Origin of the sequence: Streptomyces echinatus, assembly GCF_014203595.1 — a bacterium.
In the GTDB taxonomy this organism is placed as follows: domain Bacteria; phylum Actinomycetota; class Actinomycetes; order Streptomycetales; family Streptomycetaceae; genus Streptomyces; species Streptomyces echinatus.
On the sequence record NZ_JACHJK010000024.1, the window covers coordinates 1 to 50,282 of the forward strand.

Annotated in this window: 84 protein-coding genes (1 of these 84 running past the window's edge); 11 read left to right on the forward strand and 73 right to left on the reverse strand. The window is 69.3% G+C overall.

Going from position 1 to position 50,282, the window contains the following annotated elements; all coding sequences use genetic code 11:
* Nucleotides 1–540: 540 nt before the first annotated feature.
* From FHS34_RS38410 to FHS34_RS38420, 3 genes are all read left to right on the forward strand, one after another.
* The gene (locus FHS34_RS38410) at nt 541–780 is read left to right on the forward strand and encodes a helix-turn-helix domain-containing protein (protein ID WP_225817754.1); all 240 of its coding nucleotides are present in this window, start codon (nt 541–543) and stop codon (nt 778–780) included.
* Nucleotides 781–1,276: 496 nt separating this feature from the next.
* Entirely contained in the window at nt 1,277–1,519 is a 243-nt protein-coding gene (locus FHS34_RS42050; RefSeq protein WP_225817755.1) for a GntR family transcriptional regulator, read from the forward strand.
* A 34-nt stretch (nt 1,520–1,553) separates the two neighbouring features.
* Nucleotides 1,554–1,733 carry a hypothetical protein gene (locus FHS34_RS38420; protein WP_184974412.1) on the forward strand — a complete coding sequence of 60 codons (180 nt, stop codon included), beginning with the start codon at nt 1,554–1,556 and terminating at the stop codon, nt 1,731–1,733.
* A gap of 52 nt (nt 1,734–1,785) precedes the next feature.
* Here FHS34_RS38420 and FHS34_RS38425 read toward each other — a convergent pair whose 3' ends face one another.
* Nucleotides 1,786–1,974 carry a hypothetical protein gene (locus tag FHS34_RS38425; protein WP_184974414.1) on the reverse strand — a complete coding sequence of 63 codons (189 nt, stop codon included), beginning with the start codon at nt 1,972–1,974 and terminating at the stop codon, nt 1,786–1,788.
* Between the two features lie 119 nt (nt 1,975–2,093).
* Between FHS34_RS38425 and FHS34_RS38430 the strand changes: the two genes are divergently transcribed.
* Nucleotides 2,094–2,297, forward strand: coding sequence for a hypothetical protein (locus FHS34_RS38430; RefSeq protein WP_086702268.1), 204 nt, complete (start codon nt 2,094–2,096; stop codon nt 2,295–2,297).
* Nucleotides 2,290–2,907 carry an HNH endonuclease gene (locus tag FHS34_RS44290; protein WP_221510014.1) on the forward strand — a complete coding sequence of 206 codons (618 nt, stop codon included), beginning with the start codon at nt 2,290–2,292 and terminating at the stop codon, nt 2,905–2,907. Before FHS34_RS38430 ends, FHS34_RS44290 begins: the two co-directional genes overlap by 8 nt.
* An 87-nt stretch (nt 2,908–2,994) precedes the next feature.
* Here the strand turns inward: FHS34_RS44290 and FHS34_RS43630 are convergent, their stop codons facing one another.
* Genes FHS34_RS43630 through FHS34_RS38440 form a run of 3 tightly spaced genes read right to left on the reverse strand, consistent with a single transcriptional unit; the run spans nt 2,995 to nt 3,594 of the window.
* Nucleotides 2,995–3,120 (reverse strand): hypothetical protein, encoded by a 126-nt coding sequence (locus FHS34_RS43630; RefSeq protein WP_263978473.1) that lies wholly within the window; start codon nt 3,118–3,120, stop codon nt 2,995–2,997.
* A 20-nt stretch (nt 3,121–3,140) separates the two neighbouring features.
* Nucleotides 3,141–3,344, reverse strand: a complete 204-nt coding sequence (locus FHS34_RS38435) for a hypothetical protein (protein WP_184974416.1) — start codon at nt 3,342–3,344, stop codon at nt 3,141–3,143.
* Entirely contained in the window at nt 3,337–3,594 is a 258-nt protein-coding gene (locus FHS34_RS38440; RefSeq protein ID WP_184974418.1) for a hypothetical protein, read from the reverse strand. Before FHS34_RS38440 ends, FHS34_RS38435 begins: the two co-directional genes overlap by 8 nt.
* A 45-nt stretch (nt 3,595–3,639) precedes the next feature.
* On the opposite strand from FHS34_RS38440, the gene FHS34_RS38445 reads away from it, so the two are divergent.
* Together FHS34_RS38445 and FHS34_RS38450 are read left to right on the forward strand one after the other, a co-directional pair.
* Nucleotides 3,640–3,978 carry a DUF6233 domain-containing protein gene (locus tag FHS34_RS38445; RefSeq protein WP_184974421.1) on the forward strand — a complete coding sequence of 113 codons (339 nt, stop codon included), beginning with the start codon at nt 3,640–3,642 and terminating at the stop codon, nt 3,976–3,978.
* A gap of 70 nt (nt 3,979–4,048) precedes the next feature.
* The gene (locus FHS34_RS38450) at nt 4,049–4,255 is read left to right on the forward strand and encodes a hypothetical protein (RefSeq protein ID WP_184974423.1); all 207 of its coding nucleotides are present in this window, start codon (nt 4,049–4,051) and stop codon (nt 4,253–4,255) included.
* 348 nt (nt 4,256–4,603) lie between these two features.
* On the opposite strand, the gene FHS34_RS38455 is transcribed toward FHS34_RS38450, so the two are convergent.
* The 53 genes from FHS34_RS38455 to FHS34_RS38715 all read right to left on the reverse strand — a co-directional run bounded on the left by FHS34_RS38455 (nt 4,604) and on the right by FHS34_RS38715 (nt 41,971).
* Nucleotides 4,604–4,816: a hypothetical protein gene (locus tag FHS34_RS38455; RefSeq protein ID WP_184974425.1), complete on the reverse strand. Its 213-nt coding sequence runs from the start codon at nt 4,814–4,816 to the stop codon at nt 4,604–4,606.
* Complete coding sequence (locus FHS34_RS38460; RefSeq protein WP_184974427.1) at nt 4,813–5,394, reverse strand: recombinase family protein; 582 nt, start codon at nt 5,392–5,394, stop codon at nt 4,813–4,815. Before FHS34_RS38460 ends, FHS34_RS38455 begins: the two co-directional genes overlap by 4 nt.
* Before the next feature lie 266 nt (nt 5,395–5,660).
* Entirely contained in the window at nt 5,661–6,380 is a 720-nt protein-coding gene (locus tag FHS34_RS38465; protein ID WP_184974429.1) for a zinc metalloprotease, read from the reverse strand.
* A gap of 57 nt (nt 6,381–6,437) precedes the next feature.
* On the reverse strand, nt 6,438–6,593 hold the full coding sequence (locus FHS34_RS38470) for a hypothetical protein (RefSeq protein ID WP_184974431.1): 156 nt from the start codon (nt 6,591–6,593) through the stop codon (nt 6,438–6,440).
* Nucleotide 6,594: 1 nt separating this feature from the next.
* Complete coding sequence (locus FHS34_RS38475; protein ID WP_184974433.1) at nt 6,595–6,954, reverse strand: hypothetical protein; 360 nt, start codon at nt 6,952–6,954, stop codon at nt 6,595–6,597.
* Nucleotides 6,951–7,361, reverse strand: coding sequence for a hypothetical protein (locus tag FHS34_RS38480; RefSeq protein WP_184974435.1), 411 nt, complete (start codon nt 7,359–7,361; stop codon nt 6,951–6,953). The genes FHS34_RS38475 and FHS34_RS38480 overlap by 4 nt, the downstream gene beginning before the upstream one ends.
* Before the next feature lie 33 nt (nt 7,362–7,394).
* Nucleotides 7,395–7,751: a hypothetical protein gene (locus FHS34_RS38485; protein ID WP_184974437.1), complete on the reverse strand. Its 357-nt coding sequence runs from the start codon at nt 7,749–7,751 to the stop codon at nt 7,395–7,397.
* Between the two features lie 21 nt (nt 7,752–7,772).
* A complete protein-coding gene (locus FHS34_RS38490) occupies nt 7,773–8,024 on the reverse strand; it encodes a hypothetical protein (protein ID WP_184974439.1) in 252 nt (83 codons plus the stop codon).
* 53 nt (nt 8,025–8,077) lie between these two features.
* Nucleotides 8,078–8,995 (reverse strand): N-acetylmuramoyl-L-alanine amidase, encoded by a 918-nt coding sequence (locus tag FHS34_RS38495; protein WP_184974441.1) that lies wholly within the window; start codon nt 8,993–8,995, stop codon nt 8,078–8,080.
* A 66-nt stretch (nt 8,996–9,061) separates the two neighbouring features.
* Nucleotides 9,062–9,736: a hypothetical protein gene (locus FHS34_RS38500; RefSeq protein ID WP_184974443.1), complete on the reverse strand. Its 675-nt coding sequence runs from the start codon at nt 9,734–9,736 to the stop codon at nt 9,062–9,064.
* Between the two features lie 9 nt (nt 9,737–9,745).
* Nucleotides 9,746–10,360 (reverse strand): hypothetical protein, encoded by a 615-nt coding sequence (locus tag FHS34_RS38505; RefSeq protein ID WP_184974445.1) that lies wholly within the window; start codon nt 10,358–10,360, stop codon nt 9,746–9,748.
* Nucleotides 10,357–11,448, reverse strand: a complete 1,092-nt coding sequence (locus FHS34_RS38510; protein ID WP_184974448.1) for a DUF5047 domain-containing protein — start codon at nt 11,446–11,448, stop codon at nt 10,357–10,359. Before FHS34_RS38510 ends, FHS34_RS38505 begins: the two co-directional genes overlap by 4 nt.
* A gap of 3 nt (nt 11,449–11,451) precedes the next feature.
* A complete protein-coding gene (locus tag FHS34_RS38515) occupies nt 11,452–13,683 on the reverse strand; it encodes a hypothetical protein (protein ID WP_184974450.1) in 2,232 nt (743 codons plus the stop codon).
* A 13-nt stretch (nt 13,684–13,696) separates the two neighbouring features.
* Nucleotides 13,697–18,244, reverse strand: coding sequence for a transglycosylase SLT domain-containing protein (locus FHS34_RS43935; protein ID WP_184974453.1), 4,548 nt, complete (start codon nt 18,242–18,244; stop codon nt 13,697–13,699).
* A 12-nt stretch (nt 18,245–18,256) separates the two neighbouring features.
* Nucleotides 18,257–18,730 carry a hypothetical protein gene (locus FHS34_RS38525; RefSeq protein WP_184974455.1) on the reverse strand — a complete coding sequence of 158 codons (474 nt, stop codon included), beginning with the start codon at nt 18,728–18,730 and terminating at the stop codon, nt 18,257–18,259.
* Nucleotides 18,673–19,005 (reverse strand): hypothetical protein, encoded by a 333-nt coding sequence (locus tag FHS34_RS38530; RefSeq protein ID WP_184974457.1) that lies wholly within the window; start codon nt 19,003–19,005, stop codon nt 18,673–18,675. Before FHS34_RS38530 ends, FHS34_RS38525 begins: the two co-directional genes overlap by 58 nt.
* 74 nt (nt 19,006–19,079) lie before the next feature.
* On the reverse strand, nt 19,080–19,640 hold the full coding sequence (locus FHS34_RS38535; RefSeq protein ID WP_184974460.1) for a phage tail tube protein: 561 nt from the start codon (nt 19,638–19,640) through the stop codon (nt 19,080–19,082).
* A gap of 84 nt (nt 19,641–19,724) precedes the next feature.
* On the reverse strand, nt 19,725–20,147 hold the full coding sequence (locus FHS34_RS38540) for a hypothetical protein (RefSeq protein ID WP_184974463.1): 423 nt from the start codon (nt 20,145–20,147) through the stop codon (nt 19,725–19,727).
* Entirely contained in the window at nt 20,144–20,347 is a 204-nt protein-coding gene (locus FHS34_RS38545; protein ID WP_184974465.1) for a hypothetical protein, read from the reverse strand. Before FHS34_RS38545 ends, FHS34_RS38540 begins: the two co-directional genes overlap by 4 nt.
* Nucleotides 20,347–20,724, reverse strand: coding sequence for a hypothetical protein (locus tag FHS34_RS38550; RefSeq protein WP_184974469.1), 378 nt, complete (start codon nt 20,722–20,724; stop codon nt 20,347–20,349). Before FHS34_RS38550 ends, FHS34_RS38545 begins: the two co-directional genes overlap by 1 nt.
* Nucleotides 20,724–21,062, reverse strand: coding sequence for a hypothetical protein (locus tag FHS34_RS38555; RefSeq protein WP_184974472.1), 339 nt, complete (start codon nt 21,060–21,062; stop codon nt 20,724–20,726). Before FHS34_RS38555 ends, FHS34_RS38550 begins: the two co-directional genes overlap by 1 nt.
* Nucleotides 21,062–21,673 (reverse strand): hypothetical protein, encoded by a 612-nt coding sequence (locus FHS34_RS38560; RefSeq protein ID WP_184974475.1) that lies wholly within the window; start codon nt 21,671–21,673, stop codon nt 21,062–21,064. Before FHS34_RS38560 ends, FHS34_RS38555 begins: the two co-directional genes overlap by 1 nt.
* Nucleotides 21,674–21,687: 14 nt before the next feature.
* Nucleotides 21,688–21,945: a hypothetical protein gene (locus tag FHS34_RS38565; protein WP_184974478.1), complete on the reverse strand. Its 258-nt coding sequence runs from the start codon at nt 21,943–21,945 to the stop codon at nt 21,688–21,690.
* Nucleotides 21,946–22,011: 66 nt separating this feature from the next.
* Entirely contained in the window at nt 22,012–22,974 is a 963-nt protein-coding gene (locus tag FHS34_RS38570; protein ID WP_184974481.1) for a phage major capsid protein, read from the reverse strand.
* Between the two features lie 55 nt (nt 22,975–23,029).
* Nucleotides 23,030–23,530, reverse strand: coding sequence for a hypothetical protein (locus FHS34_RS38575; protein WP_184974484.1), 501 nt, complete (start codon nt 23,528–23,530; stop codon nt 23,030–23,032).
* 53 nt (nt 23,531–23,583) lie between these two features.
* On the reverse strand, nt 23,584–24,573 hold the full coding sequence (locus FHS34_RS38580; RefSeq protein ID WP_225817756.1) for a hypothetical protein: 990 nt from the start codon (nt 24,571–24,573) through the stop codon (nt 23,584–23,586).
* Nucleotides 24,557–25,981, reverse strand: a complete 1,425-nt coding sequence (locus FHS34_RS38585) for a phage portal protein (protein WP_184974487.1) — start codon at nt 25,979–25,981, stop codon at nt 24,557–24,559. The genes FHS34_RS38580 and FHS34_RS38585 overlap by 17 nt, the downstream gene beginning before the upstream one ends.
* Before the next feature lie 15 nt (nt 25,982–25,996).
* The gene (locus FHS34_RS38590) at nt 25,997–27,640 is read right to left on the reverse strand and encodes a terminase large subunit (protein ID WP_184974490.1); all 1,644 of its coding nucleotides are present in this window, start codon (nt 27,638–27,640) and stop codon (nt 25,997–25,999) included.
* Nucleotides 27,641–27,659: 19 nt separating this feature from the next.
* Nucleotides 27,660–28,118: an HNH endonuclease gene (locus FHS34_RS38595; RefSeq protein ID WP_184974493.1), complete on the reverse strand. Its 459-nt coding sequence runs from the start codon at nt 28,116–28,118 to the stop codon at nt 27,660–27,662.
* Between the two features lie 495 nt (nt 28,119–28,613).
* Nucleotides 28,614–29,201: a phage terminase small subunit P27 family gene (locus FHS34_RS38600; protein WP_184974496.1), complete on the reverse strand. Its 588-nt coding sequence runs from the start codon at nt 29,199–29,201 to the stop codon at nt 28,614–28,616.
* Between the two features lie 127 nt (nt 29,202–29,328).
* On the reverse strand, nt 29,329–29,514 hold the full coding sequence (locus FHS34_RS38605; RefSeq protein ID WP_221510016.1) for a hypothetical protein: 186 nt from the start codon (nt 29,512–29,514) through the stop codon (nt 29,329–29,331).
* A gap of 630 nt (nt 29,515–30,144) precedes the next feature.
* A complete protein-coding gene (locus FHS34_RS38610) occupies nt 30,145–30,408 on the reverse strand; it encodes a hypothetical protein (protein ID WP_184974499.1) in 264 nt (87 codons plus the stop codon).
* Between the two features lie 30 nt (nt 30,409–30,438).
* Nucleotides 30,439–30,771 carry a hypothetical protein gene (locus FHS34_RS38615; RefSeq protein ID WP_184974503.1) on the reverse strand — a complete coding sequence of 111 codons (333 nt, stop codon included), beginning with the start codon at nt 30,769–30,771 and terminating at the stop codon, nt 30,439–30,441.
* Between the two features lie 14 nt (nt 30,772–30,785).
* A complete protein-coding gene (locus FHS34_RS38620) occupies nt 30,786–32,027 on the reverse strand; it encodes a hypothetical protein (RefSeq protein WP_184974506.1) in 1,242 nt (413 codons plus the stop codon).
* Nucleotides 32,024–33,136, reverse strand: coding sequence for a hypothetical protein (locus FHS34_RS38625; RefSeq protein ID WP_184974509.1), 1,113 nt, complete (start codon nt 33,134–33,136; stop codon nt 32,024–32,026). The genes FHS34_RS38620 and FHS34_RS38625 overlap by 4 nt, the downstream gene beginning before the upstream one ends.
* A gap of 10 nt (nt 33,137–33,146) precedes the next feature.
* Nucleotides 33,147–33,530 (reverse strand): phage tail fiber protein, encoded by a 384-nt coding sequence (locus FHS34_RS38630; RefSeq protein ID WP_184974512.1) that lies wholly within the window; start codon nt 33,528–33,530, stop codon nt 33,147–33,149.
* Nucleotides 33,531–33,610: 80 nt separating this feature from the next.
* Nucleotides 33,611–33,835, reverse strand: coding sequence for a MerR family transcriptional regulator (locus FHS34_RS38635; RefSeq protein ID WP_184974515.1), 225 nt, complete (start codon nt 33,833–33,835; stop codon nt 33,611–33,613).
* Nucleotides 33,836–33,963: 128 nt separating this feature from the next.
* Nucleotides 33,964–34,527 (reverse strand): hypothetical protein, encoded by a 564-nt coding sequence (locus FHS34_RS38640; protein WP_184974517.1) that lies wholly within the window; start codon nt 34,525–34,527, stop codon nt 33,964–33,966.
* Between the two features lie 14 nt (nt 34,528–34,541).
* Entirely contained in the window at nt 34,542–35,006 is a 465-nt protein-coding gene (locus tag FHS34_RS38645; protein WP_184974520.1) for a DUF6197 family protein, read from the reverse strand.
* Between the two features lie 86 nt (nt 35,007–35,092).
* Complete coding sequence (locus FHS34_RS38650; RefSeq protein WP_184974522.1) at nt 35,093–35,263, reverse strand: hypothetical protein; 171 nt, start codon at nt 35,261–35,263, stop codon at nt 35,093–35,095.
* A gap of 36 nt (nt 35,264–35,299) precedes the next feature.
* The gene (locus FHS34_RS38655) at nt 35,300–35,653 is read right to left on the reverse strand and encodes a hypothetical protein (RefSeq protein WP_184974524.1); all 354 of its coding nucleotides are present in this window, start codon (nt 35,651–35,653) and stop codon (nt 35,300–35,302) included.
* Nucleotides 35,654–35,874: 221 nt separating this feature from the next.
* Nucleotides 35,875–37,932, reverse strand: a complete 2,058-nt coding sequence (locus tag FHS34_RS38660; RefSeq protein ID WP_184974527.1) for a hypothetical protein — start codon at nt 37,930–37,932, stop codon at nt 35,875–35,877.
* Between the two features lie 8 nt (nt 37,933–37,940).
* Nucleotides 37,941–39,032 (reverse strand): hypothetical protein, encoded by a 1,092-nt coding sequence (locus FHS34_RS38665; protein ID WP_221510017.1) that lies wholly within the window; start codon nt 39,030–39,032, stop codon nt 37,941–37,943.
* Between the two features lie 21 nt (nt 39,033–39,053).
* On the reverse strand, nt 39,054–39,245 hold the full coding sequence (locus FHS34_RS38670) for a hypothetical protein (RefSeq protein WP_184974530.1): 192 nt from the start codon (nt 39,243–39,245) through the stop codon (nt 39,054–39,056).
* Nucleotides 39,245–39,448: a hypothetical protein gene (locus FHS34_RS38675; protein ID WP_184974533.1), complete on the reverse strand. Its 204-nt coding sequence runs from the start codon at nt 39,446–39,448 to the stop codon at nt 39,245–39,247. The genes FHS34_RS38670 and FHS34_RS38675 overlap by 1 nt, the downstream gene beginning before the upstream one ends.
* Nucleotides 39,449–39,543: 95 nt before the next feature.
* The gene (locus FHS34_RS38680; protein WP_184974535.1) at nt 39,544–39,738 is read right to left on the reverse strand and encodes a hypothetical protein; all 195 of its coding nucleotides are present in this window, start codon (nt 39,736–39,738) and stop codon (nt 39,544–39,546) included.
* Between the two features lie 82 nt (nt 39,739–39,820).
* Nucleotides 39,821–40,009 carry a hypothetical protein gene (locus FHS34_RS38685; RefSeq protein ID WP_184974538.1) on the reverse strand — a complete coding sequence of 63 codons (189 nt, stop codon included), beginning with the start codon at nt 40,007–40,009 and terminating at the stop codon, nt 39,821–39,823.
* A 75-nt stretch (nt 40,010–40,084) separates the two neighbouring features.
* The gene (locus FHS34_RS38690) at nt 40,085–40,249 is read right to left on the reverse strand and encodes a hypothetical protein (protein ID WP_184974541.1); all 165 of its coding nucleotides are present in this window, start codon (nt 40,247–40,249) and stop codon (nt 40,085–40,087) included.
* Nucleotides 40,250–40,295: 46 nt separating this feature from the next.
* A complete protein-coding gene (locus tag FHS34_RS38695; RefSeq protein ID WP_184974544.1) occupies nt 40,296–40,514 on the reverse strand; it encodes a hypothetical protein in 219 nt (72 codons plus the stop codon).
* Nucleotides 40,515–40,687: 173 nt separating this feature from the next.
* The gene (locus FHS34_RS38700) at nt 40,688–40,915 is read right to left on the reverse strand and encodes a hypothetical protein (RefSeq protein ID WP_184974547.1); all 228 of its coding nucleotides are present in this window, start codon (nt 40,913–40,915) and stop codon (nt 40,688–40,690) included.
* On the reverse strand, nt 40,912–41,250 hold the full coding sequence (locus tag FHS34_RS38705) for a hypothetical protein (RefSeq protein WP_184974550.1): 339 nt from the start codon (nt 41,248–41,250) through the stop codon (nt 40,912–40,914). The genes FHS34_RS38700 and FHS34_RS38705 overlap by 4 nt, the downstream gene beginning before the upstream one ends.
* Complete coding sequence (locus FHS34_RS44430) at nt 41,250–41,390, reverse strand: DUF8839 family protein (protein WP_505383596.1); 141 nt, start codon at nt 41,388–41,390, stop codon at nt 41,250–41,252. The genes FHS34_RS38705 and FHS34_RS44430 overlap by 1 nt, the downstream gene beginning before the upstream one ends.
* A 92-nt stretch (nt 41,391–41,482) precedes the next feature.
* Nucleotides 41,483–41,971 (reverse strand): DUF6907 domain-containing protein, encoded by a 489-nt coding sequence (locus FHS34_RS38715; protein ID WP_184974553.1) that lies wholly within the window; start codon nt 41,969–41,971, stop codon nt 41,483–41,485.
* Between the two features lie 215 nt (nt 41,972–42,186).
* On the opposite strand from FHS34_RS38715, the gene FHS34_RS38720 reads away from it, so the two are divergent.
* From FHS34_RS38720 to FHS34_RS38735, 4 genes are all read left to right on the forward strand, one after another.
* Nucleotides 42,187–42,432 carry a hypothetical protein gene (locus tag FHS34_RS38720; protein ID WP_184974555.1) on the forward strand — a complete coding sequence of 82 codons (246 nt, stop codon included), beginning with the start codon at nt 42,187–42,189 and terminating at the stop codon, nt 42,430–42,432.
* A gap of 97 nt (nt 42,433–42,529) precedes the next feature.
* On the forward strand, nt 42,530–43,291 hold the full coding sequence (locus FHS34_RS38725) for a helix-turn-helix domain-containing protein (RefSeq protein WP_184974557.1): 762 nt from the start codon (nt 42,530–42,532) through the stop codon (nt 43,289–43,291).
* Complete coding sequence (locus tag FHS34_RS38730; protein WP_184974560.1) at nt 43,288–43,605, forward strand: GIY-YIG nuclease family protein; 318 nt, start codon at nt 43,288–43,290, stop codon at nt 43,603–43,605. The genes FHS34_RS38725 and FHS34_RS38730 overlap by 4 nt, the downstream gene beginning before the upstream one ends.
* 125 nt (nt 43,606–43,730) lie before the next feature.
* Complete coding sequence (locus FHS34_RS38735) at nt 43,731–43,976, forward strand: hypothetical protein (protein WP_184974562.1); 246 nt, start codon at nt 43,731–43,733, stop codon at nt 43,974–43,976.
* A gap of 50 nt (nt 43,977–44,026) precedes the next feature.
* Here FHS34_RS38735 and FHS34_RS38740 read toward each other — a convergent pair whose 3' ends face one another.
* The 16 genes from FHS34_RS38740 to dnaB all read right to left on the reverse strand — a co-directional run.
* Nucleotides 44,027–44,257, reverse strand: a complete 231-nt coding sequence (locus tag FHS34_RS38740) for a hypothetical protein (RefSeq protein ID WP_184974565.1) — start codon at nt 44,255–44,257, stop codon at nt 44,027–44,029.
* Complete coding sequence (locus FHS34_RS38745) at nt 44,254–44,871, reverse strand: radical SAM family protein (protein WP_184974568.1); 618 nt, start codon at nt 44,869–44,871, stop codon at nt 44,254–44,256. The genes FHS34_RS38740 and FHS34_RS38745 overlap by 4 nt, the downstream gene beginning before the upstream one ends.
* Nucleotides 44,872–44,904: 33 nt before the next feature.
* Nucleotides 44,905–45,093, reverse strand: a complete 189-nt coding sequence (locus FHS34_RS38750) for a hypothetical protein (protein ID WP_184974571.1) — start codon at nt 45,091–45,093, stop codon at nt 44,905–44,907.
* Nucleotides 45,090–45,260 (reverse strand): hypothetical protein, encoded by a 171-nt coding sequence (locus FHS34_RS38755; RefSeq protein ID WP_184974575.1) that lies wholly within the window; start codon nt 45,258–45,260, stop codon nt 45,090–45,092. The genes FHS34_RS38750 and FHS34_RS38755 overlap by 4 nt, the downstream gene beginning before the upstream one ends.
* On the reverse strand, nt 45,257–45,664 hold the full coding sequence (locus FHS34_RS38760) for a hypothetical protein (protein WP_184974577.1): 408 nt from the start codon (nt 45,662–45,664) through the stop codon (nt 45,257–45,259). Before FHS34_RS38760 ends, FHS34_RS38755 begins: the two co-directional genes overlap by 4 nt.
* A complete protein-coding gene (locus FHS34_RS38765; protein WP_184974580.1) occupies nt 45,661–46,008 on the reverse strand; it encodes a LuxR C-terminal-related transcriptional regulator in 348 nt (115 codons plus the stop codon). Before FHS34_RS38765 ends, FHS34_RS38760 begins: the two co-directional genes overlap by 4 nt.
* A complete protein-coding gene (locus FHS34_RS38770) occupies nt 46,005–46,187 on the reverse strand; it encodes a hypothetical protein (protein WP_184974583.1) in 183 nt (60 codons plus the stop codon). Before FHS34_RS38770 ends, FHS34_RS38765 begins: the two co-directional genes overlap by 4 nt.
* Complete coding sequence (locus FHS34_RS38775) at nt 46,184–46,444, reverse strand: hypothetical protein (RefSeq protein WP_184974586.1); 261 nt, start codon at nt 46,442–46,444, stop codon at nt 46,184–46,186. Before FHS34_RS38775 ends, FHS34_RS38770 begins: the two co-directional genes overlap by 4 nt.
* A gap of 32 nt (nt 46,445–46,476) precedes the next feature.
* Nucleotides 46,477–46,863, reverse strand: a complete 387-nt coding sequence (locus tag FHS34_RS42065) for an ead/Ea22-like family protein (protein WP_221510023.1) — start codon at nt 46,861–46,863, stop codon at nt 46,477–46,479.
* A 170-nt stretch (nt 46,864–47,033) separates the two neighbouring features.
* The gene (locus FHS34_RS38785) at nt 47,034–47,951 is read right to left on the reverse strand and encodes a hypothetical protein (RefSeq protein WP_184974588.1); all 918 of its coding nucleotides are present in this window, start codon (nt 47,949–47,951) and stop codon (nt 47,034–47,036) included.
* Nucleotides 47,948–48,136 (reverse strand): hypothetical protein, encoded by a 189-nt coding sequence (locus FHS34_RS38790; RefSeq protein WP_184974591.1) that lies wholly within the window; start codon nt 48,134–48,136, stop codon nt 47,948–47,950. Before FHS34_RS38790 ends, FHS34_RS38785 begins: the two co-directional genes overlap by 4 nt.
* Nucleotides 48,137–48,215: 79 nt before the next feature.
* The gene (locus FHS34_RS38795; protein WP_184974595.1) at nt 48,216–48,461 is read right to left on the reverse strand and encodes a hypothetical protein; all 246 of its coding nucleotides are present in this window, start codon (nt 48,459–48,461) and stop codon (nt 48,216–48,218) included.
* Nucleotides 48,462–48,517: 56 nt separating this feature from the next.
* A complete protein-coding gene (locus FHS34_RS38800) occupies nt 48,518–48,790 on the reverse strand; it encodes a hypothetical protein (RefSeq protein ID WP_184974598.1) in 273 nt (90 codons plus the stop codon).
* A 67-nt stretch (nt 48,791–48,857) separates the two neighbouring features.
* The gene (locus FHS34_RS38805; RefSeq protein ID WP_184974601.1) at nt 48,858–49,220 is read right to left on the reverse strand and encodes a hypothetical protein; all 363 of its coding nucleotides are present in this window, start codon (nt 49,218–49,220) and stop codon (nt 48,858–48,860) included.
* Between the two features lie 24 nt (nt 49,221–49,244).
* Nucleotides 49,245–49,433 (reverse strand): hypothetical protein, encoded by a 189-nt coding sequence (locus FHS34_RS38810; protein ID WP_184974604.1) that lies wholly within the window; start codon nt 49,431–49,433, stop codon nt 49,245–49,247.
* A 16-nt stretch (nt 49,434–49,449) separates the two neighbouring features.
* A protein-coding gene (dnaB, locus tag FHS34_RS38815) for a replicative DNA helicase (RefSeq protein ID WP_184974606.1) crosses the window boundary here: on the reverse strand, nt 49,450–50,282 show its 3' portion. 520 nt of this gene lie beyond the right edge of the window; 833 of the gene's 1,353 nt are visible here — the last part of the coding sequence; its start codon lies beyond the right edge, outside the window; its stop codon occupies nt 49,450–49,452.

The following is a 50,282-nucleotide window of genomic DNA, read 5'->3' on the forward strand; positions in this document are numbered from 1 at the left end:
GCGATGATGAAGTTCAGGAACTTCTCGGCGGGTTGGCATGCAACCCTCCGACCCCGCATGCAACGAGCAACAGCCCAGGTGGAGGCGGGAGCCGGGCACGGCCTCACACTTCCGCGTGCCGCCAGTGCTACGCCAGTGTCGCGGCGGTGCGCGCCAGAGGTGCAGACACTCATCTCCTAAATCTCCCCTAAACGATCAAGCCATCGTTGCACTTCAGAGGGGTCGGACGGCCCCCTGCTCTCCTGCGTCGCCGGGAGGGCAGGGGGCCGCCCTAGTGCCGGGCCCCCGTCACCTCGGGGGGGCAATCCACTGGGCGACGGGGCCGGCACGTCTGGATGCTTCGACCTTCCGGGTTGCCCGGCGATGCAGGTCGATGCCGCAGTTCACCTCTTCGGGTGAACATGCGTTCGATTGATGGACACTACAGCGAGCCTCACGGCATATGCCAGATCAGCCGTAGGGCGCCAGGCGATTTCAAGATCACATAATGCCCGGTAAACCGGGCTGACTTGTGATCATCTTCGGCAGAGCGTTTATCGAGTGCCGACCCTGCCCGACGACGACGCCTGGCTCCGCCGCGAGCGGCAGGCCATCGGCGACCGCATCCGCGTCCGCAGGCTCCGCGACAACCGCACCCAGGAGAGCATCTTCCTCGCCGCCGGCCTGAGCCGCTCCGCCTATCAGGAGGTCGAGTCCGGCGCCGCCGATGCGCGCGTCAGCACCCTGCTGAAGATCGCAAAAGTGCTGGGCGTGCACGTCACCGACCTCCTTCGCGACTGACTTTGCGTCAACGTTTACCGGAAGACAACATCTTGTTGACTGTTCACGCAAGGGCCTGAGGCGCATTTATCTGACCCGTTACACGCATCCGGTGACGCACCGCACATGGCGTGGCCAGGGCTTACCCGCTCGGCAAGATCAGCCCGAGTTACTTACCTCGGGGGCAGGCCGACCGCGCCGCAGGAGCTTGTACGCCTCCCACAGCACCTCGGCATCCGTGCACGGCTCGCCATCGACGCTTCGGCAGACGGTGCAGCCGACGGCATGGGAGACGTAGTCGCTGTATGCCTGCCGCGTCGGGCTCAGGTCGGCTCGGACGGATGGGTCCGCCGGGGGGCTGTCGGGTCTACGCTCGTCCACGCTGACGCTCCGATCGTCGGCTGCCCCTGAGGCTGCCCGCCTGCGGCCTCGGGGGCGCATTGCTCCGCAGGTCTACTGCGGTCTACCGCACTGTACTGCGGTCGCGCGGTGTACTGCGGCTACCTACGGTCAAAGGGTGAGCGTTGATCTTGACCGGACCCGGCCGATCTGGAGACAGATCGCGGCCGTCATCGTGGGCCGCATCGAGGACGGCACCTACCCAGTCGGCGTGCGGGTGCCCTCGGTGGTGGAGCTGTCGACCGAGTTCGGCGTCGCAGCATCGACGGCACAGAAGGTCTTGGCGCACCTGAAGACGGAGGGCTTGGTGCGCGCCGAGGTCGGGCTCGGCACGTTCGTAGCGGACCGGCCGAACTCCTAGGCCGCTGCCAGATGGGCGGCCTAGGATCGTGACCATGTCCACCACTCCCCCGCCCCCGGGCCAGCCGAGGCCGGCCGCGGTCGTGCAGGCGGAGATCCGTGCGCTGATGCAGGAGACGGGCGGCTGGCTGTGGGGGCCCACCCGTGAGCGGTACGAGCAGCTGCGGGACGAGTGGCTCGCGGCCGAGCGCGGGGAGATGGCGACCGCGGCGTGAGAATGCCCGCCCCTGTCTCTTGCTCACGAGGGCGGGCATTCCCATCCTGCCACTAGCCCGCGGCTTCTGGCAGAATCTCACGACGGATGCCGTAGAGGCATGAGCTGACGTGGGCCTTCATCTGAAGGTCCCACGCCATGCGAACGGCGCTGGCCTGGTCCTCTTTGACGGCAACGACAATCTCCGGAAAGACCTTCGCTTCATCGCCCTGCGGTTCCGCATATACCTCATACCGAGCCACTCTCTGCCTCCTTGATCCTGGTGTAGCTACACCGTAGGCTGGGTGTAGCTACACCGCAAGTACCCGCGAGAAAGGATCAAGGAATGGCTGTCGTAGCTACACCCGGCTACGGTTCACGCATGCCGAACCAGCCGAAGACCCCCGCCCGACAGATGCGCATCGGCGACGAGTGGTACGACTTCGACCTCGCCGCCAAAGCCCAAGGCAGCGAGCGTGCAGCCGTCATCCGGGCCTTCATCGACTGGTACATCCGGCGACCCGACTCCGAACTGCCCGAACGCCCCGAAGCCAGCTACTGGCGGAAGGCGCAGACGGATGACTGAACCAATCGACAACTGCATAGAGTGCGGCAAGCCGAAGTCCGAGGAGCGCCGCCAGAGCCTTACCCGCGGGCGGTGCCGGAACTGCTACCAGCGGCACGTGTATGCCCTGAAGAAGACGGGAGGGTTCAAGGCCATACAGCCCGCTCCCGCTCTGGAGCGACTGTTCAGCCGAGTCACCCCAGGTCGCAACGGATGCATCATCTGGACCGGCCCAGTCAACCCGATCACCAACTATGGGCAGGTATCGCGGGACCTGGATGCAGCCGGCTACGCACACCGAGCCGCCTATGCACTCCTGAAAGGCGAGATACCCGTGGGGCTCGTCATCGACCACGCGTGCCACAACCGGGACCCGGAGTGTCCCGGCGGCAACTGCATCCACCATCGGTGCATCAACCCGCACCACCTGGACGCTGTCACCCAGAGCGAGAACCGACGCCGATCACCGCACACGAAAGCAGGCGCCCGCCGGACTCACTGCAAGCATGGTCACGAGTTCACGCCGGAGAACACGCGAGTTCGGACGACCGGGGCCCGAGTCTGCATCGCCTGCCACAAGCGCCGCCAGCGCGAATTCACAGCCAGGCGACGAATGGCAGCCGAGGCCTGACACGCAACGCCCCGCCGGGCATCACTCCGGCGGGGCGTCATTCGAGTAACTGTCGCACCAGATAGCGCGGACAGAAGTAGACCCATCTTAGGCGGACTCACTGACAACGCCGGGGCGCGACGACTGGTGGTCGTCGACGGGTGGCGCTTCGCCGTAGACGTCGGGCCAGCCGTCTTCTTCCTCGGCCGCGGCGGGCTCTTCCTCGTGGATCATGCGGCCAGGATGGCAGACGCTCAGGCGTCCTCGGGCCACTCCGTCAACTGCTCGCCGCTCTCCTCGTCGGTGAGGGTGATGCGGGCGCCGGGCATCGCGCCGAACTCTCCGACCCAGCGGATCAGCTTCCGGCGGGCGGTCGCCTCGTCATCCCACCAGCCATGCGCCACCGGCCGGCCGCCGGATTCAAGGAGCAGGTGGTAGCGGCCGGGGCTGTCAGCCACGCAGCAGCTCGGACGCCGGGACCTTGAAGCGGTGACCGCACGGGGTGAAGTCGACGAGCAGGCCATCGTCGCCGATATCGGCCGTCCGGTCGGTGATCTGCGTGGGCTGCACATCGCAGTCCGGGCACTCAGGCAACGGCGGGTAGTCCGAGACCTGCAGCAGGTTGTGCGTGATCTCGTGCTCACGCTCGGCCATGCGCTGCTTCAGGTAGTTGATCCAGTCGATGGGCATCTGTTCGCGGTCGGTCATGCCCTCAGGATGGCAGAGGTCACCGACACACCTATTATCGAACGCGTGAACGATTCACTGTCCCGCCTCGAGCTCCTCCGCTTCCTGGAACGCGTCCAAGAGGCCGACCTCGAGCGCACCCGGCGGTGGATCGCAGACGAGGAACGCCGCCAGCTCGAGCGACAGCAGGGCGAGCAGGCCCGGCCGCCCGCACCGGACTGGGTCCTCGAGCTCGGCCTTAACCGGGACGCACCCGCCGTGTACGTGCACGAGGGCGGCTGCTGGAACGCCGGGAAGCGCAGCAAGGGAGTCGACCGGAGCACTGCGCTACGGGCCCTCGCCGAGGGAGTCGCCGCCTGCCCGCACTGCCGGCCCGACTCGGAGCTCGGCTACCTGGAGGCGTAGAGCGGAAGGATCCCCGTCCGAGCATGCCGACCGCTACGGTGTCGCCCTCAGTACACTCCCTGGGGGGACCATGAAGATCTTCTTGCTGCTGTTCGCCGTGCTGCTTGGCGGCCTTGCTCTCGCTGGCGTCCAGCGCGCCACGCACTACCCGGACGTTCCCACGCTCGTCGGCGACATCATCATCAGCCTGCTTCTGCTGGCCGGCGCCTGGGCCTGCCTCACCCGCGTCAACCACCTGAGCGAGGCGAGGAGGACAAAGCCGCAAGAGCCCAAGTAGGGGCAGCCGCAGGGCCTCCCGTGGGGAGCCGGGAGGTGCGGCGGGCCCTGCCGTTTTCAGGTCGGCAGGGCCCAGGGAGGGGCATTCACCCGGGGGTTGGTCGGATCACCCGCATGCACACCATGCATCACGAACCAGCCACCGCGGAAGCCGTCGGCTGAAAATGAATGATCCGGTGCACGACCCGTGACAGGCGGGCCAGTTGCGGCATAACGTGACCGGGCGGCCTGCCTCGTCCGCAGCGACCCCCTCGGGGGCGTGGGGAGTACCCCGCAGGCAGGCCGCACCCTATGCTGACGCAGCGACGCCCCGCCCACTTACCCTGGGCGGGGCGTCGTGCTTCAGGCGTCAGGCGTCGGGGATCTCTTCGGCGTGCACCGTCTCGAAATGCCACCACCTGCCGTCAGACCACTGCATGACCTTCGCGGTGTCGGCGCCAGAGCGAAGGGCCGCGCGGACGTGCTCGAAGGCCTTGGCTTCACTGGTGTGCTCGACTTCGGCGAGCTGGACCCCGTTCTGAGTCGGGATCACGCGCCAGGGCTTGCGGGGCTTGGCCGTCATGATCGTGATTCCTCCCTTTCCAGGTATCTGTAGATGGTGGTGCGGGCGACGCCGAGTTCGTCGGCGATGTCCTGCACGGTGTGCTTGCGCTTGCCGTCGTCGCCGAGCTCGTCGTACATCTCCTGGGCAAGCTGGACCTGCCGGGGCTTGAGTGCCTGCTTCCTGCCGCCGACCCGGCCTCGCGCCCGGGCGGCGGCGAGGCCGTCCTGGGTGCGCTCGACGATGAGAGCGCGCTCGAACTCGGCGATGGCACCGAGGATCTGGAAGAACATGCGACCGGCCGGGGTGCTGGTGTCGATGCTCTGGTCGAGCACGACCAGGTTGACACCCCTCTTCTCCAGCTGCTCGGCGAGCTCGATGAGGTTCTTCAGAGAGCGACCGAGCCGGTCGAGCTTGGTGATGACGAGCTCGTCGCCTTCACGTGCGGCGATGAGGGCCTTGTCGAGTTCGGGCCGCGAGGCGAGCTTGCCGGAGGCCTTGTCGACGAAGACGGGGTCGCAGCCGGCGTCCCGGAGTGCGTCCTCCTGTGCGTCTGGGTTCTGGTCGCGGGTCGAGACGCGGCCGTATCCGATTCTCATGGACTCAGAGTATCGATTCCGAACCCTTTGCGCTACATAGTTAGTGACACGAGTTTCCGACAACTTCGTGCTGCAGAAACGGCGTTGCTTGCCGATCCGTCCGTAGACGGTCGTTTCTCGACATGACGAAACGCCCCCTCCCGAAGGAGGGGGCGTCGTTCAGTCTTCGTCGTCGGCCGGCGGCCAGGGCGGCGGTTCGAGGAACGGCCAGCGGGACAGCCACAGGGGGGCCTCAGGCTCTGCGTCTTCAATCGGGGTCACGGCGGTCACCTCAGCCAGTAGTTCGCGGCGAGCTGCTTCAGGCCGGCCAGGTCGTAGGCCGTCAAAAACTTCCCGGCGCCGGTGCTGGTCCGGTAGCCGCCGTTCGGGGCGCACTCGACCGGCAGCCAGCCGGCATCACTGACCACGCACTCGAAGTCCTCGACCGTGCCGTCCTTGTCGCGGTCGTAGTTCGGGTGGTCGAGGCCGAAGATATGCCCGAGTTCGTGGCTGACGACGTTCTTCCGGTAGATGTCGTTCAGGGTCGCGTTCGTGGAGAACCAGTTGCTCGAGGTCCAGTACTCGCTGTCGATGAGGAGGTGCCCGCCCCACGCGGAGTCGTCTGCGGTGTCGTGGCAGGCGAGGGCTTTGCTGACGCCGGCCTTGCCGGTGGGCCGGTACAGGTAGTGGACGACGATGGCATGCCGGGACGGGCAGCTGCTGATCGGGGTGTCGTCGAGGGCGGTGGTGACGGTGATGGGGACGCCGACGCTGGTGGTGACCTGGTTGGCCGGCGTCTTGAAGTACGGGGCGAGCTTGGTGCGGGCGGTGTCGTCGGCGAAAACGATCGTGTAGCCGTCCGGGGCGAGGCTGTAGATGCCGTTGGCCGTCCACGCCCGCCAGCCGGTGCCCGAGTACACGGGTGTCGCGGCGGAGGCCTGGCCGGGCGCGACGGCCAGCAGCAGGGCGGCCAGGATGGCGGGCAGAGTGAGTCGGGCAGCGCGCATGCGGTCTCCGGAAAGGCGAAAGCCCCCGCCGGGTTGGCGGGGGCTGCGGGTGGTCGGTCAGGCCGGGACGTCGCCGGCGTCATACACGGGCGGCGGGGGCGGCTCCGGGGAGGCGACGGGCGGCGGCTCGGCCTCGCCGATGGCGATGAGCACCGTGATGTCGGCGGCGCCGGGATCCGGCCGAGGCTGTACCGGCCGCGGCGGTTCTGCCATGTCACACTCCAGTTCGGTTGTACTCCTCGACCAGCGGATGTGGCGGCTCGGGCTCGATTCCCGCACGCGTCATCTGCCGGCACCAGCGATCGGCACTCCAGGAGAAGGCCCGCAGCAACGACTCCAGCCGGGACTGCTTCGTCCGCAGCTCCCCGTTCTCCTTGTCGACGCGCTCCACCGTGGCCTGCAGCACCGACAGGTCAGCGGTCCTCTGTGCCGGGGCCACCTGAACCTGCGCTGCCGCCTGCGTGGCCTCGGCCGTGGCAGCGGCTGCCTCCCGTGTGGCTCGCGCGGCGAACCACCCGGCGACGATCATGCCAAGCGTTCCGAACGCAGCTGTGATGCCCGCCCACAACGTCATGGCGCCTTGCCTCTCCGGGCAAGCCTCGGCACGTGGGGGACCGAGTACTCGGGCACCGTGGCCGCCCACATGATGACCCCGCAGTGTGAGGTCAGGTACCAGATCGCGACCCAGATGCCGCGAGAGTAGGTGCCGCCGACGACTGCGGCGCTGTAGGCGATGGCCCACACCGTGGGGGGAATGAGCGCGGCCATGAAACCCGCCCAATCGCGGCCGACCTGGAAGAAGGCAAAGGTCGTCGTCACGAGGCCGCAGATGATCCAGAGCCAGGCCCAATGCCTCAGCCCGGCGAACTGCGTGAGCAGGTGGAGCCCTTCAGGCCCCGGCGGATCCACGAGAAACCCGACGCCCCAGCACGTCTTCCCGACGCCGAGGATGAGCAGGAAGTGGCCGCGGCGGCCCAGCATCGTTCGGATCCGCCGGGCCGCACGGCACGCCACTCAGACCGCCGTCGGGCCGGTCGGCGCGGTGGGACTGGACGGCGTGACCTGGGCGCGGGTCAGCAGGGTGAGCCCGGCGAGGACGAGCGTGTTGATGGCGCCGATGGTGGCCTGGCTGACGTCGTATCCGAATGCGGCGACGAGGACGGCGCCGGCTGCGACGACCGCGGTGAATGCCTGCGGGGCGACGGGCCGGGTCAGGGCGGCGGCGATGGCGCCGAGGATCGCGGAGACGGCGGCGACGATCGCGCCGGCCTGGTCCGCGGTGAGCCCGGTGAATCCGAGCGACACGATGAGGCCGAGGACGGCCGACAGCGTGTTCAGGACGACGACCGGCTCTCTGCCGAAGATCTTCATTGGGGTCTCGTTTCTTCCAGGTCAGGCGGGGATCCATGCCCCGTCGCGGACGAAGCCGTGCGTGCCACAGCACCGCCACAACAGGGAGGGTTCGAGGTGCAGCGGCTCGCGGGACACGAGGGTGTGCGCGCTCGTGCCAGCGGCCACCCAACAGCCGCCATACACCTTGCGGTCCTCGGGAACGCCTTCTAGTGCGCTGCACCAGTGCCAGAAGGTTGGGTTGCCTTCTTCCGCCAACCAGCCGAAGCAGATGTCATCGGTCAGCTTGGTCATGCCGACCATTTCCATGCCGGGCCAGTCCGACGGAGGCGCCGGGCGTGACGCGCTCACGCAACGACCTTGAAGCCGTAGCGGTCGCCGAGGTAAGTGAGGGATGCCTTGCCGGGGATGCCGTCGGCGTCGGAGCCGCTGTAGCCGAGGTGCCGCTGCAGCTTGGCGTAGGCCTCGACGGTGACCTTGCCGTAGTGGCCGTCCGAGTAGGCCTTGGAGAGGTAGCCGGCGTTGACCAGGGCCGCCTCGACCACCTTGACGCCCGAGTAGGTGACGGGCTGGCCGGCCGCGGACGGGTTGGACTTGGCGGCGGCAACCAGCTTGGACAGGTCGACGGTCGGCTTTGACGGAGTCGGTGCCGGCTTCGTGGGTGGCTTGGTACCGAGGCGCGCGGAGATGCCGGCGAGGACGTCGTCCCACTGCATGCCGGGACCGCGGGGGTCGACCTTGCCGGGCTGCCAGTCGAGGTGCCGGATAACGGAACGGGCCGTCCAGCCGTGGTGGCGGCAGAGCGCGGCAGCCACCTTCTCGATGGCTTCGATCTGCTCCGGCGGCCACGGGTCCTTGTCGTCGCCCATGTTCTCGCACTCGAAGCCGTAGAAGTGCCGGTTGCCGTCGACGGACGCTTCGTCGTCGGTGGGCGGCTTCGTCTCGGCGATGACGGCGGCGAGCACGTCGGGGTCGCCGAGGCCGGCATGGTTCGCGCGGCCGTAGCCCACGAGGTACACCTTGCCGTCCTTGGCGATCATGCCGTGGCAGAGCGGGCCGGGCAGCGCGGTGTATCCGTCGCGCACGATCTGCACCGTGTTGGCGGTTCCGCGGGTGACGGTGTGATGGATCATCACGCCGTTCACGGGACCCCACGGCCCCTTTGTGTTGCGGTTATGGGTCTCCCAGTCGCCGACCTCGACGACGGAGACGCCCTCGGCGCGCAGCAGCGCGGCGAACGTGGATGCGCTAGGTGGAGTGGCCAAGGCAGGCCCCTTTCTGGGCATGGCGAAGGGCGCCCAGGTCCGGGGCGCGGGCGGAGCGGGGGTGGGTCAGGGGGCGGGGGCGACGATGAGCTCGCGCAGTGCGAAGGACGCCGTCGTGCCGGACTGGCTGGTGCGGTGCAGCAGCCGGGTGTTGTAGTTGGCGCCGGGCGTGAGGCCGGTCAGCAGGTGCGTGGCGGTCGCCCGCATGAAGACGGTGCCGTAGCTGCCGTAGCCGTTGATGTCGAGGGCAGCCTCGACAATGGAGCCGGATCCGATGCTGCTGCCCTCGCGGGTCTCAGGGGCAATGAGGCTGCCGGCGGTGGCGGAGGTGTTGTCGACTCGGGCGCCGGTGGTGATGAGGACACGGCCGGACAGGGGCGCGATGAAGGAGACGCCGCAGGTGGCGTAGCTGCCAGTCGATGAGCCGGTGCCGTAGGTGGTGATGGTCGTGCCGAAGCTGGCGGTCTGCTGGTCGCTGACGGCCGCGCCGCCCGGGACGGGCAGCCAGGCGGATCCCGTGTAGACGGTGAGCAGGTTGGCGTCCTTCAGCCACGCGACCATGCCCTCGACGGGCGCGCTGGGGCCGGTCAGTGCAGCGCTGCGCGCGGAAGCGGACGCGAATCGCATCACCGACCGCTGCACGATGGCGTTGGCGATGTTCTTGGCGAGGGCCTCGGCGTTGGGGGCGTCGAAGAGGGTCGCGATGCTGACGCCCTGGCCGTAGTCGTCCGTGGTGGCCATGCTGCTCCCTTACACGAGGCGGTATCGACTGAGGGCGTCGAACTGGGCGTACTTGGTGCCGGTGGCCAATGGCGTCGGGTTGTAGTCGGTGAGCGTGATCGCTCCGCCGGACGTGACGGTCATGACGCCGAAGTAGCCCGGGGCCACGCTCACGGTGACGCGGGAGTTCTTCAGGGGCGTCGCCTCGGCCGGCAAGGTGGCAACGGTGACCCCCGCCGCGATCGCGCCGGACATCGTGCCGATGCCGCACAGGCCGGCCGTGCCGTCCGGGTACAGCCTGTAGGAGGGCGTGTTGTAGGAGGCGATCGCCGTCCAGCCGGACGCCAGCGTGAACGGGGTCCAGCCACCGTCGCCTGTGGCCAGCCGTCCGGCGGCGAGCCAGTTACCCGAGCTGGAGATCGTGACGATGATGACGTCCCCGGCTGCCGGGCCCGGGTAGCTCTGAAGGCGGCGGGCCACGATCCCGTCGGTCGTCGTGACCGTGCCGTCGGTCCCGACGGTCTGCACGACGGCCTGCCGCCAGTCGGAGCCGCGTACCGTCGGCGTCCGCTCCCCCACCCTGCGGGCCTGCTGCTTGATGGCCCAGGCGAGGTCTCGGTGCCCGCGCGGTGACGGCGTCGTCATGCGCCCTCCTTCGCGGAGATGGTGCTGATCGGGAAGTCCCCGCCGACGTCGAGCGGCACCGTGAAGGATGCGGCCTGGTGCAACTCGGGGGTGCCGTCCGGGTGTACGACCCGCAGGATGTCGCCGGCCTCCAGCGCCGGGTTGGGCAGGGAGGACAAGTCACCCGTGGCGTTCGGGGCCCGCAGTTCGGCGAGCTTCAGCGTGGCCGCATTCTGGCAGGCGGCTGTGGTGGTGAGGGTGGCTGAGGTGTAGAAGAAGGGCCGTCGCCCGTAGGGGCCTGACCAGTAGGTCGGCGAGGAGGGGTCGTCGTCGACGACCAGGGCGGAGACCGGTGCGATGTTGTCGCTGGTGTTTTCCCCGCGGGCAAGGACCCCGTTGTACACGGCGTCGCTGCTCATGCCGCGGCTGGCCTGGATGTAGGCGCCGCCCTCCCCGGCGGCGATCTCCCAGACCGGAGCGGCAACGGCGATGTCGGGCAGGGTAGCGATGATGAACTCGCCGTCTGGGGTGGCGTACACCTCGGCGCCCGCGGTGGCGGCTATCTCCTGGCAGGCCGCCCAGGGGTCCGCCTCGACGTCGTAGGTTCTGCGGCCAATGGTGACGGTGCCGATACTGCTGATGACGGAGGCGTCCGGCAGGGACCGTTGGATCAGGGCGGTCACAGCATTCGTGACCGTGCCGGTCGCCGAGTATGGGGCGGTGAACTTGTCGTCCGCGATGCATGCGGACAGGTCTTTGCCCTGGAGGGTGACGGGTCCGTCGTTGATGTCGCCGTCCACGCTGTCGAGCCGGAACAGTCCGAGCGGCACCAGCTCGAACGAGCCGTCGCCGTAGTCGACGCCGCGGCTGATCCGCAGCCGGGCCCCGTAGGTGGCGAGCTGATCGACAGGGGACCGCGGAATCAGGGTGGGATCCGCAACGGTGACGGTGCAGGTCCGGCGGATCGCCTGCGAGCGGTCTACCGACACGCTGCCGCCCGTGATCTCCAGGTCGATGACCCTGCCATCCGTGAGGAACAGCTCGACACTGATGAGCGGGCTGTGGGACTCGACGATCCGGTCCAGGAAGCGGTCGGATACCGGGTACACGCGTCACCTCCGGCGGTCGAGGAGCACGTCCTCCCACGTCGCGTAGGTGGTCAGGACGTCCTGCCAGGTCGCAAACTCGGTGAGCACGTCTTGCCAGGTCCGTCCGCGCGCGCCGCCGATACCGACCGTGACCGGCATGTCGGCCTCCACCAGCGGCAGCGTCCACGCCCGCCACTGCTCCTGCGCGAGCGGGCTGATGCGAGCCTCGGTGATCTGAGCGACGGACACGTACATGTCGTCGACACCCATGCCCGGGGCCGCCTGCCACAGCAGGACATTGCCGGAGTCGAGGAGCAGGTGCAGGGCCTGGCGCTCCTCGTCGGAGCGGGTCCAGATGGCGAGGTCGCCCTCCAGCCCCTGCCGGTGGCCGCTCAGTATGACCTTGTTGCGTCTGCCGCGGACGACGTAGCTGGCCTGCTCGACCGGCCGCTGCCAGTCCGGGGCTCGCGCCACCAAGACCCGGAGGTTGCGCTGTGGGTTGCCAGGATCCTTCAGCCACGCCTCGCTGGCGTCGGCCAGGGTGAGCGCCACGACCGTGGAAGTCCGGGTCGATGCGAGCGTCCCGGGCGCCGAGTACAGCTGGATGTAGTACGACACCGGCGAATCGAGCGGCACCTCATGATCCTCGATGACGACGGCGTCCGAGGCGATGGTGTCCTGCTCGATGAGGCCGTCCGTGCCGCGGACCAGCGTGCGGGATCCATCGGCAGCCACCCGGGTGACCGTGATCAGCTGGCCTACCGGCAGCTCGCGGAGGGTGAGCTGGATGTAGCCGTCGGCATCGACCGCCTCGACCGCGGTCTGCGGCAATACCTGCCACAGTGCGACCGCGTCCACGTACATCACGCTCGACGTCGCGGACGCTACCGCGACCACCTCGACGGCGGCCTGCACAGTGCCGTCGGGGGCCACAGCATCGGTGACAAGCTGATACCAGCCCCCGGCCGGCAGCGAGTACACGGTGCCGGTACTGGCGCCGAGATCACCCCCCAGGCCGTCGTACCAGCGGACCTTGACGGCGACCGTCGACCACGAGCCGGCGCCCGCCTTCGCGACGATCTGCGCCCGCCAGTTCAGGCCGGGCGCGTTCGGCACGCCGAACTTTGGTGAGCGGATCGTCGACGAGGTGGCCGTCGCGGAGGACACCGCGAGCGAGTAGCTGCCGTAGTAAGCAGCCGCCCCCCACGGCGTGGACCGGGCCAGTGTCGCCACGCCGGTCGGCACCGTCCACCCGCCGGTGTCCTGCTCGAAGCTGCCGTTGGTGTACGGAATGACCGTGCCCGCCATGATCGCGGGAGCGGTCTTGACGACGATAGTCTCCAGGCGCAGCACCTGCCCGGCGGACGCGCCATCCAGGCCGGCCGCAACGCCGCACGTGACGGCAGCCGCGGGAGCGGTCGCCGTCAGCAGCTGGCGGTGCATGCCGGTGCTCACCGGCGCCAGGTATGCGCGAGTGGCCTGGATCTGGTTGTTGTTGGCGTCGTAGAACCGCAGCTCCAGCCACGCCTGAGCCGACAATACGGGCGGCTGCAGGTAGGCATAGGCCAGGTACTCGACGCCGGGCGTCACCGTGGGCCGGTCGACGGCTGCGACCGCCGCGTTACCCCCGGCCGTGACGGTCATCGCCAGGGTGTGGCCGCCGGCGTAGTACCAGTCCACGGGCCAGCCCTGGGCGGGCACCTGCCGGGAAATGGTGGCGTTGACCTCGGCTGCCCAGCCGGATGCATCGACCTCGGTCGACTCCACACTGAACGGAAAGAGGTTGCCGAACGACCTGATCGGCAGCCCGAAGTACACGTTCTCGTAGTAGGAGTAGACGTTGGCGGCGGCCGGGGTGGACGACAGGATGACCTGCGCCCGCGTGGTCCCGGTCGGTGCCGTCCCGGCCACGCTGATCCGGTGCCAGGTGGTCGAGGCGGCCATCGTGGTCAGCGACCATGTGGTGCCGAGGACAGTGCCAGCGTTGTTCAGCCAGCGGATCCCGATGCGCTCGGGCACGGTCCCCCCGGACGCGTCCGCGAACGCGTAGTACAGGGTGCCGGCGGTGACGAGGACGGAGCCGAGGAGACGTGCCTGCATCTCCCCGGCAGCCTTGCTCTTCACGGCGAGCACGCCGTCACCGACCCGGCCCCCGCTGCCCTTGCTGATGGTGCAGTTGAGCTGAGGCGTCCAGCCCGTCACCACCGGATCCATGGACGAGGTGGCTTCGCTGAGGTAGTTCCCGGGGATCGTCATACGGGGAACCTCCTCAGCTCGCGTTCAGCACCTGCACCAGCTGCTGCTGGTGGTCCTGGACTCGGATGTCGATGAAGCCGGCGAGCGCCTTGTCGCGAGTGTGGACCTCGACGACGACCGGTGACCGGTCGGCGGCGGCCGTCATTGTCTGCCACTGCCCGCTCGTCAGGATGGCCTCGGGCTTGCCGGTGAGGTTCACCGCCGTCGTCACCCCGGGTGGCAGCCAGCCGCCCGCGTCGTAGCCGGCCGGGGGCCGGTTGGCGTTGGCCTGCTGGACGTTGGTGATGTTGCCGTACCGCCGGGTGATGTAGCGGACGGCGGCGGCCACGTTGGCGACCGGGTCGAGGATGTTCCACGACGTTCCTGGTACGTGGTTGGAGGCGAACGTCGGCGGGATCACCTGGGCCAGGCCCTGTGAGGGGATGCCGTTCTGGGCGTTGATGTCCCACCGGTTGATCGCGTTCGGGTTCCAGCCGGACTCGCGCGAGATCAACGTGTTCATACCGGCGAGCCACTGCCCGACAGCACCCGGCGGCGGGACGTGCGCGGCGGCCAGTGCCTGGCTGATGATGCTGCGGCGCCGGCCCGACGGGATCGTCCCGCCGATCGATCCGCCACCCCCTCCCCCACCGTCTCCGCTGAAGGTGACCAGATCGACGAGGCCCTTGACGAGGCTCTTCGGGATGCCGATGGCCAGCTTCCCGAACGCGGTGTCCTTGATGCTGTCCAGCGGCTTGATGAGCTTGCCGACGAGGCTGCGGATCGCCTTGGCCGGATCCCGCAGGAACGCGGTGGCCGAGGAGAAGAACCCCCCGATCTTGCCGCCGATCTTCCCGCCGAAGTCCTTCAGCTTGCCGAGGATGCCGCCGTCGGCCATGAGCTGGCCGCCGGCCTGCTCCCACAGCGACAGGGCGCGGGCCCGGTAGCGGGGATCGGTGGGGATGACGAACTCGGGATGCTGCGGCCGGCCCTCACCGACGATGGCCGTGGGCCGGTTGAACACGCCGGGTCGGGCCGGGACGGTGCCGCCCTGTGCGAGCAGCGGCAGAGTCTTCAGGTCCGGGACGCCCGGGATCCAGCCCGCGATCTTCTTCCAGACGGAGACGATGCCCTCGTTCCACACGACCCTGATCACCCAGTTTATGGGCGCCTTCGTCAGGCCCTTGATCCGGTCCCAGGCCTTGCCGATGGCATCCTTCGCGTCGGAGAACGCGGTGGCCACGCGCCCGACGGCGGTCTTCAGCGCGTCGAAAGCGGGCTTGATGCCCTTCCGCCACACGCCGTTGATGGCGCCGCTGATCCCGCTCCACACCGGGACGATGACCTTGTCGCGCAGCCACTTGTTGATGTCGGCGACGCCCGTGATGCCCAGCCGGATCGCGGTGAACGTGGGCTTGATGATGTTGTCCCAGGACCATTTGATGGTGCCCCGGATGCCCCGCCAAACCGGCTGGATCACCTTGTCGTTCAGCCAATGAAACACTGCTGCGAATGGGCCCGCGATGTAGGCCACTATGTCCGGCAGGATGCTGTGCCCGATCAGCACGTCGTAGAACCACTGAAAGATGTCGACCATCAACTTGACGGCGCCGTCCACGATCAGAGCGAGCCCTTGGATGATCGGCCCGACCACGTCGCGGACGAAGTTGACGAACGTCGTAAGCCAGTCAAGCACCGTCGTGATTCCGCCTGCCAGCCCGTTTGCCATCAGGCTCACGAGGTCCAAGAGGGGGGGCATCAACCAACTGAGCACGTTGATGGCCAAGGTCACGACTAGCGCCACCAGCTCGGCCAGCGGCGGCACGATCGGCAGCAGCGCCAGAGCGAGCTGCACACCGGCCTCGGCCAGCTGCAGCAGCGACGGCAGCAGCTGCATCAGGACGTCCGTGCCCATCTCCAGCAGCATCCCGGCGATCTCAGAGATCACCGGGAACAGCGGGATGAAGGCATCCACGAGAGTGAGCAGGGCCTCGGCCAGCGGCGGCAGAGCCTCCGCCAGCGTCGTCGCGATCAGCCCGGCGAACTCGCCGAGGATCGGGGCGATGTCCGAGAGGATCGGGGCGAGCTGCTGAGCCAGCGATGCCCACACGTCCCCGAGCGGGCCGATGATCGCCAGCAGGGCCTCAGCGATCACAGTGAACGCATCGCCCAGGGTCGGCAGGATCGGAGTGAGCGCATCGAGCACCGTGGTGATCAGCTGCATGCCGACCGGGATCAGCGGCTCCAGCGCACCCAGAAGCTCGGTGAGCGCCGACGCAAACACAGTCGCAATCAGCCCGGCAACCTGCCCGAGGAGATCAACGAGCGGTGCGAGGAAAGGCTCCAGCGCCTGGAAGACGGCGGCGATGACGTCGCCGACCATCACCAGCGCAGGAGTGATCGCCCGCACCACATCGGTGAGCGGGCCGACCAGCACCTTGACCAGGCCGGTCACCACGTCGATCACCGGCGTTAGGGCGGGCGCCAGCGCGTTGATGACAGCGGCGATCAGGTCGGCGATCGGCTGCAGCAGCGGGATCACCGACTCGACGATCTGGATGATCGCAGTACCGACCGTCACCAGGACCGGGCCGAGCGCCTGAATGATCGGCATCAGGGCTGCGCCGAGCGCCGTCGCCAACTGCTGCAGGACCGGCCCGAGGGCCTGCGCGAGTTGGGCAACGAATCCGACGAGTGCCGTAATCAGGGGGACGGCCGCTTTCACCACTGCCCCGATCACGGGGACGATGGCGCCGACGATCTGCGCGACGCTGCCGAACAGCTGCCGCAGGCTGGCCTGCATCTCCGGCGAGGCGAGGATTTTCTTCAGCTCGCCGAAGACGCTTCCGAGCACGCCGATGATCTGACCGCCCGCATCGGAGGCGGCCTTAAAGATCTGCACGACGACGCCGAGCGCGTTGCCCAGCAGGGTGCCGAAGCTCTCCAGGATCTTGAACGCCGTATCGATGGCCTCCTTGAGACCGCCGGAGGCGAACGACTTCGCAATGCCGTCGGTGAAGTGCTTGATGGCGTCAGCGAAGTGCTGCATCAGCCCGTTGAAGGCGGGCTGGGCCGCGACCGTCAGCTGGCCGAACGCCGTAATAAGCTGGCGTGGGGTGTCCTTGAAGACGCGCAGGTTGTCGTTGGCACCCTTGAGGATCTTGTCGAGCATCCCCGACTTGCCCATGTCGGTGAGGGCGCCGGCCGCGGACTTGCCGATGCTGTTCCAGATGCCGCCGGTCTCCGTCAGCCGCTTCTGCAGCACCGGGAGCGTCGCCCCCGCGAGGGTGCGCACGGTGCCATCCAGGCCCTGGAAGAGAGCGTTCTGCACCGACAGGCGCATGTGATCCCACGCAGGCGCGAGAGCTTGCACCGCACCCACGAAAGACCGGGCGTTCGGCGACAGCTTGGCCATCGCCTGGTCCAGCTTGGACGTCTGCGCCGCAGCCGCGGCCTGTGCGTCGGCTACCGCCTGCGCGGCGTCGGCGACGGCCTGCTCGGCGTCCCGTATCTGCCGCGCGCCGTCCTTGCGGGCCTCAACGACGCCGGCCTGCGCATCGGCGACCTGCTGCTGGGCGTCAGCGACCTGCCGGGCCCCGTCGACCGCGGTGCGGCGGGCCTCCTCCCGCGCGTCGCCGACCGCACGCTCGCGCTCCTCGACGTTCTTGTTCGCCTCGGAGATGCGGTCCTTGGCGTTCTTGACCTGCTCGGAACCGTCGACGCCGGCCTTGTTCGCCTTCTTCGTGTCCTCGGAAAGGCGCTTGGTCTCGGTGCGCTGCTCTTTCAGGTTGAGCTTGGCCCGCTCGTAGGCCAGCTGCAGCTTGGCCAGCTGCTCCGGGGTCGTGCCCGGATTGGCCCGCGCCTTAGCAAGTTCCCTCTGCGCCTCGGTCAGCCGGATTGCGGCCTCACGCTCGTCGAGCTTGGACTCGGCGAGCCTGTTGTTCATGTCCTGCAGTGCCCGCGTGGCTTCCTCGCGGGCACCGTTCAGGGCCTGCTGCGCTTGCAGGGCGTCCTGCTGGGCGCTGCGCAGATCCTGCTCGGCGTCACGGACCTGCCGCTGCGCGTCCGCCTGCCGCTGCGCCGACTCCTCAACCGTGCGCGCAAGGCTCTGCTCGGCGTCCGCGACGGCACGCTGAGCCTCGCGGACGCGCTCGGCCGCCTGCACGCGCGCGTCCGCGAGGCCCTGCTGCGCCTTCGTCAGACCGCGCTGTGCCGACTCCACCGCGCGGGTCGCCGAGGCCGCCGCGTTGGCCTCCGCGGTGTGGTCGGCGAACGCCTGCTTGAACGCCTCCCCGACCCCGGACAGGCCCAGCTTCAGCGCGCCTGCCGCCGCACCCGCGGTAGCGAGCGCGGGCGCGAGAGCCGCGGCACCGGCAGCAGCAGCCGACAGGTTCGCGCCGATCGCCACACCGGCCAGCGCGCCCAGCCCCTTGAGGCCGGCACCGAACGCCTTGGAGAAGGCGCCCGCCCCGCTGCGGCCGGCGCTGGACGCGCGGGCGTTGACGGAGCGGGACCAGTCGCCCTCGAACTCCGGGCGGATCGAGACGTATCCGCGCCCGACGAGAACACCACCAGCGGCCACCGCGCACCCCCATCACTGGTTCGCGGCGGGCCTCCCGAACAGCCCTGCCAGCTGTCGCGCTCCGGAGCCGTGCTTGCCTCCGAAGCGGATGACGTTGCTCTTGGTGCGCTGCTCCACGCCCGGTCGCGGGATCGGATCCGGTGGGCGCAGACGGCTCGTCTTCTTCGGGTCGCCGTGCAGCTTGACCATGGCGAAGGTGTTTTCACGCTGCGCGTCGATCAGAGCCGCCAGCAGATGCCGGTCCAGCGTCCACGCCTCTTGCTCAGGCGACGCCCCGCGCACCGCCCGCGCGGTCGCCGAGTCCTGCGGCAGGTACCGCAGGAAGACGCGCAGCTCACGCCACGACATCTCCCCGCGATACAGCTCCAGCAGCGAGCGGCCGGGCCAGTAGCGGGCGACGTCCCACTCGACGGCCTCCCCGTACTCCGTCAGGAAGCGGCGGAGGCCGGTGATTCCCCCGGCTCCAGCCCGGACCGCTTCTGCCACTCCTGGGCGATCAGCTCGATGTCGAGGAACGTGAACCCAGCCTCGTACATCTCGCGGAGCTTCTCAGCGCCGAGGACGTCCCGCAGCACGCCAGGCACGTTGTTCAGGTCGCCGACGCGCTCCTGCAGCTCGAACGGCAGCAGGCGCATCGGCGGCAGCGTGAAGGTGACATCGTGCAGCTCGTAGGTGGTCGGCTGCGGCAGTGCGTCGCGGCGCTGCTTGGCGAGGGAATCGAGGGAGACGACTTCCGTCCCCGCCGGCTTGCTGGTGGCCATGGGTTCTCCTAGCGGGTTCGCGGGTTGAACCCCGGCAGGCGACGACCCGCGTGCGTGCCTGCCGGGGAGAAGGGTTACGCCGCGGCCCAGGCCGGGTCGTTGGACAGCCACACCGCGATCTCAGGGGCGGCGTCGGCGTAGGCCGAGACGGTCATCGGCAGGGACACGGCGCCCGACCGGGCCAGCGTGATCGAGTCTCGGTTGGTGACCTCACCCCGGGAGACGATGAGCCGGTTGACGATGTCGCCGTCCGTCCACTCCAGGCCGATCGCCCGCTCGTCCGGGTCCGGAGCGGCCGGGATGGCCAGCTTGTGCACGCCGGTCGTGACGTCCGTCATCGTGGCGGACGGGAAGTAGAGCGTCACCGTGCTGGTCTTCAACTCGATGCAGGTGAACCCGAGCGTCATGTCCACACCGGTGAGGATCTTCCGGACCGGGGACAGGGACTGCCACGCGTTCACGTCCTCGGTGTCCGTGCTGTAGCTCAGCTCCACACCGTCGTCGGACAGGTAACCGAGATCCACCCAGCCCGCCGGCCAGGCCGAATCCAGGTCACTCGGGGCGGTGGTCCCCTTCGGGGCGATGTAGACGTTTCCGTTCAGGCCAACGCGCACGTTGTCAGCGTCGAGAGCCACGGGATGCCTCCAGGCATAGCGAGGACCCGCACGGCCAGACGCCGACGGGTGAAATGGTCAGGTACAGGTGCGGGTTGGGTCGTGCTATGCGGGGCGGACCACCATGCTCATCACGAGCACGTACCGCGGGATGGTGTCCGTCTCGGCCGAGGCCTGGTACGGCAGCCAGATCAGGCTGGTCTCGTCCACGCCGTAGATGCGGGCGCCCGGCTGCGCCGTTCCTTGCGCGGCGATGAGCCGGGCGGAGACGTCGGCAGCAAGGGTGAAAGCCTGCTTCTTCGTAGCACCGAGGATGTCGATGTCGATGGTGCGGTCCGCGGTCACGGCCTTGAGCCGGGAGCCGCCGCCGCCGAGGGTCACGGAGACCACGCCGCCGGCCAGCTTGGACGCCAGGTTCGCCGGCCACTCGGTACCCACGCTCGTGCCAGCGGGCAGGCTGGCCTTGAGGATGGCGGCGACAACCTGCTCGACGTCCGGCATTGCCTCTGTCGGCAGGCTGCCGCTCACCGCTTCTTCCGGCCCGTCTCCGGCTCCGGCTGAGCGGGTTCCTCCACCGTCTTCGACGGCGCCTGCTCCTCCTGCGCCGTCTCCTCGACCGGCTCGGCGACGAGCCCGTCCCGGCGCAGAGCCTTCGCGGTGACCTCGTCGACGTCGATCTCCTCGCCGGGGGCCTTGTCCCCGTACCAGGAGGCGAGCTTGATACGCATCAGGCACTCCTCAGTGCGTCCAGGGCACGCCCGAGCGTGCGCGTCTTCGGAGACCAGCCCGCCTGGGGGCGGTCCCGGGATGTGGCCGGGCGGCCCGAGCCGAACTCGACCTGCCCCCACCAGGCCGCGGTTGCCCCGAACTCGGCTCGCCAGCCGTTCGGCCGCATCGCCGCGGCCGAGTAGATGCTGTTGCGGTACTCGCCGTGCCGCTCCACCGTCGGGTCATAGGTGGGGCCCGTGTAGGACGGGGCGATGGCGCGGGCCACATCGGCGCCACGGTCCGCGGCATCCATCAAGGCGTCCCGCATCTGCGAGGACCGGGCCAGCTCGTCATACATGCGCGGATTGGGCACGAACCGGAAGGTCGCGCGGGCCATCAGGCCACCTCCCTCAGATCCGCCTCCACGTGGTGGACTCCCCCGCCCGGCGCGGGCCAGCGGGCCACCTTGCCGATGACCTGCATCGTCGTCCCCCACGCCTCAATGCGGTCCGTCTCCCGCAGATCGATGTCCATGCCGCGCGGCGTGTACAGCCGCCACCCAGTGACGGTGACCTGCTTGTCGTCCGTGTCCTCCGTCGACCCGCCGGCCGGCTGCACATTCACCCCGGACACCGGAATGCGGGTCGCCCCGTCACCCCAGTCCTCCTGCTCGTTGCCGTACTCGTCCCCGGTGGTGCCGGGCCGGACGATGACGATGCTCTGCAGGTACAGCATCAGCGGCTCCGCAACTGCACGCTGCCCGCAGTGCGCCGGTACCGGTCCAGGACGCGCTGCTCCGTCTTCGACAGCAACACGCCCAGGTACTCACCGACCGCCGGGATCAGATAGGTGACGGACTCGCCGCCCACCGTCTCCGACCGGATCCCGGACGGGTTGACGATGACCCGGTTCGCGGCCTGCATCACAATCGCCTGGATCTCCCCGGGGACCGGGTCCCACCCGTGCGTGTAAGTGACCGTCACCTGCGGCGGCCGGTGCGCGGCAGGAGGCAGGCCCCACGTCCAGCCGCGGACGAGGAGATCGCTGCCGTCCTGCCACCAGTCCGCCGACACCACGTCGCCGATCTTCACCTCGGTGATGTCGACGACCGGACGCTGCGGCAACGTCACCATCCCGCTGCAACGGTGCAACACCGGGTCCGCGCGGCGCATCGTGAACGTGTCCGTCGTCGTCGCCCGGGTGATGTCCTGCCGGACGTAGGCGCGGACCACGCTGGACGCCTGGTCCAGCAGGGCCTGCGCCTGCTGCTCCTGCTCGGTCGTGAACGTGCGGCCGAGCAGGGCGGCGAGGTCGGCCACCGTCGCCAGCGAAGGAAGCACAGCCACGGCAGCCTCCCCTGTCAGCGCGCGCGGGCGTCGTCGTCGAGCTTTTGCCGGACCTCGCGCGCGTAGTCCGGGTCCGTCTCCGGCGTCGGCGCCCCGGACACGACGCCCTTGAGGGTGTACGCCTCGTTGTCGGTCGGGTCGACCTTCGTGCCGAAGAATCCCTGCTCCTCGGCCTCGTCGGTCGCCTTCTGGATGGCCTGGGCGGCGCCGTCGTTGGGCGTCTCCTGCGTCGTCTTGGACTGCCTGCTGCTGGTGCTCTTGGACTCGGCCACGGCCGATACCTCCCATGACAAAGCCCCGGCACCGAATCGGTGTCAGGGCGACGTGTGCGGGTTCGGTCAGGCGCCGACGGTCTTCAGGACGCCCACCGGGTAGCGGGAGGCCTCGGTCGGCTGGTCGTTGTTCAGGGTGTTCGCGACCTGCCAGCCCACGCGGAACGTGAGCCGGATGGCGGTCATGTCCTGTTGCGGCAGGTTGTAGACGATCGCCCCGGTGTTGTCGGTGATGACGGCCTGGTCCAGGACCTTCATGGTGATGTCCTGGCGGACGCCGACGATGAACTGGTTCCAGTCGCCGGCGAACAGGCGCACGCCGTCCACGCCGACACCGCCGGCCACGGGGAACAGGCCCCGCATCGGGTACATGACGGGGTATCCGTCGATGGCGTCGAGGGAGCCGGAGACGCGGCCGTCGTCGAGCTTGCGGCCCTGGCTGTCACGGGCGGCCCGCAGCTTGGCCTTCGTCGAGGTCGCGGCGACGAACCCGGTGACGTCGAAGCCGTCCTGCTCGACCACGCCGTAGACCTTGTCGATGTCGCCGAAGAAGCCGCCCTGCGTAGCAGTCGATCCCTCGTTGACCGAGTTCCCGGCCGCGGTCGCCGCCGACAGCAGGTTCGTCGGGAAGCTCGCGGGCGCGTTCGTGCCGAAGAACACGGCGGTGTCCAGTACCCGGCCGAATGCTTCGACGAGCAGCGGCATCGCGCTGTCCCAGATGTTCGCGTCGACGTCGGCGAGGACATTGTCCGGCACCGGCATGATCGTCGCGATTTCTTCGACGTTCAGGTACTTGTTCGTCCAGTTGACCTCGGTCGTCTGCTTCAGACCCGTGTCACCGGTCACCCAGTACGCCATCGGCAGCGCCGACAGCACCGGGAAGCGGACCTGCCCGGCCGACACAGGCACCCGGCGGAACAGCTGCAGCACCGCCGACTGCTCGGTCGCCTTGCCGAGCATCTCGCTAGAGACCTCTTCGGGGATGAGCGCCTGCGCGTCGGTACGCGAGGTCAGGTTGTTGTAGGCCATGGTCCGGCCTCCTCCTTCAGGGATACCGGCCGGACCGTGCCGTGCCGGGGGTCAGTCAGCCCCGACCGGCCGTCTGCCGGATCAGGTCATTCATGGAAGTGGGGCGGGTGGACTGCCGCACCCCACCGTCGTAGCTCGGGGCGTTCCGCTGCTGCTGGGCGCCAAGATCGGCGAGCAGCTTCTCCGCGTCCGCTTCGAGCTCCTCCTTAGTTGAACCCTGCAGCCGCTGAGCCCAGCCAGCCGGGAGCTTCTTGTCCGCGGCGACCTCGTAGCGCAGGAGCTTCGCCGTCGCCCTCGCCGCAGCGGACTCGGCCTCGTTGGCTCGGTCGGCGAGCTTCTGGGCCTCGGTCTTGTCGCGGTCCTCGAACTCCTTGAGCTTCAGGCGAAGAGTCTCGGCCTCCTTGTTGGCCTTCCGCAGCGCCCGTTCGACCTCCGGGGGAACCTTCGTCTCACCGGAGTCCTTCGGCTGCTGAGCAGCCTGTGCGCCCGCAGCCTCGGTCACGCCCGTCTCGGGCGTCTCCTGGGCTTCCGGGGTGGTGCTGTTCTCGTCAGCCATCGCGGCCGACTCCTTCCAATCGCCCCGCCCTCGCGGCGGGGGACGCTTCGCGGCTACACGATGTAGCCGTACCGGCGCAGCAGCTCGATCTGCTCATCGCGCTCCGGCGCCCGCCGGAAGATCTCCTGCGGAGTAAGGCGTGACTCGCTCGCCCGCGCATACCGCTCACCCGGAACGCGGGCGAAGCCGCCTCCAGCTCGCCGTACCGATCGCCCATACAGGCCTCGCCTGGTCACGCCCTCCGTAGTGGTTGGCCTGTAGCTGCGCCCCCGCACGCCGGCCAGATCCATGCCCCTGCGGGCGTTGACCACCTGCCCGATGTCCGCACCGCGGCTGATCGCTTTCGCCCCATCGACCGTGAACACCCGCCGCTGCTCCTTCGGGGACATGCGGGCAGCCAGCTCCTCCGGTGTCGGAACGTTGGGCCACTCGCGCTCACTCAGCGGGAGCGTTTCGCAGTCGCAGTTCGGGTGGCGCATGAAGCCCTCGCTGTAGCGGTACATCTGGCCGGACAGAACGATGCAGCGTGCGCAGGCAGGCAGCTGAACCACCCGCACATAGGCCACGCAGGACCGATTCGCGGCCATGCTCACTTGGTCAGCAGCGCGAGCTGTGTCCGCGACCGCCGTGGACGCATACCTGGCCATGTCCGCCAGGCCGCCCAGCATCGCCTCATCCGGAGCCATCCCGATCGCCAGACGACGCCGCACCCCTATGGCCGGTAGGTACAGCAGGGTCTCCAGTGGACCGCCGTCTGGCGCGATGCCAGCGAACGCCGCCGCTACGAGCGTGGCCTCCGCCAGCGCCGAGCCACCCTGGGCGACCATTTGCGCGGCAATGTAGGCCTGCGCCGCGTCCGCCACAGTCAACTGACCTGTAGTGACAGCCGCGATGATCGCCGCGCCGGTCGGCCCTTCCAGGTCGGTCTCGACGGTCGCCGCAGACATGTCCTTCCAAAGCTCCTGCACCCGCTCTACAACGGACCGGACGACAGAGGACACCTGCTCGTAGCGGGTGCGGCCCAGCTCAACCGGCGTCGCCATCAGCCACCGCCGGGTCCGTCGACGTCACGTCCGGCTTCGGCCCGAACAGGGCCGCCGGATCACCGCCGAGGATCCGCGCCGCCTGCTGGTCAGCCAGCTGACGCCACTGAGCGATCTCCGTCTGCGAGGCGCCCCAGCGCTCCCACAGCGCCTCCCGGGGGACCCCGAGCGTGGACATCTTCAGCAGCGCGTCCACCAGCTCGCCTTCCGTCCTGAACTCGGGGTTATGCCAGATCACCTCTAGCGCCGAGAGGTCCCGGGCATCGCCGGCAGCGTGCAGCGCCAGGCGCGCGATCTCCTCCAACCCCTCGCCGAGAGGACGCTGCCTCTGCCGCACCTTCGCCACGAGGCCGGACTCCGTCGCCTTTAGCGTCTCGCCGTTGACGTTGGACAGCTTGCCCAGCAGGTACTGGGCCGGGGTGCGCGTGCGCGCGGCCATGTGCTGCACGTCCGACTCGATCGAGTCGAGGTACGGCCGCAAGTCCGTGGCTTGGAACTCACCCACCTTGACGTTCTCGTCCTCGATGACCCATAGCCGGTCCACGGCCGCCTTGAACGGCTCGATCGGCTGCCCGTCGTCGTCGGTCGGCACCTCATAGCCGGTCATCCACCGCTGCCGGAAGGCGCTGAACTCCTGTGCCATGAGCCGGTCGATCAGCGTCTTGTTGATGCGGTCCTGGTCGTCGAGGACATCCTCGATCTCTGAATGCGCCTCGCCCAACAGGTCGGGCCTGTTCGGGATCTCCACCAGCGGCACCACGTCCAGCGGGTTGACCGCTGGCCAGTCCTCGCCGCGGACCTCGCGCGGCTCCCACCGTGGTGTGCCGACAGCGCCCGTTCGCGGTTCGGGCGCCCGGTACTTGAAGATGAGGCCATCGGCGAACAGCGTCGTCCACAGGTCTCCGGTCCAGTCGTCCGTGAACGTCTTCAGACCCGCCCGGCGACGGCGACGGCTCCCTGTCTCGTAGGACACGATGGCCTGCGTCGCATCCTCGGCTGTGATCAGCGGAGTAGCGACGTCCTCTGGATTCGGCGCCACCAGCGCGAACGAACGGCCGACCTTCACCGCTTCCGTCAGCTGCAGGTCCGAGTCGGCGTCCATGCTGTTCGCCTGCCAGATTCGCCACAGCTCCTGGTCGCCGACGTTCGCAGCCCCCAGGCGGAACCCGTCCACCTGTAGCCGTTCCGCAGTCGCGTCCACGACGAGCCCCACGTAGTTGGAACGGGCCTGCTTCAGCAGCCGCTGGAATCCCGGCCGCGCCTTCTCCTGGATCATCGGCAGTGGGTGGTCTCCCGAATAGTAGCGGCGCATTTTCTCCGCGTACTGCCGGCGTTCAGCCAGCTGCTTCCACAGCCGGTCCACCCACCACAGCGGCTCACCCGGCTGAGGCTTCTGCGACGGGGCCACGAGCACCCCCTCGCATCAGAATCCGACCGCCACCCGGCTCTTCGCCTTCGGCCGCCGTAGGTATCCATCCAGGCCCATCACCGTCGCCGCGATCCCGTCGATGCGGGCCTGGCTCTTACGCCTGTCCGGCTTCGTCGGCCGGTAGTTGTCGTTGCCGTCCGCGATCGTCTCCACGCAGCCGGCCATCCACCGCAGGATCGGATGCCCGCCATGCCGGAACCGCTGCTCCAGCAGCAGCCGGTCCAGCTCCTTGCACGCGGGCGACAGCCCCAGGAACGTCTGGCTGATCGGCGTCACCTTCACGCCGCGCTTCGTCTCCCGGTCCACGTTCTGCACTAGCTGACCGGCGAACATCCGGTCGTAGCCGATCCACTGCACGTCGAAGTGCTTGCAGTCCGCCAGCACCTGCTTCTCGATCGTGTCGTAGTCGACCGCATCGCCCTCGGTCAGCTTCAGGAAGCCCTCGCGGGCCCACTGCGCCAGCGGCACCTGCAGATGCCGCTGCAGCTCCTCCAGCCGTTCCGACGGCAGCCAGAACCGGGACACCAGCTCGACCTCGACACCCGGCTGCTTCGACTCGACCGCCAACACCCAGGCACTCAGGTCGGACACCGCAGACAGGTCCAGGCCGCCCCACGCGCGCCGCCCCTTCAGCGCCTGCTCGTCGACCATGCCCGCCACCCGGTCCCAGGAGCGGACGTCGATCCATCGCGTGGACGCCTTCTCACGGATGTTCAGCGACAGCCGCAGGAACGTCGGGTAGTAGCTCGGCGTGGACTTGGCCTTCTCGGCCTCGCGACGCATGTAGGCGAGCGACGGACTAACTCCCAGCCCTGGGTTCGCCTTGGCCCACGTCTCGGGGCTGAAGGGGTCGTCAGTGTCCTCCGCTGCCCACACGACACCGTAGTGCGCCGGGTCTGTGACTACATGCTCAGCGACCTTGCGAGTGTACGAGTGCAGCTCGTCGTAGATGCTGCCCTCTTGGGCGTCATCCGCCGTCGTGATGAAGAAGATCATCGGCTGCGTTCTAGCGCCAACCCCAGTGGTGATCGCGTCGATGAGATCGCGATTCTTGTGCACGTGCACCTCGTCCACGACCGCGGCGTGTGGGCTGAGACCATGAGCAGTCTCGGCGATCCGGCTGAGAGCGCGGAAGACTCCGCCCGTCCTGGGGACGCGAATAACGTTCGTCAGAACTTCCGCTCGGCCTCGCACCGCCTTCGACGTTTGGGCCATGCGCTTGGCGTCGTCGAACACGCGCTTCGCCTGCTCAAGCGAGCCGGCTGCCGCGTATACCTCCGCGCCGATCTCCCGGTCCGCGAGCAGCATGGTCAACGCAACGCCAGAAGAGAGCGTGCTCTTACCCGCCTTGCGTGGCACCTCGACCCACACAGCTCGCGCCACGCGAACTGGTAGCCCGAGCTCCTCGTCATGGTAAAGCCATCCGAAAATCGGCAGAATCACCCAAAGCTTCTGCCACCCGGCCAGCTTCAGCGGAGTCCCTCCCCAGCGCCCGCGCGTATGCTTGAAGCTTTCAATGGCACGTAGTGCACGCTTCGCCGCATCGACGTCGAAGTAGGCGCCGGGATGTTCGGACAGTTGGTTCGCAACGACGAGAGGACGAGCTGCGGCAGCCGCCGCGATCTCGTCATCCGTCATGCCAAGCTCAATTAGCGCCTCATATGGGACTGGGAGTCCATCGCGGGCCTCCGGCATCTCCGGCCCCCTCACTCCGGGCCTGCCGCCACAACATGAACTCCAGGATGCTTTTTGCCTTCTTGGAGGAGTTGCAGGATTGGCACGCCCGCGCCAGGTTCGTCCATCGATCGCTGCCGCCGACGTGTACGGCTTCGATGTGGTCAACAGAGGTAGAAAGGGCTCCGCAGTAGGCGCAAGGGTCGTTCGCTATCAGTTCCCGATACTCAAGAGCCTCGGAGATCTCGTCGCGCGTCATTCCTGCAGCCACCTGCTCGCGGCGACGCGACTGATAGCCGGCAATGCGCGCCCGGTTCTTCTCCCGCCACACGTCGTCGTAGTGCTGACGACAGACACCATGAGCGTAGTACTGCCTGTCGCAGCCCTCTTTGCTGCACGACCGGCGGTCCCCCTTGGACAGCCCTTCAGTCCCGTGGGCCATGAGTCTGCGGTAGTGCTTGTTGCACAGGCCCCGCGCGACCGCTTCTGTTACGCACTGCTCTACCGCGCACGGGGAGGGCCTGTGCATGAGCGGCTCGGTCGAACCGTGGGCTCGCATTCTCCGGTAGTGCCGATCACAGAGCCCCAGGGATACCGCCTTGAGGTCGCAGTCTGGCGCGTAGCACCAGCGCTCCCCGCGCACTTTCTGCACGACGTTCGGGTCTCCGTTGACCCTCCAGCGCCGATAGTGCATCGGACACATACCGCGTGAGAGGTGAGGCTTGTCGCAGCCACCCACTTCGCATACGGACCGATACTGCGCAACCGGGTCCGTATGTCCGTTCCGTCGCCAGCGCGAGTAGTGCATCTTGCAGTAGGGCTGTCGGCCGTGACGCGTGCGCTCGCAGTCGGCCACGCCGCATGTACCGTTGTTCACGTCGACCTCTCACCAGGTTGACCATGCCCCGGGACGGTTGCCGCCGTAGCCGGGGTCTCCCTAATCGAAGACGCTGTCCTCGTCGTCCTCATTCCCCTCCGGCGGTGTCAACCGACCGCGCGCCGACGGGCTCAGGCCCAGCTCCCCAATGTACGCCTTCAGTTGGGTCCGGTACTGCGACGCGATCGTCGTCAGCGGGTTCCGGCACGGACCGCGCTGCCCCATCGTCACCAGGCCCTCGATGGACAGCTGCCGCTCGCACCACTCCAGCCGGGCCACGCACACGCAGTAGTCCACGGCCGTCGACCGGTCCACCGACGTCAGCCCAGCCATCATCTGCAGCACCGGCACGACCCGAGCCCACTCGCGCGAGGCAACCTCGCGGCCGAACTGAGCGGCCTCCTGGGCGAGCTTCAGCCGCTGCCAGACCTGGACCTCGCGCCGGTACTCCTTCAGCTCCTCGTCATCCGCGCCCCGCGGCGCCCGCGGCTTGGCAGGCAGCCGTGAGGCAGGGAAGAACGACGACCAGTCCGGCTCGACCAGCTCGGCCGGCGGGAGCTTGACGCCCTCGCGGACCGGCCGCTTGCCCGGGTTGCCCTCGCGGACGACCTGCAAGGCCGGCTTCGGCTTGCGGCCAGGCACAGCCATGCAAGATCACCCCCGATCAGAAGGCTCTGAACTGCGGCGTCACGAATTTCCCTCCCCGGCGGTCCCCCGTGCGCGCACGCGCGGGTGCGCCCCCACCCGGGTGCGCGCGCGAGGATTCAAACGGAGATCATTCGCCTCGCGTTTTCCGCGTCCGGGCGGCCTTCTTCGCCATCCGGGATCGATCTTCGTGCGTCTTCCCCGCGTTGGCGATCTTGGCGGCGCGGGTCTTGCCCATGCGGGCCTTCAGGGCCTCGTACACCCTGCCGCGGCCGGCCACGATGCCTCGGATGCGTCCGCCCTTGCCCTTCGGCATGCTGATCACCTCGCCCGTCGTGTGGCCTGCTGCTCGGCGTGCCAGCCTCCGCGCTGCTCAGGCGTGGCGGCGGTCTCTGTGCTGTGGCAGGGCTTGCACAGGCCGCGGCCGTGCTGCGGATCGTCGGCGTCGAGACCCTCGCGCTCCAGCTGCTGCCTGGACTTGGGCCAGTGGTCGGCCTCGGTGGCTGGCGCTCGCCGGCAGACGACGCAGACGGGATCGCGGTCGAGTACGCCGCGCCTGAACCGGTCCTCGTGCCGTTGGCCGTAGCCGCGCTGTCGTGCGCTGCCGCGTGGCCTGTTGTCCCGTCCGTGTATCGGGCAGGGCTTGGTCTGGTCACAGCCTGGCTTGCTGCATGGAGGCTTGAGCCGAGAGGGCATCGCTACCTCCTGCCGTGCACTAGCCTGCCGTCTCCAGGAACCAGGGGGGTTCCAGAAGCGAGGGGGCTTTGATGGCCAGTGGGTGCCGTGACTGTGGGACGTGTACGAAGCCGGGGCTGGCGAGGCTGCTGCAGAACTGGAGCGCAGGCTTCCTGCACCTCTGCTCGTGCGGGATCAGCCTCGCTATCAAGCGGGGCGCGATGCGGCACTGCCCGCAGTGCAAGCATCTGCTGTCCAACCACCAGCGCCGTCAGGACGGGTCCTTCAGGGACTGACGGTCCGCGACCTCGTAGTTGACCATCGGCTGGTTCGCCGGGATCTCGACGGTGTCCTCGAAGATCAGGACGGCGCGCGCACCGAGCTGGTCACGCAGGTTCTGCTGCAACCCCTGGTGAAGCAGGCCCGTCTCGTCGACGAGCGAAGAACCGGCCTGGTCGATGATGAGCGCGAACGGCGTGATCATATCGTCGCCGTGATGTTCGGTGGGCAGTTCGAGGATCTGGATACGGGCCATTGCGGGTTCCTCTTGGCGGGCTGGGAAGGCTCAGACGTGCACGGCCTGGATGGTGACCTCGGCGTTGCTGACGTCGAAGGCGAGCACGCTGCCGTAGTCGTTGGGACTGAACGGGCCGAAGACCTGCGTCTCTCCGGCCGGAATGGATTCCTGCCGGGTGGGGTTGGTGAGGCCGTCGACGGAGTGCGACGTCTGGAACGTGATCGTTCTCGCGGTGCTGGCCCCGTTGGTGTTCTTGACGATGAGGATGACGCGGCCGTCGTTGGCGATCTGGTTGCCGTTGGTGGCGTCGCCGGCGGTGGCTGCGGGCAGCGTGGTGCCGGCTCGGGACGCCTGGATGGCGGTGAGGCTGGTGCGGGGCATGACGGTCTCCTCGGTCAGCTGGCGCCGAGCCACACGTTGTTGGCGTCGGGGGTGTAGCCGGACAGGGTGATGCTGGTGGGCAGTGACGTCTGCCCGGCGGCGGAGCGACAGAAGCGGTAGCTGCCGGCCGAGAGGTTGGCGTTGCCGGGGGTGAAGGTTGCGCCCAGCGTGGAGCCGGCGGCGAACGTCGGGCTGGTGGTGCCGTTGAAGAGCAGGGCCAGGTAGTACTTGCCGGCCGCCGCCGAGTACGAGGACGTGAGGCTCATCGCCTTGTTGCCGGCGCTGGTCCACGTTGTCGACATGTCGGCTGTCACACCGCGGCGTGTGCCGGTCGTGTCGTACAGGCCGGCGAGGCACTGGTTCGCGGTGAGCGTGGCCCCGGCGGTACCGATGACCGCGTTCACCTTGGCGATGGTGGCAGCCTGCCGCAGCACGATCTCGATCAGGTAGATGAAGCCGGCCGACAGCGTGGTGCCGGTGGTGGAGCAGCAGGCCGGGTCGAAGCTCCAGGCAATCAGCCCTTGGTCGGCGGGTGTCCAGACGTTGCCGTAGGCGGCGACTGTCGTGTACGTGGCGGACAGGTCGGGGATCTGCGCGGCCGGGATCTTCGTGGTGGCGTCGAGGCTGGCAACCCCGTTTGCAGCGGCGCGCTGGGCCGCGGTCAGGTAGGTGGCGCTGAGGTCGGGGATCTGCGCCGAGGGCACTTTGGTGGTGCCGTCCAGCGATGCGACTCCGTTGGCGGCGGCCCGCGCGGTCGCGAGGAGATATCGGCCATCGCCGGTGGTCTGCGTGAGGGCGCCGATCGCCGCGGGGGTGACGGGGTCGCTGCCGCCGGAGGCGTGGCTCGCGGCGTGCGCGGTCGGTGTCCGCGCATCGGTGAACCGCGAGTCGTTTCCGGCGGCGACCGTGGCCGCACCGGTGCCGACGTTCAGCACTGCGGCGCCGCCGAGCCCCAGGTTCGTCCGCGCGGTGCCGGGGTTGACGAGGTCGCTGAGGTTGGCCGTCTTGGCGAGGGCGTAGGCGCGGTCTCCGTGCGGGTCGGTGGCGGCCGTGTGCGTCGCTACGGCGGCGGAGGCGGCGCCCGCGGCGTCGGCTCCGACATCGGCCGCGCCAAGGAGGACGGCACCGGTCTGCCCGTTGACCGAGGTGACGCCGCCGGTCGAGATCGTGGTGTCGACCTCGATGACCGTAGCTGGCTGTCCACCGGCGACGTTGATCGCGTCCGGGGCATCCTCGCCCGTGACCTGGATCCTCACCGGGTCACCTCCGGCGATATGACGGCCCGGCCCTGAAGGATCCGCACCACCGTGCTGCCGTTGACCATCTCCAAGTCCCACACGCCGTTGCGGGTGAGCGCCTCAGTCTGTGCGGCGGGGATCGCAAGCCGCACGGCCGGACCGAGGACCGTCAGGTAGGGGGTGAGGTTGAGGAGGAGATCGCCGTCATCCGCGGGCGCGGAGCGGATCTGGGAGCGCGCCGACCAGCCGTCCCACGTCCAGTCAGCCGGCTCGGACACGGTGAACAGTTGCATGAACGTGCTGCCCTGCTCGATGCGGAGGTCCCAGCGTCCGGCTGACATCTCGGCCACCTCCGGGATCGGGGAGCTCGCAGCGTCGGCCATGAGCGACGATTCGGCGGCCAGAGCGGCGGTCGCACGGGTGGAGAGCACCGGGGTCGCGGTCAGCGTGCTGTCGGCCGTCAGAGCGCTGTCAGCGTGCGCGGACAGCTTCACGGCCGCGGCCAGCGTGGTCGCCGCGGTCAAGGCCGCCGCGCCCGTCCAGACTGCGCCGTCGCTCAAGGTGTTGACGTTGTCGTAGGCGGCGTAGTCGGTGGTGCCGGCGTCACGGTGGGCCCACAGGTCGAGGCGGCACTGGTCGACGGCGTCGACGACCCAGGCGGGCGTCGCGGCCGAGCGACGGTTGGTCCACGTCGTACCGTCGGGGCTGGTGTCCCAGTAGACGGTGCCGGCGCTCTCGCGGAGCCGCAGCCAGCGATGCGTCGTCGAGTTGTAGGCGATCTCAACGGCGTTGTCGTCCCAGAAGCCCGTGTTCGACTCGATGCGGAGCATCCCGCTGACGGCGTTGTAGTGGAAGCCGATCGAGGTTCCGGGCGTGGGTGAGGTGACGTGCATGTTGCAGCTAACGTCGCTGCCGCCACTCGCCGCGGGGACGGCCGCGAGCTTGAGGAAGACGGTCGCTCCGGCGAACGTCCAGCTGGCGCCGGTTTGGTAGCTGGCGAACCCTCCGGCGACGACGGGCACGCGGGCTTGGCCGCCGGTCTCGTTGGCGCCGCCGTAGGAGTCACCCCAGTCCGGGCCGATGACACCGTCGTTGAAATTATCCGTCAGCGTGGACAGGGACGGCACGGGCGCCTCCCTACGCGAGCGAGAACGTCAAAGCCCCGGCGACCAGCCTCATCTCGTCACCGGCGGCGACGGTGCGGGAGACGGTGAGCGGCCCGTACCAGAGCCGCACTGGAGTGCCGGCCGAGTCCCACACCTCGACGCCGACGACGGTCGATGACGGCATGTTCGTCCACACCAGGTCGGCGCTGTTCGAGGTGGCCCCAGAGACGGCGGCGCCGACGGACAGGGTCTGCCGGGCGTAGCCGCCGCCGGTCACCTCGGTGCCCGCCGTCGCATCGTCGCCGGCCGCGGTCACCAAGGCCACCTTGAGCGGGGTGGTGGGGGCGGTCGGGCTGCCGCCGAGGATCCAGTCCAGGGCCCTGTTCTCTGCCGTATTGGTCAGGTTGTCGGCCACGCGCGGCCTCCTTCAGCTGGGCGCCGCGTGGCGCACGGTGGAGCCCCGCCGCCCGGGACGGAGTACGGACGGCGGGACGATCAGGCGGCGCGCGGCCGGCCGGGCTTCACCTTGGCGGCCTCGGCGATGGTGGGGAGGTGGTAGAGCGGGCGGTCGTCGTCGAGTCGAACCCGCTCGATCTTGCCTCTGCTCTCCCAGACGCGGATGGTGCCGGGCTTCACGCCAGCCACGCGGGCGGCCTCCCAGAGGTCACCGAGGTCGCGTTGGTAGAGGTCGTACAGCTCGGGGTTGGGGAAGGTCGGCACGACCACCTCCCCGGTACGAGCGAACCCCCGCCGGTGCGTTCACGGCGGGGGTTCGGGTGGCCCTTGTGATGGGTGTTCCACCATCAATTCCGGAGGTTACAGTTTGAGCGATCAACTAGCAAGCGTGACTACGCGTCGTCCGCTGCGAACCAGTTCTGTCCATCGGGAACCAGCGACTGCGTCCACGCGGGCGCTCCGTAGGAATTGCGGAGTCCGACGATGTGAGACTGCAGCGTAGGACCGGGATGAAAGTACTCGCCGCTGGCCCGCAGTTCGGCGAACTGGCGGTGCCGTTTGGTCTCGGTCTCCTGGCCGCCGGGCTCCAGGGCGAGGACCTCGTTAGGCCTGATGGTCGTGAACCGCTGTGCCAGGTCTGCCGTGTATCCGATCTTGATGAGGTGACCGCAGCGGACGTAGTAGACCTTCCAGGCGTCCCGCACGGCGAGGACCCGGGCCCGCAGTTGCTCGTCCCTGCCCTCTCCTTCGACCTGATCCTCTTCGTACTTGCGACGGCCGAGCTGGGTCGCGATCTCGACGGCCCTGTCGTCGATCTCTACGCCGGAGATCTCCATGCGCCGCAGGGTGATGAGGATGTAGGAGCGGGCCGGGTCGTCGTGGGCCACCTTGTCCGAGTGGGGTATGCGGTCGCCTTCGTTCGAGGAGCGGTCGCCACCGAATGCATTGCGGGCCATGCGGTCATTCTCCTTCAGAGTCCTCGCGCGTCGGCGAGTTCGGCGGCCCGGCCGAGGGCGAGGACGACGGGCCGCGGGCCGCGCTGGGCATCGTTCCACGACGGCACGGTCTCCCCGCCGAACTCCTGCCGCACGATCTCCAGCAGGAGTGCGCAGGCGTCGTCGGCCTGGTCCCGGCTGTCGGCCTCGATGCGGATGGCGCCGATGGCGCAGCGCCGGCCGTCCTCCCGGAGCGCCCCGCGCGCCCAGCCGTCGGTCTCGATGCGGACCCGGGCCCGGTGGAGGAGGGCGGCGAGCGGTGTCCGGTACGGGCTGGGGGCGGCCGGCGGAGGGGTGTCGACGGGCAGGCGGATGACGTCGGCGAGGTCGAGCTGGGTGGTGGCGATGCGGGCGTCGACGGCGAGGGCCGCGAGCTTCAGCCGCTCGTCGAACGTCAGGGGCCGGGGCGGGCTTGTCGTTGGGGCGGTGATCGTGGTCATGTGGGTCTGCTCTCTGCGCTGGTGCGTGGATGGGTGGCGGGGCGCCCCTGGGTTGCTGGCAGGCTTCAAGGGGCGCCCCGGCGGGGCTAGCCGCGCTGGCGGCGCATCTCGGCGGCGATCTCGTCGGAGTTGGCTCCCGCAGCGAACGCTCGCTTGATTGCTTCCATCGGGATGCGCGGGTTGGTGAGGCAGTCCGGGCCGCCGTGGGCGAGGCACTCGCGGGCGGCTTCCTCTACAGCCTTCTGCTTGTCGGGCACGGGTGTTCCTTTCGTTGGGCTGGCTGGTGGTGGGGTCTATCGGCGGCCGGCCTTGGCGCGGTCGCCCGCGCGGAGCCGGTCAAGGACGCTCTGCGAGCTGGGGCCGGCGACCTGCGGTCCGGGGGTGCCGATCTCACGCCGGTCGGGCTTCTTCTCGTAGACGGTGCCTTCCTGGGCGAGGAGGCCTTCCGCGGAGAGATGGCCGGTCATCAGGTTGCCGGTGATCGGGGAGCGCCAGTCGAAGGTGTGGGCGGCATACAGTTCGGCGTCCTCGTAGGGCGCGACCCTCTGGGCGGTCTTGCGGATCGTGTAGACGGTCGTGCCCTTGCGGATGAAGCGGTTGAGCTCCTTGGCGCCCTTGCGGGTGGGTTCCCAGCTGCGTCCGGCCATGAGTGATCTCCTGTCAGATTTGTGGTGGTTTATACCCGCTGATCAGGTCTGCTCAGCGGGAGTCGTTGCAGGTCAGGGCTGCTCTGGGGTCTGATCAGGGGCTGCTCAGAGCAGTGGGTGAGCAGGTCGTGAGCAGCCGTCTGAGCGGCTGTGACCTGCGGGTTTGTGGTCTGATCAGGGCTGAGCAGGCCCTGATCAGGGGTGCATACTTCGCGTAACGGTCACAGCAGGGCGGTGAGCTTCGCGAGCTTGTAGCCCCGCGGGTTCTGCTCGTCACCGAGCCGGCCGAGCGTCTCCGGCGCCCCGGCCCCGGCCTCCTTGAGCCGAGTCTTCAGACCGTCGACGGTCCAGTGGTCGTAGGCGCCCTCGTAGTCCCGGAGGGCGAGCAGGAGCGCCTCAGTCTTCATCCGGTCGACGCCCCTCTTCTCCATGACAGCGACCGCGTCCTCGACCGTGACGCGAGCCGATCCCTCGGCCGCCGCCCCCTCGGCGGGGTCGGCGTCACACAGGCGGAGCAGCTGCTCCCAAGTAAGGAGTCGCGGCAGCGCCGTGCCCAGGTCCGGGAGATCGACGTCGGCCATGGCGCGCAGCGAGTCCTGGTCGGGCTCGACGAGTCCGGCGTCGCGGCGCTCCGCGGCCAGCTTGCGCAGCGTGTCGGACGGGGTCGGGTGGATGGCGTACTCGATGGGCTCGTCGGCCATGCCGGGCACGCCCTGCACGAAGACGTGGCCGGCGTCCTTGGGATCGGTGTCGGTGGCCGGGGACAGCTTGTGCGGCAGCCAGCCCTCGGCGACGGCGCCGTCTCCGAACACGGCTCGGGTGTCGCCGACCTTGCACGGCCCGACGGCCTTGAGGGCGATCATCTGGGCGATGTTCTCGCCGAGGTACAGCTTGGTGCCGCCCTGCGAGGCGATGATCAGCGTGACGGCTTCCTTGCGGCCGACGAGGAGGAGTTCGAAGGCGAGCCGCTTGGCCAGCTCGGAGCCCTTCGGGAACTCGTCGAAGATGACGGTGAAGTGCGGGTGCTCCTTGCTGATCTTCCACTTCTTGCCCATGCCGAGCTTGGCTCGCAGCCGGGCGCGGCCCTTGGACAGCATGAGGAAGAACAGCAGGACGTTCTCGATCTGCTGGTGGCTGCGCCCGGTGACGCGGACGGCGTCGTAGAGGTCTTCGAGGCCGTCGCCGTGGGGATCGAGGTCGATGGTGATGTTGTCGTAGCAGGCGGTGGTGACTTCGCCGATGGCCTGCAACATGCCGGTCTTGCCACCGCCGGATGCGGCGACGACGAGGCCCATGACTCCGGCGAGCGCGGCCTCCAGCGGGTCGCCACCGACGGAGGTGCCGAGCCGGGACTTGTCGGTGATGCTGATGGACTTGGGTGCCCGGTAGGGCAGGCCGGGGGCCGTGGCGAACGGGTTGCCTTCGACGAGGCGAAGGATGGCGCAGGCTCGGCGCTCGACCATGGGCTGCGGCCGGACGCCGTTGGTGGGCAGGTCGAAGCGGGTCTCCAGTCCGCCGGCCTTGGCGATGATCGCCTCGGGGGTGTTCTCGCCGACGCGGACCTTGCACTGCCAGCCCCACGGCTGCCGCTCCATGTCCCACACCTCGACGACGGGCACGTTCTCGGCGACCATCGCCAGCAGCACGCACACCGCGGCCTGTTGCGGGGTCTCGGCCCGGCGGATCGGGACCGGCTTGGCGCCTTCGGGCAGGTCGGTGAGGGTGACGGAGCCGTGGCCGCGGATCGTGTCGTCGGCGGGCAGGCCAAGCACGGTGTCGGTGTCGGGCTGGCTGCGGTCGCGGCCGTGGAAGGCACCGAGACCCCAGGCGCCGAGCCCGGCTACCAGGTCGAGCCACAGGCTGCCGGTGACAGCGCCGAAGCCGACTCCCCCGGCGACCGCCCCGGCGACGCCGGCGGACTTGCCGGTGAAGGTGAGGCGGTGCCGCCGGTATTCGTCCCGCAGCTCGGCGCGGCGCTCCTTCAGCTTGGCCTCGCTGTGGACGTCGCCGACGGCGTCGCGGATGGCCCGGTCGGTGGAGGCGATCAGCTGCGGGTAGTCGTCGCGGAATCGGGTGAGCCAGCGGCGGCCGAGCTCCCGGTAACCGCGAAGCGTGTGCGGCAGCAGGGCCAGCTGGGCGACGCGGTTGGTGTGGCCGGCGACCTTGCGCACGGAGTCGAGCCGCTTCGGGCCGGCCGGTTCGTCCTTGAAGACGGGCGCATCGGCGACCGGCGGAACGAGGGTGAGCGTCGGGCGCTCCTCGGGCAGCGGGGTAGCCATCACTTCTCCTAGTGAGCGTGGCCGTTGACGGCGACGTGCTTGCGGGCGGTGTCGGCTGCGGCGACCTTGGCGGCCTGGTGGTAGGGAGCGGTGTCGCCCTTACGCCTGACGGGCGGAACGGGCTTGAAGCGCGGGCCATTCTTCGGCGTCTTCTGCTGGCCGCTGGACGGCCTCTCAGAGGTGGGGGGGATTTGGTTCGCCACCTGCGAAGATCCAGGCACGGACAGGAGCGCTGAGGGGGCCGGGTGAAGCCTTGTGAGGAGGCGCCCGCGGACGCTTATCGGGGCCCCATTCGCTTCGTCCATCGCTACGGAGAGCGAGCGGCGGGAGGCAACCTGCTGAGCGTGCAGAGCCGGGGTCATGCAGGGGGTGTCCGTGCCGTAGAAGATCTCCCACGCGGCGGCGAACGCCTTCTCGAAGTCGAGCGTGCCGTAGGGGGCGGCGGACACCAGCCGGCGGGCCAGCTTCACCACGTCCTCGTGGTCCTTGCGGCGCTGCTTGGCGTGCTTCACTCGGGCCTTGGCCTCAGCCCGCCGCTTACGCTCCGCCGAGTCGAAGGTCAGCGTGGTCACCCACTGGCGGACCTCGAAGAACAACGGGCCGAGCAGGGACACCGCGGCCAGGCCGTAACCGACAGCCGGCGCGGTCTGCACGCCGTATCCGTAGTTGATCCAGGCGGCGTATCCGGCGGCAGACAGGCACATGGCGCGCAGCAGCCACCGCACCCAGGCGGGCAGCCCCTTCTCGTCGGCGTACATGACCCCGAAGGCCGCCACCCAGGCCGCGCCCTCAAGCGCGAAGGGGACGGTGATCAGCATCAGGGAGATGCCAGCGAAGTGCGCCACCTGCGCGGGCAGCGACGCCAGCACGGAGGCAGTGACCAGGGCAACGGTGCCGCGCGAGTACAGGGCGCGGGCGGTGGTGTTCTTCGCCCAGGCCTGGGCGCGTTCCCGGCGGCGCTCACGCTTGTCGCGGCGCTTCTGCGCCTTAATCTCCCGCTCTTCCTCTCGGTCCATGCGGCGCTCGTCGCGGCGCAGCCTGGCGTCGAACACGCGGTCCTCTCGCCGCTGCTGGGCACGCTCATCGAACCAGCTGCTCACGGTGATCGGTTCCTTCCTGCTCTAGCTGGCGGTGACGCGGGCGCGTCGGTAGGTGCGGGAGTCCTCGCCTTGGCGGGGGCCCGGCTCCGGGGTGATTCCGTGCCAGGTGGATCCGCCGGGTCCGGTGGACTGCCAGGCGCGGGTCGGCTTGGGGCCTCGGTTGTCGTCGGTGCGGGCGGCGCCGCCCTCGACTTGGTTGCGCCACTTGGCCATCAGTCGGCCACCACCTGGGCGGGGGCGGGCCGGTTGCGGAGCCAGGCGATGACGCCGAGGCCGAGCCAGGCCGGGCCGGGGATCAGGCCGACGATCACGGCCAGGCCGGTGACAGCGGCGCCAATCGGGGCGGCGGCCGGCGGCCACAAGCCGATCGCGACGAGGTAAAGCCCCAAGAGGGCGACGGCGATGATGCGGAGCATGGCGACCTCACAGGTCAGATACGGGTGGGTTCCTGCGCCAGTTCTCCAGGGCCCGCGTGCGAGACGCGGGCCGAGGGCAGCCGGTCAGAGCGGAGTTAGGAGCGGCGCTTCAGCTCGTCGTTGATCTCCTTGAGCCTGTGCTGGTAGCTGGCCATGTTGGTGTCGGCGTACATGTGGGAGCTCGGCGGCCGGACGGCGTCGAACTTCTCCTCGGCCGCGATGGACTTCTTCACCGTCTCGGCTTCGGCGCGGAGTTCGGCGGTGGAGGTGCGGTTGCTGAACAGGCCCATGAGGGCTCCTCTCGGTTGGGGTGGAAGCGCTGGCGCGGTTCCCCTCACCGCCCGCACAACGTCGGGCGGATCGGGCAGCCGGTCAGTCTGCGCAGTTCGGGCAGTTCGGGTCGTCGCAGAGTTCGATGCGCCCGCAGCCGATGGCCTGCGACACGCGGTTCGCTGCCCGGCTGCCTCGCTCGCCGGCCAGACTGCGGCCGACCTGCTGAAGGCGGCGGGCGGTCCGCTCCTGTGCGCTCATGGGCTCGTCATTGCGGTTGCGTCGGAACATCGGGGGTCCTTCCTGGGCCGGGCCTGTCCCGGCTCCCCTCACCGCCGGTGCGGGACCGGCGGATCGGGCAGCCGGTCAGGCGGCGGCCGGGAGGTGCAGGCCGTCGAGCTCGTCGACGAGGCGGGGGCCGAGCGGGGTGACGGAGTCGACGGCGACCGCGTGGTCGCGGATCAGCCGGCGCTGCTCCGGGTCGGCGTCGATGTAGGCGGCGATCAGGCGGGCACGGTCCTGGATGGACATGGGGGATCACGGATCCTCTCGGGATCGAAGGGCTGGGGGTGGATGGTCAGGCGGTGGCGGAGGTGATGGAGGCGAGGACGTCGTCGACGTGGTCGGCGGGCAGCTGGCCCTGGTCGATGGCGGCGAGGGTCCGGAAGCCGGCGGCGATGCGCTCCAGCTGCCCGGCGAGGACGGTCGCGTCGGCCGGCGTACTGCCCGCTGCGGCCTCGTACCGGGCGGCGGCCTCGTGCAGCTGGCCGGCGGCGGCCTTCGTGACTCGGGACATGACGGATCTCCTCGGCTGGTCAGGCTGGGATGGGAGGGGGTGCCGCGGCCGGCTGGCGGGGGATGGGTGAATGCCGGCCGCGGCGGTATGGGGGCCCTACTTGGGCAGGGGGTGCTCGCTGCGGCCATTGACCTCGGCGAGACGGCGATGCATCTCGGCGCGCCGCTCGGCGCTCACGACGCGTCCCGGACCGCGCGCAGGCGACGGACACCCGGCTCGGGTCGGGGCCGGGGCGCCGCCGCGGTGGCCGGGACGAACCAGTGCCCGAGACGCTGCCGGGTCACCGGGTCGATGACCGTCACCAGCACGGACGGCGACTCGCCGTCCCATGCGGGCAGGCCGGCCACGATCTCCTGCGCCGTCGCCTGCAACAACTGCAGACGCTCACGCTCGCCGCTCACGACTGCACCTCGTCGTCCATCGGCGGGTAGATCGAGGCGCGGATCGCACCGCGGACACCGTCGCGGTCGCCCTGCCGCCAGAACTTGGCGTACAGGCGGGTCACACCACCTGAGTCGGTCCGCTCCGGCATCACGTCGGCACCCAGGTACTGGGTCCACGCTGCGAACGCGGCCCGCTGTTCGTCAGGCGTCGACGTCAGCGAGTCGACGTCCCCGACCAGTGCGCCAGACACGGGGATCGACCAGGAGACGGCAGGAAGGTCGGCCTTCAGGAACTCACCGAGCGCCTGGTGGGCGGCCCGCTGCCAGCGGCGCATGTACTCCTGCGAGGCCATCACGCCACCACCACGAGGTAGCTGTCGGAGGCCAGGTCCATGACGACCTCGGCGGCGACACCCTGGCGGCGCTGCTGCTGCGCGAACTCCTCCGCCGGCCAGCTGCCACGCGGGGCGCCGGCCGGGAACCGCTCCAGCACCTTGCGCTGCGGCTTGACCGGCTCGGCGGTGCGGACCGGGCCCTGCGCTGCGAGACGGGCCGCCTGTTCGGCCGGCGAGTACGTTGCGGTGCTCATGCGACGACCGCCTTCGCCTCGGCCGCCTCGTTGTGCAGGCGAGCGGTGCGGGCGTTCTCGTCGAGGGCATCGGCCAGCCTGCGCAGGTCGGCCGCCGCTGCCTCCGCCATGTCCGGCGTGAGGTAGGCGTCGACGGAGCCGGCGTCGCCGACGACGACGTGCGCGGCCCGCATCTGCGGGTCCGACGACATCGGGTCCGAGCCGACCGTCGCGCTCAGCGTGTAGACCGGCTTGTCGCCGTTGAAGAACGACCCGACCTCGACGGCGAACGCGTCGCCGGTGTGGTTGAGGTCCTCCAGGAAGTGGACCCACTCGCTGATGTGGTTCGTGCGGCACCAGTCCGGCTCCGACACGAAGACGATCTTCTGGTCGGGGCCGGGGGCGCCGAGCGCGACCGGGGCGAGGTGGTGGCCCGGCGCGACAGCCGGGATGGAGGTGGGGTGATTGGTGCGCACGGACGCACCGCTAAGCTGGTCTGCAGCCATCAGGGTCTCCCTAGCAGGTACCTGATCGGTTAGGCCTCGGTCAGCGAGTGGAGTCGCTGCGCCGAGGCCGTCTTCGTTTGTGGGTGCCGGTGGAGCGGCAGTGATGCCTTCCGGGGGTGGAGCCCCGTCGGCTTCAAGAGACATCTTGGAGCGGCGCGAGCGACCCTGTCAAGGGGTCTCTTGTAGTGGCAGCATTTCGCCCCTACGCTAGGTGCATGACAGAAGCGCTCACCTCCGCCATCGAGTCCGAGACGGGACGACTCGCACAGATTCCCGACGCCGTCGAGCGCTTCCATGCAGCCCGGAAGCTGCGCGAAATCCTGACCGCCGCAAACCGCCAGACCCAGGAGGTCGAGCGAGGCGCGGTCAGTGAACTCAAGGAAGGCCGACCCTGGCGTGTGGTCGGCGAGCTTCTTGGCGTGTCCGGCTCTCGGGCCGAGCAGATCGCCAAAGGGCGGTAATCGGGTTCGGTCCATGGCTACAAGGTGACATCGCGGAGTCACCGGCCGCGACGACATCGCAGGCGACATTCCGGCGACATCCCGCTACCGTGAGTGCATGACCACCCCTAACTCCACGCTCCGGGCGGTTCGCATCTCCATGATGCTCAGTCAGGACGACTTCGCCACCGCGCTCCGAGAGGCCGGCGCGCGCGCCGGATCCCCAATCGAACCCAGCAAGCGGCTCGTTCAGCGCTGGGAGTCCGGCGCCATCGCCGCCCCCAGCCCCCGCTACGCCCGCGCCCTTGAGGCCGTCACCGGCATGCCGATCGACACCCTCGGCTTTGCCTCCCCAGCCATGGCCCGGGTTGCCGAGGACGGCTCCGGCGGCCACGACGTCCACCCATCGACAGCTGGCGTAGCCGCGCCCGTCCCCGGCCCCACCCCGGCGGCCTCGCCGCGGGCCCACTACAGCGGCGTCTGGCTGTCGCGCTACGAGTACTTCTCCAGCGGCCGGGACTCCAGCTTCATCGGCATGCACTACGTCGTCGTGCTCCAGCACGGCAACCGGCTGACGGTCCGTTCGCTGCCGGAAGCGTCCTCGAACCCCGACTCGCCGCTGACGATGGACCTGACGGTCGACGGCAGCGTCATCACCGGCACTTGGGTGGAGCAGACCGCGACCGACGGCTACTACCGCGGGGCCCGGTACCACGGCGCCATCCAGATGCTGGTTGAGCCGACCGGCACCCGCATGGCCGGCAAGTGGGTCGGCTTCGGCAAGGAGATGGACATCAACACGGGGCCGTGGGAGCTGCGCCTTGAGGACCCATCCACCAACCAGAAGACGATCGGTAAGTACAGCCGGAGGCCCGAGTGACCCGGCGCCCGTACAAGAACATGCCGGACCAGGGCCGCACCAGCTTGTACCGCCTGCTCGACGCCGCAGGCCGACTCTTGTACATCGGCATCTCCTGCAAGCCTGAGAAGCGGTACGACTCGCACCGGTGGCACAAGCCGCACGCGTGGCGGCACGACATCGCCAGCTACACGAATGAGTGGTTCGACACCCGAGAGGAAGCCGAGGCCGCCGAGATCACGGCGATCCGCTCCGAGCTTCCGCTGTACAACCGAATGCATCACCCAGACTGCGATGACGAGCCCTGGAGCGGCTACCCGAAGTCAGCCGCATGATCCTTCGCCCCCAGCCTGCTGGCTGGGGGCGTTGTCGTGCGCCCCGCCATGCGCCCTTGTGGCTGTACTGCCCCGCCGTGACCGTGGTTTGCGGTTGCTGTTGTCCTCAACGCGAGGGGGATTGCATGAGGCGGGGTTGGAACGATGCGACCGGCTGGCTGCTGCTCGGCCTGGCGGCGGTGCTGGAGCGGGTGATCGCGAGTAAGACGGCGGTAGCCCAGTGGAAGCTGCGCCGGAACCAGGTCGTGCGGGCAGCACACCGGCGGGGTGTATCGGTGGAGGTGCTGGCGGCGAGGCTGGGGCTGACGCCGAGCTGGATCCGGAGCGTCATCCGGGACCCGCGGAAGGCCGCGCTTGAAGAGGCCGCCTGACCGGACATGCGTAAAGGGGCCCACCGCCCGGATGGCGGTGGGCCCCTTCGTCATGCGGTGCGCTCGATGGCTAGGCAGTCGAGGTTGTCGGCTTCGAGGTCGATGGCTTCTGCGGCGCCGCGGAGGCTGCAGTCGGGGTCGTCGGCGAGGTTGCGGCAGGATTCGGCGATGGCGCGGAGGAGGGCGACGACGGCGTCGGCTCCGATGTAGGCGTGCCCGTCGGTGGCGGTGACGATGGGCAGCTGGCTGGTGGCGTGCTCGACGGGCTCGTCGTCGGTCATGCCGCCCGCCTGGTGGGGGTGAGCTTGAGCATCTCGCCGTGCCCGTATTCGCTGCCGCAGTGCCGGCATTCGATGCCGTCCATGTCGAGGCTGACGCGGAGTATCTGGCCGCAGCGGCAGGCGACGGGGACGCGGACGGGGGGCTTTTCGGCGCCGGTGGCGGTGCGGCAGCGGCGGACGATCGTCCACGTCTCGTCGGCGAAGTCGGCGAAGGCGGGGTGTTGGCCGGCGGCCCAGGCCAGGTTGAACCGGAGGGTGCCGACGGCGTGGTTGAGGCGCTGCTGCAGGGTGCCGGTCTCGTCGACCGTGGCCCGGCCGTAGGCCTCCCAGTCCCGAACCCAGCCTTCGAGGGGGCCGAGGACGGGCCCCCGCTCGGTCATCGCGTTGAGTACCTCCAGCCGGACCGGCAGCGGCGCTGTGCGGCTCCCGGACACCACGGGCCCGCCGGATCCACTCCCGGGGTGCAGTGAGTCGGCGAGGCGGGCGTACAGCCCTTCCGGTCCGGCGAGCGCAGCCAAGTTGGCGGCCACGCGTTCGGCGCAGGGCCGGCAGGTCTGCGCTTCGTCGTCGTACAGGGCGGCCGAGCAGACGATGCAGATGCGGGCGGCGTCCATGGCGGGCTCCTTGGTGCGGGTGTGCGGGCGGGGCTAGAGCAGGTCGCCGACGACGTGGACGTCGACGATGCGGTGGTACTGGCGGGCGGTGACCCCTTGGTGGCGGAGGTCGCGCCAGCGTGGGCCGGTGGGGTCGGCGAGTTCTTCGGCGCCGCGCTGGCAGAGTTCCTCCCAGTCGGACCAGAGCGGGTCGCAGTCGCCGAGGGTGAGCTGGACGGTCACGGCGTCTCCCGGTAGCGGTGGTCCCAGGCGAGGTGGGGGCGGAGGATGTCGAGGGCGCGCTGGATCGGGGTGGGTGCGGGCGGGGTGTCGGGGTCGATGAGCTGCCACTCGATGGCGAGCTCCCTGGCGAGCGTGACGGGGGTGGCGATCTTCCGGGCGGCGGTCACTCGCCCTCCTTCTCCAGCGGCCAGCGCCGGTCGTGGGCGGCGGCTTCGGAGTCGGTCGGCCCGGCCGCGGGGTCGGGGGCGGGCGGGTAGAGGACGGCGCGCCAGCGGGCGACGGTCTTCTCGGCGATCCATCCGGTCTGCAAGCAGGGCTCTCCGGGGTGGCCCTTGTGAACGAAGTGACTGAGGACTTCGTGCAGGGTCGTGCGGGTCTCTGCGAGCCGCTGCTCGGCGTCGCGGAGTTGGTCGCCGAGGAGCTGGCCGTGCGGGAGGATCACGCCGAGGACGGCGGTGACGAGTTCGTCGATGATCCGGAGTTCCTCCGGCTTGAGCAGCATCCGATCCATGGCGAACACCGGGATCATGGCGCTGGTGAGTTGCTCGCGGAGCGCGGACTTCTCGGTCATGCTGCTGTCTCCTGGCTGGTCTGTCGTCGGTTGCTGCGGCGTGCGGCCCGGTAGGCGATCTCGCCCTTGGCGCAGTCGTCGCAGGGGGTTTCGTGGCGGCGGAGGTGGGCGGTGTAGCCGGCGTGGTCGCCGTGCCGTTGAGGCCGTCCGTCGAGGAGGCCGGCGCGGCAGCCGAGGAAGACGGCGTGCGCTGCGGAGGTCGCGCCGAGCTTGGCGAGGATCTGCTTGTTGATCGAGCCGACGCCGTTGATGCTGATGCCGAGGTCGGATCCGATGCGTGCCCAGGGCTGGCCTTCGGCGATGCGCTTGAGCACATCCAACTGTCGGGCGGTCAGCGGGTTCACGGTCGCCTCCCCTGCTGGGGTACGAGCCGGCCGCGGCTGTTGAGGATGCCGTCGGCGCGGGCGAGGAGAAGCAGGGCGCGGCGGATGACTGCTCCGGCTCGTTCGCCGCGGCGGGCGTAGGCGTTGAGGATGGCGGCGCTGCCGTCGTCGGGGATCCAGCGGATCGGGGTGCGGGTCACTGCTGCTCACCGCCTGCCGTGGTGCGCCAGTCCTCGACAAGTTCGAGTACCAGGGCCGCGCGCTCGGGGTCGTAGCCGATGACCTTGTACAGCACCTGCTCGGCGATGTTGACGTGGTCGGCGTCCTGCATGCGGGTCCCCCACCATCCGCCGTTTGCTAGGACTGTGAGGGCCATGAGGGTGCGGGGTGGGGCGGTGTCGACGACGATGCCACGCCCTTGGTGGCGGCTGAGTTGGATGTCGGTGGGCTCGGTCATGGGTCTGCTCCTGGTGGTGGGCGGGGTGCGGGCTACGGCTGGGTGTTGAGGGCGCGGGCGATCGCGAGGGCGCGGACGGACGGCGCGCCGGGCCCGGTGGTGAGGAACGCTTCGCGGCCGGCGGGGTCGTCGCGGAACACGTCGGCGGCAGCGCGGACCCCGGCCTCGTAGTAGCGCGCGGCTTCATCGAGCCAATCAGCCAGCAGGAGGCCGACGGTGGGGTCCATGGCGGCGATGTAGTCCGCGTCGGCGCGGCCCTGGTCACTGTCGTCGGCTTCGACTCCGGCGCCCGGACTGCTGAAGCTGACGCTCCACCCGTAGTCCCCGATGCCTGTTTGCCGCCATGGGCCGGGTGTTGCTGCGGTGGCGAGCGTCCGGAGCTTTTCGGCGGCCTGCTTGATTTCGTCGGCGGGTGTCACGGTGTCTCCTCGATGCTGGATTGGCGTGGCGGGGGCTGTGGGGCGCTGTGAGGGGCTGGACCCTCCGGGACTGCCCGCGCGGGGAGTTCGTGGCTTAGGCGGGCACACAGGGCCGCCTGAGGCTCCGCCGTGGGGTCGTGGGCGGGCACGACCCCACGGCAGGCAGACGGTCAGACGGACGGCGGGGGCATGTAGCCGTCGAGCGCGGCGGCGATCCGCTTGGCCGCAGCACCCCGAGTGATCTCGTCGTCCGGGGACGTCAGCTCCGACGTCGCTTCGAGGCTGTCGTGCAGAGCACGCACCCGGTCGACCGTGGCTCGCAGTTCAGCGTTCTCCCGGCAGGCGATCTCGTAGTGGCGCTTCTCGTCCCTCAGGGCGTTCGCCACGTTGACGGCCAGCGACGCGAGCTGGGTGCGCGCCTCGCTGTTCGTGGGCTGCTCGCCAGCCAGCCGACGCAGCTCGGCCGGGCACTCGGCGGCCGTGTAGTGCATCGCGCCCTCCCCGCAGTCACACGGCCCGGACAGTCCCTCATCGTCGGTCGCAGGGGGCGGGCCGCTCATGATGCGGTCGATGAGGGTGAGGGTGTCGCGGGCTTGGTCGATGGCCTGCACGCGGACCGAGGCTTTGATGGTCAGCTCGCACAGGCGACGTACCTCGGCGAGCGCGACGGCGGCCCGATCCACCTGCTCGGGCAGCACGGCCAGTACCGCGTCGGTCAGGGCGTCCACGTCGTAGGCGCACAGCGCACACCGAGCATCGAACCGGTGGTTGCGGTGGTCCGCCTTCACGTTGAGGTCGGCGTAGTCGGTGCGCCGGGTGGTGAGCAGCGCCTCGGCGATGCGGTCGCGCAGGGCGTCCCGGGCGGCGGGCGACTGCGCCGCGTCGGCGGGGTTCATGGCGGACTCCAGCAGGAGCCGGGCCGTGATGTGGTTGCCCGCTCGCAGCGCGACCAGCGCGCGGGCGACAGTGGTCCGATCGACCGCGGGGCCGGGCTGTCCGATCGGGCACTCAGGGTGCGGGTGGACTTCCTCGCCTTGCTCCTCGTAGCAGTGGCCACAGTCGAGCAGGCGGGCGGGCTGGGCGGTCACGAGTTCCTCCGGGCGCGGCGGGCGGTCATGCGATCGCGGATCTGATCGGTCGTGGGCTTGGTCCACTGGTGAAGCCCTGCGGTGGGGTGCCACTGCTCTCCGTGGTGGTGTTGTTCGTCGCCGCACCAGCGGCAGCCGTAGGGCGTGGCGGCCGGGTCGTCGGCGGTGGGGTCGGGCTGGTTCATCGGGGCTCCAGGTGCTGGGTAGGGTTCGGGGTGCACGGCCGGCCGCATAGCCCGCGGCCGGCCGTCGTCGCGCGGGAGGTCACTCGTAGATCCGTGCCGTGGCTTCGCGGTGCCGAGCCGCCCGGATCTCGTCGACGGTCATGCGGCGAACTCGCGCGCGGCTGCGGTCGTCAGCCTCGAACGCGGTGATCACCCAGATGCCGGGGCTCAGTGGCCCGGTCTGCTTCTCGATCTCGATGGGGTCGCCGACGCTCAGCTCCTGCAGCATCACGTCGCCGCCGTCGAGTTCGATCTGGTCGGCGTTGATGATGGCGGTGTCGTTCATGGGGTTCCTTCCGGTGGTAGGCGGGTGGTGGGCGGCCGTCGTCGTGCGGGGCCGGCTCACGCGGAGGCGGGGTGTGCGGTCCGCGGCTGGCGGCAGTGCTTGCAGTTGGCGAGCCGGCGCTTGGCGTCGCTGACGCCCTGGTACTCCTTCTCGAAGCCGGGGCAGGCGGGCTCGTCCTCGGTGACGGACTCCAGCAGGCTGTGCAGCTGGTCCCCGGCGGTGCTGACCTGGCTGGCCCAGATCTGGCCGAGGTCGTCACGGACCGCGGCGGCTTCCTCGACGGTCAGGGCGACGTGGACGGTGCCGTTGCTGGTGCGGTTGATCTGCATGGTGCAGGTCTCCTTGGGTGCGATGGTGTGTGGTGATCAGGCGCCGGGCCGCGACTGGGCGGCGGGGTCACTCGCTCCAGCCGATGAGGCGGAACTCGGCGCCGTAGCGGTCTTTCAGCTCCTGCATCGACACGGCCTGCTCGCTGGCCCACACGAGGCGAACAACGCAGTCAGAGGCCGGGACCGTGCGGTACTCGCCGTAGAGAAGCCCTTCCTCGTCGACGTACACGGCGTCGTGGTCGTCGGTGGGGCGCTCGGTGGAGGGGGCGATCCCGGCTTCGACGGCGGCGCGGAGCCAGGCGGCGGCCTCGTTGGTCAGGTACTCGCGGAGGCTCGGGTCGAGGTTGTCCCAGGCGTCGGCGGCGGTGGCACCGTAGCCGTTGCGGTAGCGGGCTTCGGCGAGCTGTCGGATGCGGGGGTCGGTGGTCATGTCTGGTCCTTGTCGGCTGGCGGGTCAGGCGGCGGGGTGGCGGGCTTCGTCTGCGTCTTCCTCGGCGCTCCATCCGCAGGTCCAGATGAAGCCGCAGGTGGGGCAGCGGTAAGTGGCGAGGATGGAGCCGGGTCCGTTCGGTGTGACCTTGACGGGCGCTATGGCGGGACTGTCGTCGGTGAGGCAGCGGTCGCAGGTGTCGCGGTAGTGCACGGCGGTTCCCTCTCGGCTAGGTGTGGGCCATGTCGACGAAGCGGGAGTAGTGGCCCTGGAAGGCGACCGTGATGGTGGCGGTGGGACCGTTGCGGTGCTTGGCGACGATCAGGTCTGCCTCGCCGGCCCGCGGGGTTTCCTTGTCGTAGGCGTCCTCGCGGTGCAGGAGGATGACGATGTCGGCGTCCTGCTCAAGAGACCCCGACTCGCGCAGGTCCGAGACCATCGGTTTCTTGTCCTGCCGCTGCTCGGGCCCGCGGTTCAGTTGCGACAGGGCAACGACGGGGACCTGGAGGTCCATGGCGAGCGTCTTGAGGCCGCGGCTGATCCGGGAAACTTCCTGCTGCCGGTTGTCGTTGCGGCCGAGGCTCTCGCCGCCCATCAGCTGCAGATAGTCGATGACCACAAGGCCAAGTCCGTGCTGCCGCTGGACGCGTCGACAGTGGGAGCGGATCTTGGCGAGGGTGACGCCGGTGTCGGGGACGATGAACAGCGGCGACGACTGCATGTCCTTGCCCGCCTCGACAAGCTTGTCGATCTTGGCGTTGTCGAGTGGGCCCTTGGTCTTCATCCAGTGCAGCGGATAGCGGGCCTGCGCGGACAGGAACCGCTTCTCCAGCTCCTTGCGGCCCATCTCCAGGGAGAAGAACAGGGTCGGAACGTCGTTGCGGATGGCGGCGTAGCGGGCGAAGTCGCCGGCAAGCACGGACTTGCCCATGGCGGGGCGGGCTGCGATGAGGACGAACTGGCCGGGCAGCAGGCCGCCGGTGAGGGAGTCGAAGTCGGTGAAGCCGGTCTTCAGCCCTTCCTTGGGGCCGTTCTCCCGGATGTCGACGACCTCGGCGACGG

Excerpts from the sequence above, each read along its gene's own strand:
- FHS34_RS38670 (WP_184974530.1), bottom strand. The coding sequence starts at position 39,245 with ATGGCCAAGTGGCGCAACCAAGTCGAGGGCGGCGCCGCCCGCACCGAC.
- FHS34_RS44290 (WP_221510014.1), top strand. The coding sequence starts at position 2,290 with ATGACTGAACCAATCGACAACTGCATAGAGTGCGGCAAGCCGAAGTCC.
- FHS34_RS38685 (WP_184974538.1), bottom strand. The coding sequence starts at position 40,009 with ATGTTCCGACGCAACCGCAATGACGAGCCCATGAGCGCACAGGAGCGG.
- FHS34_RS38455 (WP_184974425.1), bottom strand. The coding sequence starts at position 4,816 with ATGACGGCCAAGCCCCGCAAGCCCTGGCGCGTGATCCCGACTCAGAAC.
- FHS34_RS38740 (WP_184974565.1), bottom strand. The coding sequence starts at position 44,257 with ATGACCGACGACGAGCCCGTCGAGCACGCCACCAGCCAGCTGCCCATC.
- FHS34_RS43630 (WP_263978473.1), bottom strand. The coding sequence starts at position 3,120 with ATGATCCACGAGGAAGAGCCCGCCGCGGCCGAGGAAGAAGACGGCTGG.
- FHS34_RS38580 (WP_225817756.1), bottom strand. The coding sequence starts at position 24,573 with ATGGCGACGCCGGTTGAGCTGGGCCGCACCCGCTACGAGCAGGTGTCC.
- FHS34_RS38645 (WP_184974520.1), bottom strand. The coding sequence starts at position 35,006 with ATGACCACGATCACCGCCCCAACGACAAGCCCGCCCCGGCCCCTGACG.
- FHS34_RS38490 (WP_184974439.1), bottom strand. The coding sequence starts at position 8,024 with ATGACCAAGCTGACCGATGACATCTGCTTCGGCTGGTTGGCGGAAGAA.
- FHS34_RS38800 (WP_184974598.1), bottom strand. The coding sequence starts at position 48,790 with ATGCAGATCAACCGCACCAGCAACGGCACCGTCCACGTCGCCCTGACC.
- FHS34_RS38465 (WP_184974429.1), bottom strand. The coding sequence starts at position 6,380 with ATGCGCGCTGCCCGACTCACTCTGCCCGCCATCCTGGCCGCCCTGCTG.
- FHS34_RS38500 (WP_184974443.1), bottom strand. The coding sequence starts at position 9,736 with ATGGCCACCACGGACGACTACGGCCAGGGCGTCAGCATCGCGACCCTC.
- FHS34_RS38600 (WP_184974496.1), bottom strand. The coding sequence starts at position 29,201 with ATGGCTGTGCCTGGCCGCAAGCCGAAGCCGGCCTTGCAGGTCGTCCGC.
- FHS34_RS38720 (WP_184974555.1), top strand. The coding sequence starts at position 42,187 with ATGACAGAAGCGCTCACCTCCGCCATCGAGTCCGAGACGGGACGACTC.
- FHS34_RS38715 (WP_184974553.1), bottom strand. The coding sequence starts at position 41,971 with ATGGCTGCAGACCAGCTTAGCGGTGCGTCCGTGCGCACCAATCACCCC.
- FHS34_RS38450 (WP_184974423.1), top strand. The coding sequence starts at position 4,049 with ATGAAGATCTTCTTGCTGCTGTTCGCCGTGCTGCTTGGCGGCCTTGCT.
- FHS34_RS38420 (WP_184974412.1), top strand. The coding sequence starts at position 1,554 with ATGTCCACCACTCCCCCGCCCCCGGGCCAGCCGAGGCCGGCCGCGGTC.
- FHS34_RS38735 (WP_184974562.1), top strand. The coding sequence starts at position 43,731 with ATGAGGCGGGGTTGGAACGATGCGACCGGCTGGCTGCTGCTCGGCCTG.
- FHS34_RS38655 (WP_184974524.1), bottom strand. The coding sequence starts at position 35,653 with ATGGCCGGACGCAGCTGGGAACCCACCCGCAAGGGCGCCAAGGAGCTC.
- FHS34_RS38775 (WP_184974586.1), bottom strand. The coding sequence starts at position 46,444 with ATGACCGAGCCCACCGACATCCAACTCAGCCGCCACCAAGGGCGTGGC.
- FHS34_RS38675 (WP_184974533.1), bottom strand. The coding sequence starts at position 39,448 with ATGCTCCGCATCATCGCCGTCGCCCTCTTGGGGCTTTACCTCGTCGCG.
- FHS34_RS38460 (WP_184974427.1), bottom strand. The coding sequence starts at position 5,394 with ATGAGAATCGGATACGGCCGCGTCTCGACCCGCGACCAGAACCCAGAC.
- FHS34_RS38575 (WP_184974484.1), bottom strand. The coding sequence starts at position 23,530 with ATGGCTGACGAGAACAGCACCACCCCGGAAGCCCAGGAGACGCCCGAG.
- FHS34_RS38515 (WP_184974450.1), bottom strand. The coding sequence starts at position 13,683 with ATGACGATCCCCGGGAACTACCTCAGCGAAGCCACCTCGTCCATGGAT.
- FHS34_RS38550 (WP_184974469.1), bottom strand. The coding sequence starts at position 20,724 with ATGGCCCGCGCGACCTTCCGGTTCGTGCCCAATCCGCGCATGTATGAC.
- FHS34_RS38570 (WP_184974481.1), bottom strand. The coding sequence starts at position 22,974 with ATGGCCTACAACAACCTGACCTCGCGTACCGACGCGCAGGCGCTCATC.
- FHS34_RS38430 (WP_086702268.1), top strand. The coding sequence starts at position 2,094 with ATGCCGAACCAGCCGAAGACCCCCGCCCGACAGATGCGCATCGGCGAC.
- FHS34_RS38660 (WP_184974527.1), bottom strand. The coding sequence starts at position 37,932 with ATGGCTACCCCGCTGCCCGAGGAGCGCCCGACGCTCACCCTCGTTCCG.
- FHS34_RS38695 (WP_184974544.1), bottom strand. The coding sequence starts at position 40,514 with ATGTCCCGAGTCACGAAGGCCGCCGCCGGCCAGCTGCACGAGGCCGCC.
- FHS34_RS38470 (WP_184974431.1), bottom strand. The coding sequence starts at position 6,593 with ATGGCAGAACCGCCGCGGCCGGTACAGCCTCGGCCGGATCCCGGCGCC.
- FHS34_RS38480 (WP_184974435.1), bottom strand. The coding sequence starts at position 7,361 with ATGCTGGGCCGCCGCGGCCACTTCCTGCTCATCCTCGGCGTCGGGAAG.
- FHS34_RS38595 (WP_184974493.1), bottom strand. The coding sequence starts at position 28,118 with ATGGCCCACGGGACTGAAGGGCTGTCCAAGGGGGACCGCCGGTCGTGC.
- FHS34_RS38805 (WP_184974601.1), bottom strand. The coding sequence starts at position 49,220 with ATGACCACCGACCCCCGCATCCGACAGCTCGCCGAAGCCCGCTACCGC.
- FHS34_RS38760 (WP_184974577.1), bottom strand. The coding sequence starts at position 45,664 with ATGACCGAGAAGTCCGCGCTCCGCGAGCAACTCACCAGCGCCATGATC.
- FHS34_RS38610 (WP_184974499.1), bottom strand. The coding sequence starts at position 30,408 with ATGGCCCGTATCCAGATCCTCGAACTGCCCACCGAACATCACGGCGAC.
- FHS34_RS38530 (WP_184974457.1), bottom strand. The coding sequence starts at position 19,005 with ATGGCCACCAGCAAGCCGGCGGGGACGGAAGTCGTCTCCCTCGATTCC.
- FHS34_RS38705 (WP_184974550.1), bottom strand. The coding sequence starts at position 41,250 with ATGGCCTCGCAGGAGTACATGCGCCGCTGGCAGCGGGCCGCCCACCAG.
- FHS34_RS38605 (WP_221510016.1), bottom strand. The coding sequence starts at position 29,514 with ATGCCGAAGGGCAAGGGCGGACGCATCCGAGGCATCGTGGCCGGCCGC.
- FHS34_RS38545 (WP_184974465.1), bottom strand. The coding sequence starts at position 20,347 with ATGCGTATCAAGCTCGCCTCCTGGTACGGGGACAAGGCCCCCGGCGAG.
- FHS34_RS38475 (WP_184974433.1), bottom strand. The coding sequence starts at position 6,954 with ATGACGTTGTGGGCGGGCATCACAGCTGCGTTCGGAACGCTTGGCATG.
- FHS34_RS38505 (WP_184974445.1), bottom strand. The coding sequence starts at position 10,360 with ATGACGACGCCGTCACCGCGCGGGCACCGAGACCTCGCCTGGGCCATC.
- FHS34_RS38745 (WP_184974568.1), bottom strand. The coding sequence starts at position 44,871 with ATGGACGCCGCCCGCATCTGCATCGTCTGCTCGGCCGCCCTGTACGAC.
- FHS34_RS38555 (WP_184974472.1), bottom strand. The coding sequence starts at position 21,062 with ATGCTGTACCTGCAGAGCATCGTCATCGTCCGGCCCGGCACCACCGGG.
- FHS34_RS38590 (WP_184974490.1), bottom strand. The coding sequence starts at position 27,640 with ATGACGGATGACGAGATCGCGGCGGCTGCCGCAGCTCGTCCTCTCGTC.
- FHS34_RS38680 (WP_184974535.1), bottom strand. The coding sequence starts at position 39,738 with ATGGGCCTGTTCAGCAACCGCACCTCCACCGCCGAACTCCGCGCCGAA.
- FHS34_RS38790 (WP_184974591.1), bottom strand. The coding sequence starts at position 48,136 with ATGAACCAGCCCGACCCCACCGCCGACGACCCGGCCGCCACGCCCTAC.
- FHS34_RS38485 (WP_184974437.1), bottom strand. The coding sequence starts at position 7,751 with ATGAAGATCTTCGGCAGAGAGCCGGTCGTCGTCCTGAACACGCTGTCG.
- FHS34_RS38640 (WP_184974517.1), bottom strand. The coding sequence starts at position 34,527 with ATGGCCCGCAATGCATTCGGTGGCGACCGCTCCTCGAACGAAGGCGAC.
- FHS34_RS38615 (WP_184974503.1), bottom strand. The coding sequence starts at position 30,771 with ATGCCCCGCACCAGCCTCACCGCCATCCAGGCGTCCCGAGCCGGCACC.
- FHS34_RS38795 (WP_184974595.1), bottom strand. The coding sequence starts at position 48,461 with ATGAACGACACCGCCATCATCAACGCCGACCAGATCGAACTCGACGGC.
- FHS34_RS38440 (WP_184974418.1), bottom strand. The coding sequence starts at position 3,594 with ATGACCGACCGCGAACAGATGCCCATCGACTGGATCAACTACCTGAAG.
- FHS34_RS38725 (WP_184974557.1), top strand. The coding sequence starts at position 42,530 with ATGACCACCCCTAACTCCACGCTCCGGGCGGTTCGCATCTCCATGATG.
- FHS34_RS38690 (WP_184974541.1), bottom strand. The coding sequence starts at position 40,249 with ATGTCCATCCAGGACCGTGCCCGCCTGATCGCCGCCTACATCGACGCC.